The sequence below is a fragment of the Fictibacillus sp. B-59209 genome, from assembly GCF_036216745.1.
Taxonomy (GTDB): domain Bacteria; phylum Bacillota; class Bacilli; order Bacillales; family Fictibacillaceae; genus Fictibacillus_C; species Fictibacillus_C marinisediminis.
In genome coordinates this window covers 227,103-284,773 of the sequence record NZ_JARMMC010000008.1, presented here as the reverse complement: position 1 = coordinate 284,773, position 57,671 = coordinate 227,103, and the positions used below count along the sequence as shown (strand labels likewise).

General features: G+C 42.6%; 53 protein-coding genes, 4 pseudogenes, 1 riboswitch and 1 other annotated feature (2 of these 59 cut by a window edge). Of the genes and pseudogenes, 24 read left to right on the top strand and 33 right to left on the bottom strand.

Annotated elements, in window-relative coordinates:
- The 3 genes from P4361_RS06800 to P4361_RS06790 all read right to left on the bottom strand — a co-directional run.
- Positions 1–1,728, bottom strand: the 5' portion of a protein-coding gene (locus P4361_RS06800) for a histidine kinase dimerization/phospho-acceptor domain-containing protein (RefSeq protein ID WP_328088710.1). 504 nt of this gene lie to the left of the window's left edge; 1,728 of the gene's 2,232 nt are visible here — the first part of the coding sequence; it begins with the start codon at positions 1,726–1,728; its stop codon lies off the left edge, out of view.
- On the bottom strand, positions 1,706–2,398 hold the full coding sequence (locus P4361_RS06795; protein ID WP_062231051.1) for a response regulator transcription factor: 693 nt from the start codon (positions 2,396–2,398) through the stop codon (positions 1,706–1,708). Before P4361_RS06795 ends, P4361_RS06800 begins: the two co-directional genes overlap by 23 nt.
- A 395-nt stretch (positions 2,399–2,793) precedes the next feature.
- Positions 2,794–3,351 (bottom strand): isochorismatase family protein, encoded by a 558-nt coding sequence (locus P4361_RS06790; RefSeq protein WP_091006126.1) that lies wholly within the window; start codon positions 3,349–3,351, stop codon positions 2,794–2,796.
- Between the two features lie 221 nt (positions 3,352–3,572).
- Here P4361_RS06790 and P4361_RS06785 point away from each other — a divergent pair, with 221 nt between their 5' ends.
- On the top strand, positions 3,573–4,034 hold the full coding sequence (locus P4361_RS06785) for a hypothetical protein (RefSeq protein ID WP_328088708.1): 462 nt from the start codon (positions 3,573–3,575) through the stop codon (positions 4,032–4,034).
- 161 nt (positions 4,035–4,195) lie between these two features.
- Positions 4,196–4,933 (top strand): Ig-like domain-containing protein, encoded by a 738-nt coding sequence (locus tag P4361_RS06780; protein WP_328088706.1) that lies wholly within the window; start codon positions 4,196–4,198, stop codon positions 4,931–4,933.
- A gap of 47 nt (positions 4,934–4,980) precedes the next feature.
- Here the strand turns inward: P4361_RS06780 and P4361_RS06775 are convergent, their stop codons facing one another.
- The 3 genes and pseudogenes from P4361_RS06775 to P4361_RS06765 form a co-directional block, all read right to left on the bottom strand.
- Complete coding sequence (locus tag P4361_RS06775) at positions 4,981–5,118, bottom strand: hypothetical protein (protein ID WP_328088704.1); 138 nt, start codon at positions 5,116–5,118, stop codon at positions 4,981–4,983.
- A gap of 36 nt (positions 5,119–5,154) precedes the next feature.
- Positions 5,155–6,126 (bottom strand): S8 family peptidase, encoded by a 972-nt coding sequence (locus tag P4361_RS06770; RefSeq protein ID WP_091006122.1) that lies wholly within the window; start codon positions 6,124–6,126, stop codon positions 5,155–5,157.
- 417 nt (positions 6,127–6,543) lie between these two features.
- A pseudogene (locus tag P4361_RS06765) lies at positions 6,544–6,777 on the bottom strand (hypothetical protein); the annotation flags it as partial.
- Between the two features lie 627 nt (positions 6,778–7,404).
- Here P4361_RS06765 and P4361_RS06760 point away from each other — a divergent pair.
- Both P4361_RS06760 and P4361_RS06755 read left to right on the top strand, forming a co-directional pair.
- Positions 7,405–7,977, top strand: coding sequence for an MEDS domain-containing protein (locus P4361_RS06760; protein ID WP_328088703.1), 573 nt, complete (start codon positions 7,405–7,407; stop codon positions 7,975–7,977).
- A 228-nt stretch (positions 7,978–8,205) separates the two neighbouring features.
- Positions 8,206–9,477 carry a DHH family phosphoesterase gene (locus P4361_RS06755; RefSeq protein WP_256225412.1) on the top strand — a complete coding sequence of 424 codons (1,272 nt, stop codon included), beginning with the start codon at positions 8,206–8,208 and terminating at the stop codon, positions 9,475–9,477.
- A 32-nt stretch (positions 9,478–9,509) separates the two neighbouring features.
- On the opposite strand, the gene P4361_RS06750 is transcribed toward P4361_RS06755, so the two are convergent.
- Together P4361_RS06750 and P4361_RS06745 are read right to left on the bottom strand one after the other, a co-directional pair.
- Entirely contained in the window at positions 9,510–9,809 is a 300-nt protein-coding gene (locus tag P4361_RS06750; protein ID WP_053354972.1) for a DUF5658 family protein, read from the bottom strand.
- Positions 9,810–9,897: 88 nt separating this feature from the next.
- Positions 9,898–10,524, bottom strand: a complete 627-nt coding sequence (locus P4361_RS06745; RefSeq protein WP_328088702.1) for a LysE family transporter — start codon at positions 10,522–10,524, stop codon at positions 9,898–9,900.
- 154 nt (positions 10,525–10,678) lie between these two features.
- On the opposite strand from P4361_RS06745, the gene P4361_RS06740 reads away from it, so the two are divergent.
- The 3 genes from P4361_RS06740 to P4361_RS06730 all read left to right on the top strand — a co-directional run bounded on the left by P4361_RS06740 (position 10,679) and on the right by P4361_RS06730 (position 12,225).
- Complete coding sequence (locus P4361_RS06740; protein ID WP_053354974.1) at positions 10,679–10,942, top strand: hypothetical protein; 264 nt, start codon at positions 10,679–10,681, stop codon at positions 10,940–10,942.
- Positions 10,943–10,979: 37 nt separating this feature from the next.
- Complete coding sequence (locus tag P4361_RS06735) at positions 10,980–12,011, top strand: glycosyltransferase family 2 protein (protein WP_328088701.1); 1,032 nt, start codon at positions 10,980–10,982, stop codon at positions 12,009–12,011.
- A gap of 64 nt (positions 12,012–12,075) precedes the next feature.
- Entirely contained in the window at positions 12,076–12,225 is a 150-nt protein-coding gene (locus P4361_RS06730; protein WP_156418799.1) for a hypothetical protein, read from the top strand.
- 561 nt (positions 12,226–12,786) lie between these two features.
- Here the strand turns inward: P4361_RS06730 and P4361_RS06725 are convergent.
- From P4361_RS06725 to rpiA, 7 genes are all read right to left on the bottom strand, one after another.
- Positions 12,787–13,716: an ABC transporter permease gene (locus P4361_RS06725; RefSeq protein WP_328088791.1), complete on the bottom strand. Its 930-nt coding sequence runs from the start codon at positions 13,714–13,716 to the stop codon at positions 12,787–12,789.
- 4 nt (positions 13,717–13,720) lie between these two features.
- Positions 13,721–14,647: an ABC transporter ATP-binding protein gene (locus tag P4361_RS06720; protein ID WP_328088700.1), complete on the bottom strand. Its 927-nt coding sequence runs from the start codon at positions 14,645–14,647 to the stop codon at positions 13,721–13,723.
- A 14-nt stretch (positions 14,648–14,661) separates the two neighbouring features.
- Complete coding sequence (locus P4361_RS06715) at positions 14,662–15,351, bottom strand: ABC transporter ATP-binding protein (protein WP_328088699.1); 690 nt, start codon at positions 15,349–15,351, stop codon at positions 14,662–14,664.
- Positions 15,344–15,730 carry a GntR family transcriptional regulator gene (locus P4361_RS06710; RefSeq protein WP_053354978.1) on the bottom strand — a complete coding sequence of 129 codons (387 nt, stop codon included), beginning with the start codon at positions 15,728–15,730 and terminating at the stop codon, positions 15,344–15,346. The genes P4361_RS06715 and P4361_RS06710 overlap by 8 nt, the downstream gene beginning before the upstream one ends.
- A gap of 3 nt (positions 15,731–15,733) precedes the next feature.
- Positions 15,734–16,492: a hypothetical protein gene (locus P4361_RS06705; protein ID WP_256225408.1), complete on the bottom strand. Its 759-nt coding sequence runs from the start codon at positions 16,490–16,492 to the stop codon at positions 15,734–15,736.
- A 584-nt stretch (positions 16,493–17,076) separates the two neighbouring features.
- Entirely contained in the window at positions 17,077–18,996 is a 1,920-nt protein-coding gene (thrS, locus tag P4361_RS06700; protein ID WP_328088698.1) for a threonine--tRNA ligase, read from the bottom strand.
- A 53-nt stretch (positions 18,997–19,049) separates the two neighbouring features.
- Positions 19,050–19,280 (bottom strand) — a binding site (T-box leader).
- Between the two features lie 340 nt (positions 19,281–19,620).
- The gene (gene rpiA, locus P4361_RS06695; protein ID WP_328088789.1) at positions 19,621–20,295 is read right to left on the bottom strand and encodes a ribose-5-phosphate isomerase RpiA; all 675 of its coding nucleotides are present in this window, start codon (positions 20,293–20,295) and stop codon (positions 19,621–19,623) included.
- Positions 20,296–20,471: 176 nt separating this feature from the next.
- On the opposite strand from rpiA, the gene P4361_RS06690 reads away from it, so the two are divergent.
- The gene (locus tag P4361_RS06690; protein WP_328088697.1) at positions 20,472–22,295 is read left to right on the top strand and encodes an APC family permease; all 1,824 of its coding nucleotides are present in this window, start codon (positions 20,472–20,474) and stop codon (positions 22,293–22,295) included.
- A gap of 49 nt (positions 22,296–22,344) precedes the next feature.
- On the opposite strand, the gene P4361_RS06685 is transcribed toward P4361_RS06690, so the two are convergent.
- Together P4361_RS06685 and P4361_RS06680 are read right to left on the bottom strand one after the other, a co-directional pair.
- Entirely contained in the window at positions 22,345–24,495 is a 2,151-nt protein-coding gene (locus tag P4361_RS06685) for a DNA topoisomerase 3 (RefSeq protein ID WP_328088696.1), read from the bottom strand.
- A gap of 113 nt (positions 24,496–24,608) precedes the next feature.
- Complete coding sequence (locus tag P4361_RS06680) at positions 24,609–25,148, bottom strand: DinB family protein (protein WP_328088695.1); 540 nt, start codon at positions 25,146–25,148, stop codon at positions 24,609–24,611.
- A 159-nt stretch (positions 25,149–25,307) separates the two neighbouring features.
- On the opposite strand from P4361_RS06680, the gene P4361_RS06675 reads away from it, so the two are divergent.
- Positions 25,308–25,856 (top strand): GNAT family N-acetyltransferase, encoded by a 549-nt coding sequence (locus P4361_RS06675; protein ID WP_328088694.1) that lies wholly within the window; start codon positions 25,308–25,310, stop codon positions 25,854–25,856.
- 186 nt (positions 25,857–26,042) lie between these two features.
- Here P4361_RS06675 and P4361_RS06670 read toward each other — a convergent pair whose 3' ends face one another.
- Positions 26,043–26,489 carry an OsmC family protein gene (locus P4361_RS06670; RefSeq protein WP_328088693.1) on the bottom strand — a complete coding sequence of 149 codons (447 nt, stop codon included), beginning with the start codon at positions 26,487–26,489 and terminating at the stop codon, positions 26,043–26,045.
- A gap of 202 nt (positions 26,490–26,691) precedes the next feature.
- Here P4361_RS06670 and P4361_RS06665 point away from each other — a divergent pair, with 202 nt between their 5' ends.
- Positions 26,692–27,852 (top strand): SpoIIE family protein phosphatase, encoded by a 1,161-nt coding sequence (locus P4361_RS06665; protein ID WP_256225395.1) that lies wholly within the window; start codon positions 26,692–26,694, stop codon positions 27,850–27,852.
- Positions 27,853–27,899: 47 nt separating this feature from the next.
- On the opposite strand, the gene P4361_RS06660 is transcribed toward P4361_RS06665, so the two are convergent.
- Positions 27,900–28,757, bottom strand: a complete 858-nt coding sequence (locus tag P4361_RS06660) for a protein-glutamate O-methyltransferase CheR (protein ID WP_328088788.1) — start codon at positions 28,755–28,757, stop codon at positions 27,900–27,902.
- Positions 28,758–28,772: 15 nt separating this feature from the next.
- Positions 28,773–31,517, bottom strand: coding sequence for a CHASE3 domain-containing protein (locus P4361_RS06655; protein WP_328088692.1), 2,745 nt, complete (start codon positions 31,515–31,517; stop codon positions 28,773–28,775).
- Positions 31,518–31,686: 169 nt separating this feature from the next.
- Positions 31,687–31,879: riboswitch (cobalamin riboswitch) on the top strand.
- A 157-nt stretch (positions 31,880–32,036) separates the two neighbouring features.
- Here P4361_RS06655 and metE point away from each other — a divergent pair.
- The 3 genes from metE (at position 32,037) to P4361_RS06640 (ending at position 35,304) form a co-directional block, all read left to right on the top strand.
- Positions 32,037–34,292: a 5-methyltetrahydropteroyltriglutamate--homocysteine S-methyltransferase gene (gene metE / locus P4361_RS06650; RefSeq protein WP_328088691.1), complete on the top strand. Its 2,256-nt coding sequence runs from the start codon at positions 32,037–32,039 to the stop codon at positions 34,290–34,292.
- A 1-nt stretch (position 34,293) separates the two neighbouring features.
- Positions 34,294–34,788 carry an acyl-CoA thioesterase gene (locus P4361_RS06645; RefSeq protein ID WP_053354998.1) on the top strand — a complete coding sequence of 165 codons (495 nt, stop codon included), beginning with the start codon at positions 34,294–34,296 and terminating at the stop codon, positions 34,786–34,788.
- 141 nt (positions 34,789–34,929) lie between these two features.
- Positions 34,930–35,304 carry a n-acetylglutamate synthase gene (locus tag P4361_RS06640; RefSeq protein WP_328088690.1) on the top strand — a complete coding sequence of 125 codons (375 nt, stop codon included), beginning with the start codon at positions 34,930–34,932 and terminating at the stop codon, positions 35,302–35,304.
- A 103-nt stretch (positions 35,305–35,407) separates the two neighbouring features.
- Here P4361_RS06640 and P4361_RS06635 read toward each other — a convergent pair whose 3' ends face one another.
- The 4 genes from P4361_RS06635 to P4361_RS06620 form a co-directional block, all read right to left on the bottom strand.
- The gene (locus P4361_RS06635) at positions 35,408–36,796 is read right to left on the bottom strand and encodes an L-cystine transporter (protein ID WP_328088689.1); all 1,389 of its coding nucleotides are present in this window, start codon (positions 36,794–36,796) and stop codon (positions 35,408–35,410) included.
- Between the two features lie 168 nt (positions 36,797–36,964).
- On the bottom strand, positions 36,965–37,405 hold the full coding sequence (locus tag P4361_RS06630) for a GNAT family N-acetyltransferase (protein ID WP_062239769.1): 441 nt from the start codon (positions 37,403–37,405) through the stop codon (positions 36,965–36,967).
- Positions 37,392–38,342 carry a nucleoside hydrolase gene (locus P4361_RS06625; RefSeq protein WP_328088688.1) on the bottom strand — a complete coding sequence of 317 codons (951 nt, stop codon included), beginning with the start codon at positions 38,340–38,342 and terminating at the stop codon, positions 37,392–37,394. Before P4361_RS06625 ends, P4361_RS06630 begins: the two co-directional genes overlap by 14 nt.
- A 37-nt stretch (positions 38,343–38,379) precedes the next feature.
- Positions 38,380–38,568, bottom strand: coding sequence for a hypothetical protein (locus tag P4361_RS06620; RefSeq protein WP_053355003.1), 189 nt, complete (start codon positions 38,566–38,568; stop codon positions 38,380–38,382).
- 220 nt (positions 38,569–38,788) lie between these two features.
- Between P4361_RS06620 and P4361_RS06615 the strand changes: the two genes are divergently transcribed.
- From P4361_RS06615 to P4361_RS06605, 3 genes are all read left to right on the top strand, one after another.
- On the top strand, positions 38,789–39,109 hold the full coding sequence (locus P4361_RS06615; protein WP_053355004.1) for a hypothetical protein: 321 nt from the start codon (positions 38,789–38,791) through the stop codon (positions 39,107–39,109).
- A gap of 218 nt (positions 39,110–39,327) precedes the next feature.
- The gene (locus tag P4361_RS06610) at positions 39,328–39,756 is read left to right on the top strand and encodes a DUF4385 domain-containing protein (protein WP_328088687.1); all 429 of its coding nucleotides are present in this window, start codon (positions 39,328–39,330) and stop codon (positions 39,754–39,756) included.
- A gap of 341 nt (positions 39,757–40,097) precedes the next feature.
- Positions 40,098–41,207: an AI-2E family transporter gene (locus P4361_RS06605; protein WP_256225389.1), complete on the top strand. Its 1,110-nt coding sequence runs from the start codon at positions 40,098–40,100 to the stop codon at positions 41,205–41,207.
- A gap of 104 nt (positions 41,208–41,311) precedes the next feature.
- Here P4361_RS06605 and P4361_RS06600 read toward each other — a convergent pair whose 3' ends face one another.
- Positions 41,312–41,725, bottom strand: coding sequence for a VOC family protein (locus P4361_RS06600; RefSeq protein WP_062239755.1), 414 nt, complete (start codon positions 41,723–41,725; stop codon positions 41,312–41,314).
- A gap of 131 nt (positions 41,726–41,856) precedes the next feature.
- Between P4361_RS06600 and P4361_RS06595 the strand changes: the two genes are divergently transcribed.
- Positions 41,857–43,092, top strand: coding sequence for an aminopeptidase (locus P4361_RS06595; RefSeq protein WP_265407976.1), 1,236 nt, complete (start codon positions 41,857–41,859; stop codon positions 43,090–43,092).
- An 87-nt stretch (positions 43,093–43,179) separates the two neighbouring features.
- Here P4361_RS06595 and P4361_RS06590 read toward each other — a convergent pair whose 3' ends face one another.
- From P4361_RS06590 to P4361_RS06580, 3 genes and pseudogenes are all read right to left on the bottom strand, one after another.
- Positions 43,180–44,211, bottom strand: coding sequence for a HAMP domain-containing sensor histidine kinase (locus P4361_RS06590; protein ID WP_328088686.1), 1,032 nt, complete (start codon positions 44,209–44,211; stop codon positions 43,180–43,182).
- A 23-nt stretch (positions 44,212–44,234) separates the two neighbouring features.
- Positions 44,235–44,744: pseudogene (locus P4361_RS06585) on the bottom strand (response regulator transcription factor); the annotation flags it as partial.
- A gap of 248 nt (positions 44,745–44,992) precedes the next feature.
- Positions 44,993–45,640, bottom strand: a complete 648-nt coding sequence (locus P4361_RS06580) for a C40 family peptidase (protein WP_091006026.1) — start codon at positions 45,638–45,640, stop codon at positions 44,993–44,995.
- Between the two features lie 240 nt (positions 45,641–45,880).
- Between P4361_RS06580 and P4361_RS06575 the strand changes: the two genes are divergently transcribed.
- Entirely contained in the window at positions 45,881–46,414 is a 534-nt protein-coding gene (locus P4361_RS06575) for a hypothetical protein (protein WP_328088685.1), read from the top strand.
- A gap of 233 nt (positions 46,415–46,647) precedes the next feature.
- Here P4361_RS06575 and maa read toward each other — a convergent pair.
- Together maa and P4361_RS06565 are read right to left on the bottom strand one after the other, a co-directional pair.
- Positions 46,648–47,210, bottom strand: a pseudogene (gene maa, locus P4361_RS06570) (maltose O-acetyltransferase).
- Positions 47,211–47,437: 227 nt separating this feature from the next.
- A pseudogene (locus tag P4361_RS06565) lies at positions 47,438–48,451 on the bottom strand (fatty acid desaturase family protein); the annotation flags it as partial.
- Positions 48,452–48,800: 349 nt separating this feature from the next.
- On the opposite strand from P4361_RS06565, the gene P4361_RS06560 reads away from it, so the two are divergent.
- Together P4361_RS06560 and P4361_RS06555 are read left to right on the top strand one after the other, a co-directional pair.
- Positions 48,801–51,275 carry a DUF6359 domain-containing protein gene (locus tag P4361_RS06560; protein WP_328088684.1) on the top strand — a complete coding sequence of 825 codons (2,475 nt, stop codon included), beginning with the start codon at positions 48,801–48,803 and terminating at the stop codon, positions 51,273–51,275.
- A gap of 154 nt (positions 51,276–51,429) precedes the next feature.
- Complete coding sequence (locus P4361_RS06555; protein WP_062239735.1) at positions 51,430–51,786, top strand: hypothetical protein; 357 nt, start codon at positions 51,430–51,432, stop codon at positions 51,784–51,786.
- Here the strand turns inward: P4361_RS06555 and P4361_RS06550 are convergent.
- Entirely contained in the window at positions 51,783–51,941 is a 159-nt protein-coding gene (locus P4361_RS06550) for a hypothetical protein (protein ID WP_328088683.1), read from the bottom strand. The genes P4361_RS06555 and P4361_RS06550 overlap by 4 nt on opposite strands.
- A 425-nt stretch (positions 51,942–52,366) precedes the next feature.
- Positions 52,367–52,630: a zinc ribbon domain-containing protein gene (locus P4361_RS06545; RefSeq protein ID WP_062239733.1), complete on the bottom strand. Its 264-nt coding sequence runs from the start codon at positions 52,628–52,630 to the stop codon at positions 52,367–52,369.
- Between the two features lie 162 nt (positions 52,631–52,792).
- Between P4361_RS06545 and P4361_RS06540 the strand changes: the two genes are divergently transcribed.
- The 4 genes from P4361_RS06540 (at position 52,793) to P4361_RS06525 (ending at position 57,044) form a co-directional block, all read left to right on the top strand.
- A complete protein-coding gene (locus tag P4361_RS06540; protein WP_256225378.1) occupies positions 52,793–53,782 on the top strand; it encodes an NAD(P)H-dependent flavin oxidoreductase in 990 nt (329 codons plus the stop codon).
- A 265-nt stretch (positions 53,783–54,047) separates the two neighbouring features.
- A complete protein-coding gene (locus P4361_RS06535; RefSeq protein WP_328088786.1) occupies positions 54,048–55,367 on the top strand; it encodes an arsenic transporter in 1,320 nt (439 codons plus the stop codon).
- 19 nt (positions 55,368–55,386) lie between these two features.
- The gene (locus tag P4361_RS06530) at positions 55,387–56,070 is read left to right on the top strand and encodes a DUF2642 domain-containing protein (RefSeq protein ID WP_328088682.1); all 684 of its coding nucleotides are present in this window, start codon (positions 55,387–55,389) and stop codon (positions 56,068–56,070) included.
- 107 nt (positions 56,071–56,177) lie between these two features.
- Positions 56,178–57,044, top strand: a complete 867-nt coding sequence (locus P4361_RS06525) for an NAD(P)-dependent oxidoreductase (RefSeq protein WP_328088681.1) — start codon at positions 56,178–56,180, stop codon at positions 57,042–57,044.
- A gap of 77 nt (positions 57,045–57,121) precedes the next feature.
- Here P4361_RS06525 and P4361_RS06520 read toward each other — a convergent pair whose 3' ends face one another.
- Positions 57,122–57,671 carry the 3' portion of an aminotransferase gene (locus tag P4361_RS06520; RefSeq protein WP_328088680.1) on the bottom strand. Its footprint extends 623 nt past the window's final position, so the window shows 550 of its 1,173 coding nt (coding positions 624–1,173); its start codon lies off the right edge, out of view; it ends in the stop codon at positions 57,122–57,124.

The following is a 57,671-nucleotide window of genomic DNA, read 5'->3' as shown; positions in this document are numbered from 1 at the left end:
CAAAACCTTTAACCGTTTTGACTTTTTATCAATGATCTGCACGTAGGCTTCCCTGCTCTCTCCATCTAGATCAGGAGTCTTTAAAAGCTCTGTATACGTAATAATGGAAGTCAGTGGGGTCCTGAGATCGTGGCTTACATTTGTAATCAGTTCTGTTTTGAGCCGTTCACTCTTTGCCTCCGATTTTTGGAGAGACTTAACTCCATGTTTCAGCGTATTGATATTTCGGGCCAAACCTGCCAGAGCAGAACTCCCTTTCGCCTTTAAATCCGGCTCCATGTTCCCTGCCGCAAGTTCGCTTGAATGGAGGATGATTCTGTTGAAATAAGAGATTTTTTTGAGCGAGAACATCAAAACAGGAACCGTTACGACCATAAATAGAACAAGATATAAACCGACCAGCTGAACTTGATATAAAACAAAGCCTACTCCAAATCCGGATGCGAAAATGACGATTAGTAAGATCAAGTATTGGAAAGCAAGACTTCGAAAATGGAAGAACTTCTCTAAATCATGCCAGAAACGATAGGTTAAAGAAGTTTTCCAATATCCTTTAGTCCAACCGCTTTCTTTCCATTCGGAAATGAGCCAGATCAGCTGGATGAGGGTCAATCCAGTAATAAAGGTTGCGAATCCAATAGTGATGACCGCTTCATCAATCATGCTGGCATAAGATCCATAAATATTGTAATCAGTCGCAACCCCAAGTGAGATAAAGAACACAATAGCAGAAATAATCATACAGCCGATTTTTAGATCAACAGGTATTTTTTTATAAAGCGTTATATAGGGTGAGTGAGCGATTAACCGCAGCAGCTGATGTTTTTTCGCCTGCCAAATACTGACACATAAAGCGATTAGTCCTGCCGCACTATAAAGGAAAAAGAACTGTTGGTTTCTTTTGAACATTTTGTACTGATCATATAACATGCTGTCTGCTGGCAAAGCCTTCGGGACACCAATTTTCCCTTCTAGAACAGAATGATCATCTGCCAGAATTCCCATGGCTGCTTGTTGTGAATCCCCCTCATCATATAAAGAAGGCGAATAATCAGAAATGGACAAGTAACTATTTTTTTCGCCAGTATAATTTTGCAGGTACAGCATATTACTGCTTTCCAGCTTTTTGTATGCATCTTCTTTATTAGCTGCTGTTAAATTTGTAAAAACTTCTGCTGTTTCATTGTTTTGCAAATAATATTCAAAAGAAGATTGCCACTTCTGGAATTCTTGTTGAACGGCTTTCTTATTTTCAATAAATTGATCGATTTGCTCTTCTTTTTCTTTCGTTACTTTTTGCTTAACATACTTATCGCTTTCAAAGTTCTTTTGAATGTCTTCAATCTTTTTATCTCTTTGTTTTTTAAAATAAGATTCCAGCTTTTTATCATGGTTCGTGTTGGCTTCTTCAAGCTGGGGTCTGAACTGGTCTTGAATGCTTGAAATTTGCTCCGATAAGTCACCATTTCTGTATCGGTATTCCTTTATTTCCTTTTTGGAAACCGTAATTTTACCCTTGAGCTCCTCACTCGTCAGGTTACTCACCTCATAAATATGAAGGTAGCCTAGAAAGGTTTCGAACTCACCCTTAAATTCATCTGTTTCAAAATAACTTTTTCCCATATAAGTATCCCAATGATTCAGAAATGCCAGCGTACCGCTCAATCCTATCGTAAATAATATCACCCAGGCCACCTGGCCAAGTTTACTTTTCCATCTTGTATCCAATACCCCATACCACCTTTAAATATCTTGGATTTTTCGGATCGATTTCGATCTTTTCCCTGATCTTCCGAATATGTACGGCGACCGTATTTTCTGCATTGTAGCAAGGCTCCTGCCACACCCTCTCATAAATATCATGAATGGAAAACACTCTTCCAGGATGGGACATTAATAGCTCTACAATCTTGTACTCAATAGGGGTCAGCTTTACTGCTTCCCCAAGAACCGCGACTTCCCTTGCCTCTTTATCAAGAGTAAGCCCATTTAGGTTGATAACATTACTTTTGCCTTCATAATTCCCTAACGTCATGTACCTTCGAAGCTGTGATTTCACTCTGGCGATCAGCTCAATCGGATTAAAAGGCTTTGTCATATAATCATCAGCTCCAATCTGAAGGCCGAGGATTTTATCGGTATCTTCACTTTTGGCACTCAGCATGATAATGGGGATATTTTTCTGTTCCCGGATTTTAAAGGTTGCCGCTATGCCATCAAGCCGAGGCATCATAATGTCCAGTATGATTAAATGAATGACTTTTTCATTAAGCTTTTCAATTGCTTCCAGGCCATCAGCCGCCTGAATAACCGTCATCTTTTCATTCTTCAAATAAATTTCTATCGCATCGCGTATTTCTTTTTCATCATCTACAACCAGCACTGTGAATTCGCTCATGGTTTCTCACACTCCTTTCAAAATTATATCATGTTCCTTTTTTTGGGATTACCTGTATCTTAACCTGTAAATCTTAACAATCTGCGAGCATAAATCTTAAGTCTTTCTTAATATGAACGCTGGTTAAACTATGGAGCTTGAAATGTATAGGGTGGGATTGAAAATCAGACGGGGATCAGCAAGCTGCTCCCCGTCTGATTTTCAGGCTCTTCATCTGTTACACAGAACAGCTGGCTCCTCGCCAGCTATCCCACCCTCTTTCGTAGAAAAAGACTTGAGGGTCTCTGGAAGCATCAGTTAGTGGTGATACTCTGCAAGGTACATCAAAATTTGTATTAAGAAAGTTCAAACAAAAAGAGACCCTGTAAATAAGGTCTCCCCGTTTCAGCTAAAGCTTATCGGTAGTTGTCATGTATAGGTTTAAACACATCTTCGTCAGCACTTCTTACGATGGAAAAGTGATCGACATTGTAATGACCGTGAAGGATCTCATTGTGGTGGGCAATGATCTGGTCGGCGTTCAGCGTTTTTGAATTCGTTGTCGAATGCCCTTCTTTTACAAGGGTTACATCAAATCCTTGCACAGTGGCCATCCTTACTGCCGAATCGATGCAATGCTCTGTCTTGCATCCCATAATCACGAGATGCTTCATTTCGTTCGTTCTCAAAAATTCCAGCAGATCTGTGCCATAAAAGGCATTGGTTGCTTTCTTATCGAAAACAGGGGAATCGTCAGGCACATTGATGTCCTTATGAACAAGAAATCCTTTTCCCTCACCAGATGCGACATCCTTATCTCTAACAAACAAGATCGGTACGTCTAAGTTCATCGCTTTACCAATGACGTTATTTATCGTTTGGATCAGCTGTTCTTTTTGATAAACTTCTTCATTTTCTTTTTTTCCGTCCAGCAACTCCTGCTGCGCATCAATTACTAGCAAGGCTTGTTTCAAGCACTCATCTCCTCAATTTTTAACTAAACTAGATCTTTCCTTTGTATAAATTGATTTTGGTTTGACATAAAAACCGCCTCCTTTATCGATGTCTGTCTACTATATTCTTTAATAGCCCTCAGAATCCTTCTCACGATTCCAATACCTTCAATTATTTCACACAATTAAACTTGAAAATTATGGTAGAATATAAAGAGATTAATAGAGACGGAGGACAGGAAATGAAATCTTTGCTTTTAAAAGCTGGTATGGCAGGCTGCCTCGCCATCGGTCTGTGGCCTGCGAATGATGCACATGCTGCGGAAACGACGGATATCCAGGCAAAATGCACTTCATTCGGCACTTTAAAAAAAGGAACCAATCCCAGTTTTCAGCATATGAACTGTTTGCTGACAGACGCAGCACTCCAAGCCGGCATACCACCGGAGATCGTGAAGGCTGTTGCCTCAAAAGAAAACAATGGATGGAAGCAGTTCGATAAAAAGGGTCAGCCCGTCATCTCACATGATAACGGTATTGGTATTATGCAGATTACCGTTCCGAAAAACTATGATCCTGTAAAACTAGAAAAGCTAAAATATAGCATCCCGTACAACATAGCTTTCGGAGTTAACCTTCTTGCCTCTAAGTATAAGAATTCCGAGTTGCCTGCTGTACTGCAAATGCTTACCAGGAAAAAGTAATGTCTCTCTTGAATGCGGACAGTTTCTTAGGGAATACAAACCTCCAAAAACCAGCTTTCTCAACAAATGATTTTCAATATGATCCAACCAAATCTAACAATATTAAGTTTATAACAAAATCTTACAGCATAACCAAAAGGCTTCATGCTTCAAGATATTTAATGAAGAAGAACGACAAAGCCAAAACTAGCTGGGATGACCATTCATTCACACACGTGAAGATAAGAAAAGCTCCAACGACAGAAAGCTCTTCTAAATACATTAAAAAAAATACCCCTTTAACGATCACAGATAGCTTTAAGTATGATCAAACACCAAAGAGCATCAATCAGTTTGTCTGGTTTCCTGTAACTGTTCCGGGTGAAAAGGGCACATGGTATATCTCATCTGCTTACATCACCAAAGCAATGTCCAAGCCTTCTGTCAATCCAGTTGATGATAATGATACAAGTCTTTCAGGTAAAGCACCGAAAGGCATGAAGGTAACAGTCAAAAAGGGGAGCAAAACAATCATCTCCAAGAATGCTGACTCAAAAGGTGTTTTTAATCTTGTTATTCCTAAACAAAAAGCCGGAACCATACTATCTGTAACCTATCAAGACAGCTTGAATGCGGTTAGTCCTGCATTCTCCGTTAAAGTCGCTGATAAGACAGCACCTTCTGCTCCAAAGGTTTCTGCCATCACCTCAAAAACAACAACGGTAGGCGGCTCAGCAGAAGCATACTCTACCGTTCTAGTAAAGAAAGGTAAGACAACGCTTGGCAAGAACATTGCTGACAAATACGGAAAATATAAAGTGAAGATGAAAGCTCAAAGAGCGGGTACAATTCTTTCCGTTACAGCAACCGACAAAGCAAAGAACACAAGCAATGCTACGACTTATAAAGTTAAAAAATAAGCAGATAAAAAAGCTGATCTCTTCGTGAGGATCAGCTTTTTCTATAATTACACCCGTTTACGTTCGGGCCGTTCCTTGTCTCGGTGAGCGGATGTTTTTTTGCTTCTGCGGTTACGTTCCTCCACCATTCTCAGTGTAAGCATGGCAAAGCTGATCATTAAGGACAATACCTTATACACCGCCATCAACAACATCCTCCCTTTTAAAATGGGATTGTCATTTTACTTTGGAACGGTTACATTTTTTTCTTCTTTCTGGCTAGCTTCTTTTCTGGATTCCATACCCAAATAAAGTAAACCATTGCCTTCCCCTTTTTTGGTAAGTCCAATGGATTGTGTATTTTTACAAAGCTGGGCATAAATCTCTGGGTCGGTGAGTTCCCTGCCAAATTCGGCTTCTTCTTTTAAAATCAGTACAGCTAATGCACCTGAAACGTGCGGAGTTGCCATGGAAGTTCCTGACAGCTTGGCATACTTTTCACCTGGATACGTGGAAAGCACGTTTACGCCGGGTGCTACTAAATCAATTTCATCGTTCGTATTCGAAAAGTCCGCCAAATGCTTTTGTTCATCCACTGCGCCTACTTGCACGACTTCTTTATAATAGCCTGGATAAGCATGCTCATCTGACCTCTCACTTGAATCTCCTTCATTTCCAGCCGCGCAGACAACCATCACATTGTTGGCTGTAGCATTCTTAATTGCCTCATGCATTTCAGGTACATCGTCAGGCCCACCCAGGGACATGGACATCACCCTGACTCTTTCTCCATTCTCCCCTCGCCATTCTACAGCGTAGTTAATGGCGTCAATGATTCCCTGGTAGCTTCCGCTTCCATCAGCGCCGAGCACTCGAAGAATTAAAAGTTTCGCCTCTGGTGCTACTCCTGCAACTCCAAGCTTATTAATGGATGCTGCTATCGTCCCGGCAACATGTGTCCCATGATAGTGTCCATCCAAATAGTCTTCTGGATCATCGCTGGTAAAATTCCTCCCCCCAATGACACGGTCTTTTAAATCAGGATGATTTACATCACAGCCTGTATCAAGAACGGCAACGACAACATCTTTTCCCTTATTTCCCTGATCCCATGCCGCAGGAGCGTTGATCATTTGTATACCATACGGAATTTCTTCACCGGCAGTCTGCAGCACTTCTTCTAACTTAAAAGGAATTAAACGAACTTCACTCATAAGTCCTTCCTCCTTTATATAGGTGATGATGCAACAGGTAAAGATGTAATAAACATTGAAAAGTGACAGGGAGCGGTAAGTGTAAATAAGCTATGCCTTTAAAAGAATCTGGAATAACCGTTGCCGGCTGCCTCCCTTCCTTTGACATTAACTTCTGAGGGGTATGGGAATAGGTGTTTGCATCATTTTAGCACTATATATGTCCAAAAACAACCGTTTTCAGAAAAATGAGAATTTAGTTCTATTCTAAATTCGTTTGATGCCGGAATTAAAGCTTTTTTTATGCTTGCAACTTACCTTTTAGGTAAATAGATTCAAATCTAGGGATATAAATTCCCTCAATTATTTCGTTTTCACCTTTTTCCATGTCATTGCAATAAAAACGCACGCAAAAATTGTACCTCTCATATTCACTGCTTTGCAAAATCCTTTTCTATACAATATAAAAGAAATCACTGCACCAAAGGCTTCACCAATAAATGAAACAGCCATTCCTTCCCCAAACCCAAATACTGTTAAATTCGCAGCTGTTAAAAACACACTTGGTACGACTCCCAATAAACTGATGATAATGTTAATTCCAATACTCAATAAAAAGGCGATATTTTCATAGGCAGTAAACAAGTCTATAATTAAGTCCTTTAAAGACATCTCCGGCTATTTCTCCAAATGGCTGTCTTTTATCGTGTATTCTTGATCATTCTTATCTCTATTACGATGGTATGCAGCTTTTTCACTAAATGCTTGTTAATCTTATCAAACAATGTAAAAGCCTCTTTAACATAAACAGCTTGATGCATAATATCACCTCATATTTAATCCACCTTAACAGTTTATCTTAATAAAAGTCTGTTTTCGTATTCTTTGTTGCTATTGGGGGTGTTGATTTCCGTTCCAGGCTGCTNNAAAATAGAAGGGGCTGTCCAAGAAGTCTGTAAGCTGTTGATTTCCGTTCCAGGCTGCTCGCTTTCCGCGGGGCGCGCGGTGAGCCTCCTCGGCGCAGGCGCCTGTGGGTCTCACCTGTCCCGCTTCTCCCGCAGGAGTCTCGCACCTTCCACTCCAATCAACTTATCAATGGAGTCTTTACAAAAATGTTCCGTAAGCAATAATCTTTTAGTAAAGAGCCTATTAAAAAGTTGAAGTTAACTATTTCTGTTTAATCATCTTGATCTTCTTTAGATTCGCTGTATCAGTTAAAGAAAGCACCTTTTTCTTTCTTAGCATTATTCACAGAAATCAAATATAATGGAGGTTATACAGGAAAGAAGGTGTGATTACTTGAAAAGCAAAATGAACCAGTTGTTTAAGGACCAAAAGAGTGTTCATGTTCTGTATTCCTATAATGGAATGAAGTATTATATTGAACAAGTTGTAAGTTTTATTCAAGATGGCGTTGTGGCGGGAGATTACGTTATTCTTATTGAAAATGAACGTGTTTACCGTATGATTCACAATGAACTGAGCACAAGGTTAACGAAAGATCAAATGGAATTCGTTCACCGTGTAAACAATTTCGATTTCTATTATTCAAGTGGCAGTTATCATCCTCCTGCAATCTTTGATTACTTCAATAAAACGGTACAGCCATATATGGAAAAGAAAATCTCTTTCCGATCATGGGCACATGTGGAGTGGGCCACAATGGAAGATCCTCTGCATCTAATAGAAGATTTTGAGAAAATAGTAGACAAAGCTGTAAAACAGCTGTCGTTCCCATTAATTTGTGCATACGAAGGAGAGAGAATGCCAGACTACCTCAAAACGATTTTGATGGAAACACATCCTTACGTTTTAATGGAGGATGATTTCATCGTCTCCGAACAATACCAGCCAGTGATTGATGTGAAATAACACGCTTAGGAAATCATCCTAAGCGTGTTTTATATATCGCCTTATTCTATTCTTTTAGAAATTCATCAATGTATTTAACTTTAACATTTTTTCTTCCTTTCACCTGTAAAAATGACGGACAACCCACTATTATTTCTTAGGCTGTGAGAAAAATCCTTTTTTCGGTTGAAAGAAAGGGCTCGTGCCTATACTATTGAATATGGAATTGAGAAAGGAGGCGTTAGTGAAATGAAACTTTTTTCACATAATGACCTTGATGGGAAGTCATGCGGCATCGTTGCCATGCTTGCATTGGGAGAAGAAAATGTAGAAACGTTTTACTGCTCGCATGATAATATTAATCGCCGTGTTTCTGATTTTTTGCTTGATCCAGAGCAGGAAAAAAAACCGGTATACATAACGGATATTGCAGTAAATGATGAACTCGCTGGAAAACTTCAGTCACGGTACGAAAGTGGGCGAGAAGTGCAGCTCATCGATCATCATGTGACTGCCGATCATTTAAATAAATTTGAATGGGGTCTTGTTCAGACAAAACAAGAGGATGGCAAGCTCACCTCTGCTACCTCTCTCCTTTATGAACATTATATAAAGAAAGGTCTGTTGAAGGACCAAGGAGCATTAAAAGAATTTGTAGAGCTCGTCAGACAGTATGATACGTGGGAATGGTTTGAGAATGAAAACGAAAATGCCAAGCGGCTAAACGACCTTTTCTTTTTGCTGCCTCCGGGTGAATTTGAAAAAAATATGCTGGAACGGTTAAAAACAGAAGAACACTTCCATTTTTCCGAAACGGAAGAAACAATACTTCAGCTCGAAGAAGACAGCCGAAAAGCGTATATTAAGAAAAAGCAAAGACAAATGGCTGAAACATGGGATACGGTTTACAAGACTGGCGGGGAACCGTATCGAATCGGAATCGTTCATGCGGAAAGCCATCATTCAGAGCTTGGCAATGAACTGAACCGCGAAAATCCGCATCTTGATCTGATCGTGATCTTAAACATCGGCGGAAAAAGAGCCGGTTTCCGTACGATATATGACCACGTCGACGTGTCAAAGTATGCAGCACAGTTCGGTGGCGGCGGACATCCGAAAGCCTCTGGATGCACCCTGACACCTGAAGGATTCCAGCGCTTCGTTCTTCCTGCCTTTGAGATTCCGCCAAGACGTCGTGATGCACACGACAACGAATGGAACGTGCGAGAAAATGTCTATGGTACACTATTTATTAATTACAATAGAGAAATTACAAACCTCTTTCAAACAAGCGACAAACAATGGAAGCTTATTCATAACAGCCTTCCCGTACCGAAATCATTTGAGGAATTTCAGTCTGCAGAAAATTACTTGAAACGACAGTACAATTCATGGCTTATGCCGGATGAAAAGTATATAGACTACATCAGTTCCAGCCTGGGGATTTCTCAGGACAAAGTAACTTCAGATTACAAAGAAATAATGGACAAACATCGATCCTTCTTTATCAAGGAATCATAAAACAAGCGCACAGACTGAGTCTGTGCGCTTCTTTATTGCATGGACAAAATCAGCAGTATGTAGATATGCCAGCCCATTATTAAAAGGTAGACAAAAAAAGCAATGTAAACAAAAAACTTTATCTTGCTGCGAAGCGGTAAAAAAGACAGAAGCAAAACAAGGAACGAAAACAAAATTTTCACCGCTATAAAGGCAAATGGATGAAAATCAAAGAGAAGCCGCATGACCGGGTTTAATTCTTCCCCGCCGTGCTTCAGAAGCCTGTAGGTCAGGAAAGCATCAGCCAGATTGAATAGTGCAAGTAAATAGCAAATCCATTTATAGAGTCTCAACTTCCTGCCACACCCATTGACTCATCTCCCTTCTCTACCATTGTATACCCAAATGATCCTCTATATTATCTTCTCAAAAAGGCACTGCCTAATTCCATAAAAATTTAAAGGCCTGATATCCGAAATAACAGCCGAAGCAGATGAGTGAAAGGCCAGATATACGTGAGATCAATTTAAGCAAGGAATCTGCCAAATACCGCCTGAAACTGCTGGCTACAAGAGCCATCGTAAAATCCCAAAGCAAAATTCCGCTGAAAATCGCCCCGCTGATCAGAAAAAGCTGCTGTTTATGATAAGTCGACGCTGTCTCTGCCAGAACAGAACCATAAATGCCAAGCCAAAAAAGAATAGTCAGAGGATTGGTCAGTGACATGAAAAAGCCTGATAAGAAACATCTCCATGTTTTTTCGCTTCCCTGCTTTTTTGAAAGAACCATCACTCCAGAACTTTGAAAGCTTTCAATGCCTGTGTAGATTAAAACAAAACACCCAAACAGCCAGAGAAAGGCTTTGATGACGGGAGCATCCAAAAAATGAACCAATCCCATATAAACAAGAGCCATGTAGATTGCATCTGCTGTCGTTGCTCCAAGTCCCACCATCCAGGCATGCCAGAAACCGCTTCGTATACCTTTATCCATCTGTGCAGCATTAATTGGTCCAATTGGAGCGGCCAACGACAATCCTAAAAGCATGTATTTAAGTAAAATCCCCACTGAAAACCTCCGCCTGTAATTTCTGTTTGTACAAGTTTATTCAGCTATCAGAACTTGTACGCCTTTTTTGTGATGGGATTTATGGCATAAACGTATAACAAAATTCTCCAAAACACATGTTAAGAATAAGAAAAATAACAGGAGGAGTCGGCTGATGGATCATCAAAACCTATACAGCAATGCTTTAGAGTGCGTAGAGAATGCAAGAAAAGCCATTGAAGAATCACAAGGAAACAACAATCCCGAAGAATTCCAGCAGGCGAAACAATTGCTGGAATATGCCCACGAAATGGTTCAGCAATCCCGACAAACGGATGGATTGACAGAGGAACAGACAAAGAGGCTTTTTCATGCCCGTGAACATCTCCGTCATTTACAAGAAACAACAAATGCCATTGAAGCCACCCGTTACGAGTAAGCGGAGAGATGAGAAATAAGGAGGTCTTTACCATAGAATGAACAGTAATCGATTGCCCGTCTTGACGATTGTGGTTCCTTGCTATAACGAAGAGGAAGTGCTCATGATCACCGCAAGGGAACTGACATCCATACTCAAAGAAATGATTTCAGAAACACTTATTTCTCCAGAAAGCAGCATGCTCTTTGTAGATGATGGAAGCAAGGACAAAACATGGGAGCTTATTACCGCTTTACATAAAACAAACCACCATGCGAACGGAATTAAACTGGCGAAGAATGCCGGTCACCAGAACGCCCTCCTTGCTGGAATGGATACGGCAAAAACCTATTCTGACTGCATTATCACAATCGATGCTGATTTGCAGGACGATGTGCAGGCGATACGGCAATTCATCCACAAGTATCGCGCAGGACATGATGTAGTTTACGGAATACGAAGGGAACGGAAAAACGACACCGCCTTCAAACGGCATACTGCTCAATGGTTTTACAGAGTTATGGAAAAGATGGGCGTCGAACTCATCTATAACCATGCCGATTACCGGCTGCTGAGCAAAAGAGCGTTAGAAGAACTTGGACGGTACCGTGAGAGAAATTTCTTCATGCGCGGGGTCGTCCCCCTTCTCGGCTTTTCTTCAGCAGAAGTTTATTATGACCGGAAAGAAAGAGCTGCAGGAGAATCGAAATATCCACTTCGGAAAATGCTCGCCTTTGCGTTCGACGGAATTACATCATTCAGCATCAAGCCAATCCGCTTCTTGACCATTTCCGGCTTCTTATTCTTAGTGTTCAGTGCAATCGCAGGGATTTTCGCTATAGTTCAGAAGTTTAACGGATACACTGTACCGGGCTGGACATCCATCATCCTGTCCATCTGGTTCATTGGCGGACTTCAGCTGATGGGAATCGGACTTGTTGGGGAATATGTTGGAAAAGTATTTAAGGAGGTCAAGCACCGGCCGCGTTATGGTATAGACAGCGGCCTTATCAGAAATACCTCACAACCCAAAAAACCCTCTGCCACACCCCTTCGTACCCGGCTGAGGTCGAGCAGAAAGCTTTCCTGACTCGCTCAATACGTGTAGCATCCACCACCGAAGGGAAAGGATAAAGAAGGGAGGTTTGATTATAATGAATAAGAAGAATAACTCAGAAAAGACACGCCTTGAAATCAACCAGGATACAGCCAATGACACCGATGGACTTAATCAGGTTCTTGAATTTATAAATGCCAAAGGAAACACTAGAAAACTAAACGATGCCGTGAAGGATGAAAAATAAGAAAGGGGCTGTCCAGAAAGNNCCGCACGCCCCGCGGAAAGCGAGCAGCCTGGAACGGAAATCAACAGCCTACAGACTTCTTGGACAGCCCCTTTCCTTTTTTAATTGGCTTTGTTAAAGCATATTGTTAATTTTCTTGGATATTGGGCATCGCATACTGATGCTTAAAAGAGACCCTCAAGTCTTTCCCCAATAATAAGGGGTGATCGCTGGCGATGATAAGAGCCGGCTGATTAGTGAAACAAATGAAACGCCTGAAAAGCGGATGTGGCTGTCCTGAAAGTCGAAAATTGACCTTCAGCAGCTCCTTTTTGGCTTGAAAATCTTCAATGAAAAGTTGATTGAAGTGGAAGGTGCGAGACTCCTGCGGGACTAGCGTGACAGGTGAGACTCCCGCAGGCGCTAGCGCCAAGAGGCTCACCGCACGCCCCGCGGAAAGCGAGCACCCTGGAACGGAAATCAACAGCTTACAGACTTCTTGGACAGCCCCTTCTGCTTTTCAATAGGAGGTTCAATCACCCCCACCAAAAATCAACAAAATGGACTAACAGAGCTTTTTAATTAAGCAGCCACGTCACGTTTCTTGAATACAATCCAGGTAAGGGCAATGAAGATGACGAAGTAAACTGCAAGTACAGTCAATGAAAAATTCAGGGTCATCCCTTTGATGAAAGGTGTGCCATCAAAATACTGCTTTAAATCCACATTAGCGAACAATATATATTTTACCCAGTCATACTTAGAAAAGAAGTTAACGATCAGAGTGCCTGAAAGTGATAAGAAGATAGAAAAACCGATCGCTAGCGAACTGTTGCGGAATACGGTGGACATCATGAAGGCAAAGGTAGCCATCATGAGCAGCATGATGCTCGCAAAGCCGTATTCTTTCCACATGTGCCAGATCATGTTTTCCTCTACGACCTTCCCGTCCGCATAACTGAGATAGGACTGAGGGCTTCCATCAAACCCGAAGAGCACTCCGCCAAGAAGCCATGATACAACAAACGTGATGAGAATCATCAACAGTGCATAAAGAAGAGTAGAAATGTATTTGGAAGCGAGTATGGTGGTTCGGCTTACAGGACGAATTAGAAGCAGCTTAATCGTCCCCCATGAAAATTCACTGGCAACCATACCGCCCGCTATTATAATGGTAAAGATTAAGATAAACTGAATCGCATCCGGGCTTTCACTAACAAATGACCATTGATTTTTCGTTTCCAGCGGTTTGATATTATGGGAGATACGATACTCGTTGATCGCGATCAAGCGCTCATTATGCTTCTTCATCATCGGCTCTTTTTTCAGCGTCTTTTCCATGGATGCATTTTCTGCTTTAAGTTCCTGCTTCCAGTTGTCTTTTACCGGTGCCGACTTTTCAGTTTTTGTGATGATTCCGCTCAGTCCGATAAAACCGATGAGCAAAGCAAGCATGATCAGATTTCCGATACGCCGGTATATTTTCAAATTTTCATTGCGGATCAATCCCATGAAGTTAGACAATCTCTTTTCCTCCCGTCACTTCCAAGAATTTATCTTCCAGCGTTTTCGTTTCTGATGAGATTCCATAGACTTTTAGTCCTTCAACCACAAGAGTGGCTGTCACCTCTGGTATCAGGTCTCTTTCCATCTCTGCCTCAATATAGCCATTGCCAAGAGATATCCGTTCAGCCTTCACATGATGGCTCACGGCATGGCGTGCCGCAGCCACTTCATCCACAAGGAATCGCACTTTTCTCGTTCTGCCGCTTTCCACGAATTCCTTCGTGCTCTGAACGCCGATCAGTTTTCCGTGCTGGATAATAGCAATCCTGTCGCACATGAGCTCCATCTCGGATAAAAGATGACTCGATACGATAACAGCAATGCCTTCTTTCTCAGCCAGTTCCCGAAGATAGTGGCGAATTTCCCTGATACCTGCTGGATCCAAACCGTTCGTCGGTTCATCTAAAATCAGAACAGATGGAGAGTGAAGCAAAGCCTGTGCAAGACCCAGTCTCTGGCGCATCCCAAGCGAGTAGGTTTTTACTTTTTCATGAATCCGATCTGTTAATCCGACCAGTTCTACCACTTGTGCAATCCTTGTCTTGCTTACCCCTTTCACCATTCGGCTATAATGGATGAGGTTTTGGTAACCCGTAAGAAACTTATACATTTCAGGGTTCTCAACAATAGCACCAATATGAGAAATCGCCTTCTTGTATTCCGTCTCAATATTTTTACCGTTTATTAAAATTTTTCCGCCGCTGAGCTTCATTAATCCAACCATCATACGAATGGTTGTCGTCTTCCCAGCCCCATTCGGTCCGAGGAAACCAAACACTTCTCCCCCATAAATATCAAACGATAATCCGTGAATGATCTCTTTCTTCCCAATCTTTTTCTTCACATCTTGCAGTTCTACCAAAGGTTTTCTGCTCATTGTCTTCTCCTCCATTACTCATATTCTTTCTTCATCCATTCCACGATGGACACATTCTGATGGATCCGGATTTCCTCTACTTCTTCCATGCGGAGTACCCTTCCATCCTTAATTAAGACGACCAGATCAAGAATAGGTTCAATCTCTTTAATCTCGTGTGTTGTAATAATGATGGTTTGAGTTTCAAAGTCTACAAAAGACAGCAGACCTTTCACAATGGAATCCCTTACCATAGGATCCAGCCCAGACAGCGGTTCATCCATGAGAATCACCGGGACTTCTCTCGCCAGTGTCACAGTGATCTTTAACCGGCCCCGGTTTCCTTTGGATAGGTTCTTCACTTTTTTGCTGCGGTCGAGCTTCATATAGTCCAGAATTTCTTCCGCCTTGCTACGGTTAAAATCACTGTATATGGACGCGTAATAATCAATCGTTTCTCCAACGGTATAAAAGGAATAATACGTATCCAGTTCTGAAAGATAGGAAACTTTTCTGCTGATATTACGGGACACTTCCTCCCCATCAACTGATACACTGCCCTTAGAAGGCCGGATTAGTCCAGAGATTAATTTCATCGTTGTTGACTTCCCGCTGCCGTTCTCCCCTACAATTCCGATGATTTTCCCCTGCGGCAATGACAGCGAAAGGTTATCCACTGCACGATGGTTTCTATATTTCTTGGTCACATTCTTAAATTCAATCACGCTGTTCACCGCTTTCTTCGGATGAGATAAACTCTTGTAAGCCTGCCATCATTTCTTCTGCTGAAAATCCCATTTCTTTCATGTCGGCAAAAAAGGATGAAATCTGTTCTTTTTTCAAATTTTGCCGAAGTTCGTTTAATACTGATTGGTTTTCCGTTACAAACGTCCCTTGACCCCTTTTTGATTCCACACTACCCATCCTTTCTAATTCACTGTAGGTTCGCTGAACAGTATTCGGGTTGACTCCCGACTGGATCGCCATCTCCCTGACTGACGGCAGCTTCTGCCCGGTTACCAGTTCTTTACGAAGAATTTGGCGGTTAATCCGGTCGGCGAGCTGCATGTATATCGGTTTGGATGCATTAAAATCGTCTGCCATGTGCTACACCTCAACTTTTCGTTCGATTAACCAGCTGGCTGCAAGAAATAGTACAATTGCCAAAAGCAGATGGTAAAAATAATAGCCAATATAAACGTGCTTAAAGACTCCATATACGAAGTCGCTATATTTAAGATTGACTTTCCCCCAGATAAATAGAGCATCAAATACTTTGGTATCTTCCCATTTTGCGAGAAGCCACGGCCCAAAGAAAAAGACTCCGAGCCCGATTACCCATCCGCTTACTTTACCGAGGTTTTTTGTGGTTACGAGATAAATCGCCCACAAAAACGTTAAACCTAGTCCAATGTAGAAAGAAATAAGCAGGATATGAATGACTAGAAAGGTGCCAATGTAAATGACATCAGACCATGCCATATCCGAATTGAATTGAAAAATGTCCATTACCATCGTTCCGGCAATAAGCGTTACAACGCTAGTAATGAATAATGAAAGTGCAAGAGCCGCGAACCCGTTTACCAGCTTTGCCAACAGCAGCTTACATACAGACATCGGGGTCTGCAGCCATATATGCAGTGTTTTTTGCTCGAGAAAGTAACTCACACATAAATATCCTGCCATATAGACTACATGCATCATCACCGCAAACGCACAAAATGCAAAAAAGGTTTCAGGCTTGCCCATCCTCCATGCTGTATACACTCCAAGTCCCAAATATAAAAACAAAGCAATTAAAGCACCGAGCACCCCGCCTTTTCCCAACCTGTATTCTTTTTTTAATTGTCCCAACCAAGGATTCATTAAACAGTCCTCCATTTCACATTGTTCGAATGAACTAGTGTACTAGTGACATAATACACTGGTATTCAAGAAAATGTCAAACCCATTTTTCGAGGTAGTTTACCGTAATATCAGTTTGGCTAGTATTATTGGGGTTTTGGACAGTAATTTTTTTCTTTTGGACAGTAAAATTCCGCTTTTGGACAGTATTTTGGGATTTCTGGACAGTATTTCTTCTGTAAGGCTTCCTGCCAAACAAAAAACCGGCTGATCTTCGTAAAAGATCGTATTTTTGAACAATAATCCTGTAAATTTGAAAATAAAAAAATGTCGTTACGATTTTTTCAGGTTAAGGGACTAGTCTGGCGCTCATACCTCAGCAAAAGATCTTGAAGAAGCCAAAATACCCCACTGAATCATCTGGCTAAGTACCACAGCATGAAAATTTACTCAAAATCCTTCATTTTTTCATAAAAAATGACCATGTTGCTTCCCAATTGAATGGTTGTCCTAAAATATCCTGATTTCGCACAGCCATTACAAAAAAAAGAGGCGCTTTCTCATCACACCCCTTTAGCATGATAAGAAACTCCTCTTCTTTATGGTTATTGTCTATTTTCAACTTTCTCCTGCAGCTGTTTGATCAGCTGTTCTACTTCTATAAAACCGGAAGATTCCTCTCCATATTTCCTGGCATTTACACCCTGGCGTTTTATCTCTTCATCTCCGACAACTAAAATAAAGGGTGTCTTCTGTAATTGTGCTTCTCTGATTTTATAGCCCAGCTTTTCTTCTCTCACATCAGCTTCTACTCTTATTCCTGCAGATTTCAATCTCTGAACCACATCCTCTGCATAGGGCTGGTGATGCAATAATGACACAGGTAGAACCCTCACCTGGATCGGTGCCAGCCATAATGGAAACGCACCTGCATAATGTTCAATCAGAATTCCTAAAAAACGGTCAATTGAACCGAGAATCGCGCGATGAATAACGACCGGACGCTGTTTTTCATTCTTTTCATCAATATAATACAGATCAAACTTTTCAGGCATCTGGAAATCCAGCTGCACTGTCGCGCACTGATGGCTTCTGTTTATGGCATCCCGGATATGAAAATCAATCTTCGGACCGTAAAATGCACCATCACCTTCATTGATCCTGTAATTCAATCCGGCTTTCTTCAGAACATTTTCAAGGGCATTCTCTGCCTTTTCCCAAAGCCTCTCATCCCCCATCGAATCCTCTGGACGAGTAGAGAGTTCAACCTCGAATTGAAATCCAAAAGTTCGGTACACCTCACCCACGACATCAAGCACTGACTCTAATTCGCTTTCAATTTGATCCGGTGCAACGAAGATATGGGCATCATCCTGGCAAAATGTTCTTACACGCAGCAGCCCGTTCAGCGCTCCGCTGAATTCATGCCGGTGCACCTGGCCGAATTCTGCGAGTCTTAAGGGAAGATCCCGGTACGACCTGCGTTTGTTTTTATAGATGAGCATATGCCCTGGACAGTTCATCGGCTTTAAGGCAAAACCAGCCTGATCCACTTGTGAGAAATACATATTTTCCTTGTAATGATCCCAATGGCCCGATTGCTCCCACAGCCGCTGATTCAGCATAAGCGGTGTCCTTACTTCTTCAAAGGAGTGGCTCATCTGAAATTCCCTCAAAAATCGTTCCAGTTCATTTCTTAACAACTGGCCCTTTGGCAGGAAAAATGGCATTCCAGGAGCCTCTTCAGAAAACATAAACAGATCAAGCTCTTTTCCGAGTTTGCGGTGATCTCGCTTTGCTGCTTCTTCAAGAAAGAGAAGATGCTCTTCGAGTTCCTTTTTTGAGGAAAAAGCAACTCCATAGATCCGCTGCAGCATTTGATTCTCCGAATCGCCCCGCCAGTAGGCTCCAGATACAGAAGTTAACTTAAATGCTTTAATAAGGCCAGTTGAAGGAAGATGCGGTCCTCGGCAAAGGTCCATAAACTCTCCCTGTTTATAAAATGTAATCTTTTCATCCTCAGGGATATCGTTGAGCAATTCCAGCTTCAAATGATCCCCTTTTCCACGCCAATATTCCACTGCCTCTCCCCGTGAAACCTCAATCCGCTCAATCTTTTTATTCTCTTTGATTATCTTGTTCATCTCGGCTTCAATGGCAGGTAGATCTTCAAGTGTGATCGAAACCGGCACATCCATGTCATAGTAAAATCCATTCTCAATGATCGGCCCCACTCCAAGTTTTACATTGTCATATAGCCGCTGAACAGCCTGAGCTAGGACATGTGCAGCGCTATGCCTCATGATGTTGATTCCCTCATCGGAATCAAGTGTTAAAATCTCTACGGCCGCGCCCCTCTCTACAGAGAAGCTCAAGTCGTAAAGGACATCGTCAATCCTTCCTGCTGCAGCCTTCTTTTTTAGACCAGGACTGATTGAAGCCGCAATTTCATCCATTGATACACCATACGGGTACTTTTTTTCGGAACCATCAGGAAATTGAATGCTGATCTGATTTTCTTTCATCTTATAACCCTCCATTTTAGTTTTTGAATAACAAAAAGCACACCCATCCCTAATCTAGGGACGAGCGTGCTTATACCCGTGGTTCCACCCTGGTTCCCGCCATAATTGCATTTGACGGCTCCATTCGCTGTAACGCAGCTCATACGGAATGGGCTAATGGAATCCAGTTTCACCCATTCAGCTCCCAGGCGGTAAATCACTCTCCTGTGTTAGGAAGTTCTCAGCTTTCCTTCCTTCTCTGTATAACCGGTTTGAGTCATTCTTGTCCTGTTCACAGCTATTTTCTATTTCGGGAAGGGAAAAAGAAAAACCCACCCATCCCCGGCAATAGGGACGAGTGCGTTTTACCCGTGGTTCCACCCAGATTCCCATCAAGAGGTTTTACAACGAATTGATGGCTCCAGTGCTTTAACGCAGCGGCTGCGGTATAGGCTAGTCTTATTTCACCGATACAGCTCATGGATGGTAAGCGATTCTCCTGCGTTGGGAAGTTCTCAGCACCCTTCCTCTCTGTGCAACCGGCCAGAATCACTCATGTTCCTTTCAAAGCTTTTCATAACGTTCAGTTTTATTAAGATAGAATATACAGTATTATCCACATTGATACAATCTTTTTTTTTAAAATTATAATTTTTTTCGATGAATGATAGCTGGGCCGCCAGCCTTTCCTACGATCAAAAGGTCAGCCATATTTAAAAACAGCCCATGTTCCACTACGCCTGTGATCCCATCGAGCCAAGAAGCGGTTTTTTCAGGATGTTTGATACTTTCCATTTTTAAATCAATCACATAATGTCCGCTGTCTGTTATAAAATAAGCATCTTCCTTTTTTCGAAAAGACGGTTGGAGCCCTTCTTTTTCAAACAGACGGAAAACCTGATGAGATCCGAATGGCAGCACCTCTACTGGCAGGGGAAATGTACCGAGTGACTCAACCCGTTTAGCGGAATCAACGATCCATATGATTTTGGAAGAGATGCTCGCTACTACTTTTTCATACAGCAGGGCGCCACCTCCTCCTTTTATCCCATTCAATTCAGCATCTACTTCATCTGCTCCATCAATGGTAAGGTCGATTTGATCGATTTCATTAATGGAGATAAGCGGTATATTAAGTGACTCTGCCAATTTTGTTGTGGAATCTGAAGTGGATACTCCCTTAATCTGAAGTCCTTCTTTTACCCGCTCCCCCAGTTTTTGAAGCATAAAATAGACAGTAGATCCTGTCCCAAGGCCAATTGTCATTCCTTCTTCTATGAAATCAGCAGCTTTTTCGCCTGCCATCTGTTTTTCGTTCATCATTGTTTTCTCCTTTAGAACTCTGGGTATCTTATTTCATACTACCCTTTTTGTTCTTCGATTACGCGAACAAGTATAAGAATAAATGTAAAATGGGTAAAATTAAAAGATTACAACTTTCTTTTTTTTCAGGGTTTCATACTTTATCATTCAAAATTAATTCTTGGCGGTGAATCATGTTAACCTCATTGAAACGATTTTTAATCGGACGTCCGTTAAAATCTAACGAGGCCGGAGAACATAAATTGAATAAGTTGAAAGCGCTGGCAATTCTTTCATCTGACGCGCTCTCCTCTGTTGCTTACGGAACTGAGCAGATTCTCTTGGTACTCGTAACATTTGGGACGGTCGCCTTCTGGTATTCCCTGCCTATCGCAATTGGAGTCCTTGTACTATTACTGGCACTTATATTATCTTACCGGCAGATTATCTTTTCCTATCCTCACGGCGGAGGAGCCTATGTCGTTTCTAAAGAAAACCTGGGAGTCAATTATGGTCTGGTTGCCGGGGGATCTTTACTCGTTGATTACATATTAACCGTAGCTGTTAGCGTATCTGCAGGAACAGACGCCATCACTTCAGCCTTTCCTGCCCTCCATGCGCATAACGTCGTGATTGCGGTAGTGCTCGTTATTCTCATTACGATTTTAAATCTTAGAGGCTTAACGGAGTCGGCGAGTATTTTGGCCTACCCGGTTTACCTCTTTGTTGTGGCCCTTATCATTATGATCGGGGTCGGTCTGTACCATATTGCAACCGGAGGTGTTCCGGTATCTGCACACACGCCTGTCGGTACACCGGTTGCTGGTCTGACGCTGTTCCTGCTTCTCAGAGCTTTCGCTTCTGGATGTTCTGCTCTTACTGGAGTTGAAGCAATCTCTAATGCTATTCCGAACTTTAAGGAGCCCCAGCCGAATAATGCTGCCAAAACGCTGATCATGATGGGATCATTATTAGCTGTTTTATTTACTGGAGTTACCTTCCTTGCTTATTGGTATGGCATCGCACCTAAAGTAGAGGAAACCGTTGTATCACAAATTGCTGCTGAAACGTTCGGCCGTAACTATATGTATTATTTTATCCAGGGAACAACCGCACTAATTCTAGTCCTTGCAGCCAATACTGGTTACTCAGCGTTCCCTCTTCTCGCTTATAACCTGGCGGCAGATAAATTCATGCCGAGAATGTACACGATGCGTGGAGACCGCCTCGGTTATTCAAATGGAATCATTACGCTCGGCATCGGTTCTATCATTCTGATTGTTGTGTTCAGAGGGCAGACTGAGAACTTGATTCCCTTATATGCCGTAGGGGTATTCATTCCATTTACCTTGTCACAAACCGGTATGATCTTAAAGTGGCTTAGAGAAAAACCAAAGGGCTGGATTTCAAAACTAACGGCCAATCTGATCGGTGCCTTGATCACACTGACCGTTCTCATCATCTTTTTTGTCACTAAATTTACTCAAGTCTGGTCCGTTCTGATCTTCTTGCCGTTAATTATCCTACTGTTCCACCGGATCCATCGCCATTATAAGGACGTCGGTGACCAGCTTCGCCTGGAATCAGAACATCCGCCTCTCGCCATCGAAGGAAATGTTATCATTGTTCCGGTTGCCGGGATGACTCGGGTGGTTGAAAACTCACTTAATTACGCTAGAACCCTCTCTGACCAGGTCATTGCCGTTTATGTAGCCTTTGACCGACAGGAGGAAAGACAATTTGAAGAGAAATGGAAGGAGTGGCAGCCGGACATCCGTCTCGTCACACTGCACTCACAATACCGGAGCATTATACAGCCGCTCACCAAATTTATCGATACTGCCCAACACAAGGCAAAAGAATCGAACTATTGGGTGACGGTGTTGATTCCGCAATTCATTACGAAAAAGAATTGGCACAACATTCTTCATAACCAGTCAAGTTTGCTCATCAGAGCTTATCTTCTGTATAAAAGAAATGTGGTTGTTACTACTGTTCCATATCGATTTAAAAAATAAGAAAAGGATGGCCAGCTTTCTGTCTAGGCATCCTTTTTTTATCAGTGTTCTACATTTTGAATTCAATTTTCCCGGTCTCTTTATTGAGGGTAAGGGCGGCCGCAAACGGTTTGCCCTGCTTGCTTTTAAACCCTTTTAACTTGGTGGTTTCGCCCTTTTCCAACAGGCGTTTCACCTGAGCTGCCGATAGCTTTTTCCGTGCGATTTTGCCGGAAATGGAAAACTTGCACCCTTCTTTATAACCGCTGCATCCATAGAAGTCATTTCGCTTAATATAGATGATTTCTTTTCCGCAATACGGACATTTACCGATGGGTTCTGCTGTTTTAGACAACGGAATATTCTCTACCTTCCAGCTTGCAGCACCGGCAATGGCATCGCTGATCACTTTTTCTGTCATTTTGCGGGTCAGCTCCATAAACTGTTTCGCATCTGCTTTTCCTCTTCCAATCTCACGGAGCCGCTGCTCCCAAACCGCAGTTGTTTCAGCAGATGTCAAAATGGATTCTTCACCGATCGCTGCAATTAATCCCTTCGCTTTTTCGGTCGCAAATACTTGGTTTTTTTCTACTCTGATGTAATCCAGCTCTTCAATTTTTTTTATGATGCTGCTTCGTGTCGCCTCAGTGCCAAGACCTTGAACTTGTTCGAGCACCTTGCTCAGCTCTTCATCCTCAATCGTTTTGCCGGCTGTTTTCATGAGGGTGACGAGACTTCCGAGCGTGTAGCGTTTAGGCGGCTGTGTTTTTCCTTCCCGGATTGCAATGTTCTCCACTCTTCCTTTGTCGGCTTCAGTTAGATCCGGAAGAAGGGTGTTTTCATCGTCCTCTTTTTTATCTTCTTTCTTTTTGTTTTCAAAAAGGACCTTGCGCCATCCTTCCTGTACGATGACTTTTCCTTTTGACATGAATTCATCCCGCTCATTTACTTTTGTAACGATTGTAGTGGTATCCATAATCGCCTTATCATAGTGGGCAGCAATCACGCTCCTCACAATCAGATCGTATATGTTCCGCTCATCTCGGCTTAACTTTACAGGATTAGCCACGTTTTCCGTTGGAATGATGGCATAGTGATCAGATACTTTCGCAGCATTTACAAAACGCGGATTCCCTATGAGAGATCGCTTGGGTGTAGGAAGCAGATGTTTATATTCCTCAAGGTCACCCAGCTGCTTCAATATGCCCGGCATCATTTTCGCCTCTTCTTCAGTGATATACGGGCTATCCGATCTTGGATAACTGACCACTTTTTTTAAATAGAGATCACTTGTAATGTTCAGTGTTCTTTCCGGGGAGTACTTATACACTTGATTCGCTTTAGCTTGGAGAGCAGAAAGATTAAACAGCATCGGCGGATGGAATTCTTTTCTCTCCTTTTTTATGCTTTCCACGGAACTAGACTGATTTTCAGTCCGCTTTTTTATGTCCTCTGCCAGATCTTTCGTTTTGAGGCGGCTGCTGTTTTTATCATGCCATTTTCCGCTGTACTTCTTTCCATTCACATCAAATGAACCGATCACTTCAAAGAAAGGTTCCGGCTTAAACTTCTCGATCTCATGTTCGCGTTTAACAACTAGCGCGACTGTCGGTGTCATGACTCTTCCTGTCGGAAATGTCTCTCTAATTCCTTTTTTCTGCATTAAAAGTGTGTAGGCTCTCGTCGTATTCAACCCGACAAGCCAGTCGGCACAGGCTCTGGAATAGGCTTCAAAAAAGACCGGGAGTGTTTCCTGGCCTTCTTTCAGGTTTTTGAATCCATCCAAGACTGCTTTTTTTGTTAATGATGAGATCCATAAGCGCTTTACCGGTTTTCTGCAGTTCATATTGAGGAGAAGAGATTTGTAGATAAGTTCTCCTTCACGACCCGCATCGGTCGCACCGATGATTTCAGTAACTCCGGGTTCAAAAGCCAGCTTTTTAATCGTTTGAAATTGATCCCATTTAGAGGGAGAAACTTTATACCTGAAACGGTCCGGCATCATCGGCAGCGTTTCAAGTTTCCATTTTTCCCATTCCGGTTTATAGTCCTTTGGCGGCACCAATTCCAGAAGATGGCCGACACACCATGTTAAATAGGCTCCTTCAGGAAAAAATTCCTGAGGAGGAATCTCATAATATCCTTTTAGTTTCTTAACCTTAGAAAAAGGCCCTGCAAGAGCTTGGGCCTGTGATGGTTTTTCAGCGATAATAAGTTTCATGGTTCACTCCTTGAAGCATACATATATTCGTCATTATGCTTCATTTAATCCATAGATTCGAACATTTGTACTCTTTTTAATTATACCATTTTATTTTCATGAATAAAATGTTCTTACAGACTCGTCTCCCCGCTCTGTGCAAAAAGGTTCTGCTCTTCATACAAATAAAAAATGTAATCGGTAGACACACCTGCCCCGTCCATCTGTCTGAGCATGGCGGTAAGATTTCCTCTATGGTAGGTTCCATGATTGACAACATGCAGAATAAAATCCTGCAGCGGCGCCTTAGCTTCCCCGAATTTCGGATGCGAAATCGTGATCACCTGAAGTGGATCTTCTATCCCGTTTAAATACAGCTTATAGCTGCTGGATACTTCCATAAATAATTTCTCAATTTCAATCAATGATACGCCTTCCAGCCTCTCATTCCATTCATTCAGCGAGTGGATCGTTTCTTCGTATGTTCTTCCAGAAATCGTCCATAGCCAGATCAGATCCGTTTTCAGCATGTGAACCAATGTATCCATCAAGCTTGGAAACACACTTTTTATTTCTTGCCTCATCCGTTCTTCTGGCAGCTTCTTTAAATGTTCAAACCATTTCTTGTTGGCCCAGAGATGATAGTCCATCCATTTTGATGCTTGATTTTCCATATATTAAATCTCCTTTTATCATGGTTTATTTTCATAGTAGTCCTTCGATATGACAATGAGATCTTCCTGCAACCCTGCACTTTCTTCTTAAAACAAGGAAAATCTCTTCGGAAAGAAGAATAATCTAAATAAGGACACTACAGCTTGGAGGAACAACTCATGGCAGAGAAACAGACACAAAAGAGAATCCGATTACGGGAATTACGAATAACCGACTGGAAGGATGTACATGCGTACGCTTCTCAGGAGATCACATGCCGCTTTCAGCCGTGGGGCCCAAATGCCGAGGAAGATACGCTGGAATTCATGGGCCAGGTTATAAAAGATACAAAGCATAATCCAAGGTCTCGCTATGCTTTTGCGATCATTGAAGAAAAAGATGAAAAACTGATCGGAGTGGCAGAACTGAACATCAGGGATTTCACTAACAAAATCGGAGAGATCGGCTATGTCATCCATCCTGATTATTGGGGCCGAGGCTATGCAACCGAGGCGGGCAGACTTCTAATCCACTTGGGTTATACCGTACTGCGTCTTCATCGAATCTATGCAACGTGCCACCCTGACAATGAAGGGTCAGCCAGAGTTCTCGAAAAATTAGGAATGACAAAAGAAGGTGTATTGAGAGAAGATCTAAAGATGGGAAGTGGATGGCGGAACTCGCTGCTCTTCAGTATTTTGGAGCATGAATGGACGGGTATGCCATAAGGTTATGGGTGTGTTCTTGAATAAAATCCTTTATCTCATACTCTCACTTGTACTGATCATACTGTTTTCAGCCTGAGAGTGAACGTCTTTATCTTTGGAGGTAAAGTGGCGGGTGGATACTGGTCACTGGATGGCTGAACAGAATAAAAAACCAGCATGAAGATTTTCACATGCTGGTTTTTTATTTTATGCTGTTGTTATGGTTGCTTCCAGCTCCACTTCGACATTTCCTTGTATGGCTCTTGTGATCATACATGAAGCTTCTGCTTTTTCAGCCAGTCTTTTGGCGAGCTGCTGATCTGCATGTGTCGCCCCAGTTTTTAAAACAATAACAGGGCGATGTATGATTTTCTTATACGTGATCACACCTTTTGTTACATCCACGACCCCAACTGAATCCATCGTAAGGCTTTCTTTATCCAGGCTGCTTCTATCCATCATGGCAGCAAGAGTAATAATATAACAGGTTGCTGCTGCACCAAGCAGCATTTCATCAGGATTGGTACCCACTCCTGGCCCATCCATTTCAGGAGGAATCGAGATTTTCATTTTCAGGTTCCCTGTTTCAATTTCACCTACATCATTTCGCAAACCAGGCCAGTTGGCTTTTAAATGAAAGGTATGTTCAGCCATATGATCAGCTCCTTATCTTGTTTTCCACTCTTATTGTAACCATCCTAGACCATTCACTCACTTAATCTGCCCTCAAAGACAAATAAAAAGTATTAATTATACCTTCTTCCCTGATTTTCAGTATAATGATAGAATAGTATCTTTTTACATATTCACAGTTTATTCTGTTAATAACAGAAAATGTTGAAGGAGAAAAGAAGACATGGCTATTCTTATGGTAGATGATAATTCCGTAAATCTATTTGTTATAGAAAAAATATTAAAAGGTGCCGGTTATGAGAATACGGTTTCGCTTTCATCCGCCAGCCAATTGTTTGATTACCTTGAAATGGGGAATCCCCACCCGAAAAAAAGTGATGTAGACTTGATTCTATTGGACATCATGATGCCCGAGATCGACGGAATTGAAGCCTGCAGACGTATTCAAGAGATTGAAAGGCTAAAAGATATTCCCATCATTTTCATCACCGCCCTTGAAGATACTAACAAACTTGCCGAAGCGCTTGATGTGGGCGGAATGGACTACATCACAAAACCGATCAATAAAGTTGAACTGCTAGCCCGTATACGGGTGGCGCTAAGGTTGAAGTATGAAAAAGACTGGCATATCGAGCAGGAAAAGAAGATCAGGGATGAGCTCGACCTTGCCATGCAGGTTCAGAGAAGTCTGTTAAATCCTCCGCTTCAGCAAGAAAATATCCAGATTAACGTCTCCCATCTTCCCTCATTTAAGCTTGCGGGTGACATGTACTACTGGCATCGCTTTAGTGAGCACCGGTATGGTGTCATCCTGCTGGATATGATGGGGCATGGGATTTCCTCCTCACTTGTATGCATGTACATTTCCTCTGTAATGAGAGATGCCATCAAGATGATTGAAGACCCGGAACTGGTAATTAAAGAGCTGAATCGCTATATGGCGCTGCTTTATAATCAAAAGAACTTCTATAATTACTATTTTACGTGCATTTATTTGGTCATTGATACAAAGAGCAAAACCGTAGAATATGTGAATGCAGGACATCCCCCTGGATTTGTACTCATTGATGGCGCTGAGCAATGCCTGCTTGAACGCGGCAGCTGTGCCGTAGGTTTCTTTGATCAATTGGAAGTGGAAAAATCAACGATCCATTTTGAAAAGGATATCCAGCTTCTTCTTTTTACTGACGGTGTTATTGAAGCGAACAAGGATGAGAATCTCTTACTCGATAAACTGCAGTTTATCGCTTCTCAAAAATGGAACCAAACCATCACGTCCCCCATTCATATGGTCATACCGGAAGAAGAGCTGGTGAACCAGCAGGACGACATGTGCATTCTAATGATTCAGGCAGCAGCCAGTAAAGTTCCTTCTGTCATTTAACATTTCAATAAAAAGCTAAAGACGGGCGATCAATTCGCCCGTCTTTTTTAATCTAGTTTTCTATATATTTTTTCAGCTGCATCAAACTCAGTATAGTATGGAGTCTTTTCGGAAAAGCGAAGAGATTCTTTGTTGCCGAGTCCAAGGAAGCCACTTGGACATAGACTCTCATAGAACAACCCTTGCACTTGATTTTGAAGTTCACTTGTAAAATAAATCAATACATTACGGCAAATAATGACATGAAACTCATTAAAGGAAGAATCGGTGACGAGATTATGCTGAGCAAAAATAATATTGCGTAAAAGGGAAGGATGGAAATAGGCAAAATGCTCATCGGCCGCATAATACTCTGAAAATGCCTCTTTTCCACCTGCCTGCATGTAGTTCTTTGTATAGGTCTGCATCTTTAGCAGAGAAAATGTTCCCTGCTTTGCCTTCTCCAGTACTTTTTCATTCATATCTGTAGCATAGATTGTGGTTTTATCGGCCAAGCCCTCTTCCTCAATCAATATCGCCATTGAATAGACTTCTTCACCCGTAGCACAGCCCGCATGCCATATACGAATCTCGGGCATTTTCCTTAACTCAGGAACCACACGTTGCCGGAAGGCCTTGAAAAATTCGGGATCACGGAACATTTCAGTTACATTGATTGAAAAATCGTTGAGCAATTTTTCGAGAAAACCCTTTTCATGGATAACTTTCTCGAGCAGTCTCGTTATCGTTGGAATTCGTTCCATACGCATTCGGTTCTGGATCCGGCGGATAATAGATGATCTCATATATTTTCTGAAATCAAAGCCGGAAAGCCGATAGATCGCTTCTAAAAGGAGATCGGCCTCCATGTTTTCCACGAATCCAATTTCAAGTTCTTCTTCACTTGCAGTAATTTGATCATTCATCATCTATGTTCGTCCTTACTTGTTTGTAATCCATACCCTCATGACCGAAAAGAGCTGTTCAATCTTCAAAGGCTTGCTGATATAATCCGATGCTCCGGCTTCAAGACATTTCTCACGGTCATTCTTCATCGCTTTTGCAGTCAGAGCGATAATAGGGACACCGGAGTTTTCTTCGTTCTCCCGAATCCTTCTCATGGTTTCATATCCATCCATAACCGGCATCATGATATCCATCAGGATCATATCAATGTTCTGCTCCCTTTCCAGCAGTTCCAGACATTCTGTTCCGTTAGAAGCCGTAATAACCTTTATTTTTTCGTTTTCCAGTGCTGTTTTTAAAGCAAAAATATTGCGGTGATCATCATCAACTATCAATACGGTTTTTCCCTTAAAGGAGCTGATATCAGCTGGAGCCTGTTCTGCAGCCGGCCGATCGTTCTTATTAAGTTCCTCAAGTACTTTGTTTTCTTCCTGAACTTCAGGAGAAATGGCAGCAGCAACCTCGCTCACTGCTTCATCCAGCTCTTGAACCGGCGCAAGTCCGTTAGGGAGGCTAGGAATATACAAGGTAAAAGTGCTTCCTTTCCCTTCTTCACTTTCGAGCTCCAGCCGGCCGCCCAGCAGTTTTACAAATTCAAGGGATATGGATAGGCCCAGGCCTGTACCCCCATATTTACGGACAGTTGCTCCATCTCCCTGCTGGAATGCTTCAAAAATTAAATCATGTTTGTTCTTGGATATTCCGATTCCCGTATCTTTAACCGTAATTTTAAGCAAGTGGTCTGCACCGTTCTGAAGGTCAAAAACAGGTTCTTTTTCGATATGCAGAGAAATCTTGCCTTCTTCGGTAAACTTAAAGGCATTGGATAGAAGATTTTTAATAATTTGCTGGAACCTCTTCTCATCCGTATAGAAAATATCTGGTACATCTTTCTCTTTAATGATTTCAAACTCAAGGTTCTTTTGATCGGCGATGGGTCCGAAATTCCGCTCAAACTGCCCAGGAAGCTCACTCATGTTCATCTCGCTGAAATACATTTCAAGTTTACCTGCTTCGACTTTTGAAAGATCCAGAATATCGTTAATCAGGTTAAGCAGGTCTTGGCCTGAGGTGTGAATCACCCTCGCAAACTCCTCATCTTCAGAAGAAAGGCTATTCGAAGAATTCTCAGCAAGCATCTCAGAAAGGATCAGAATACTGTTAAGCGGTGTTCTCAGCTCATGTGACATATTGGCAAGAAATTCAGACTTGTACCTGGAGCTTAATGTCAGCTGCTTGGCTTTTTCTTCAAGCTGTACTTTTGCGTTCTGAAGTTCTGCCGATTTTCCTTCTGCTTCAATGGAACGCTGTTCAAGCTGCTCATTAATCATGCGCAGTTCTTCGGATTGCATCTGCAGTTCTTCGGATTGTGTCTGAAGCTCTTCGGATTGTGCCTGAAGTTCTTCTGTCATCGCCTGAGATTCTTTCAGCAGGCGGACAATTTCCATTCTGCCAATCACACTGTCGATGGTCAGGCCAATAGTTTTTGTTGCGTTTTCGATCAGCTCAATGTGCTGTTCTGTAAATGTGTCAAGTGAAGCAAGTTCCAAAACTGCGATCACTTCCTGCTCATTCAGAACAGGGGCAATCAGCAAGCTCTTAGGACGAACTTCTCCAAGCCCTGTACCAATGACTTGATAATCCGCCGGCAGCCTGTCCACCACAAGGATGCGTTTCTCAGACACACATTGCCCGATAAGGCCTTCCCCCTGTTTAAACGCCTCTCGCCCTGGTTCTCCGATAGGCTCTGAAAACGAACCTTTTTTTACGTATCGGGATTGTTCTCCGCTCCCTTCCCGGATATAGAGAGCACCCATGGAGGCCTGCGTTAAGTGGGCAACACCTGTAACAAATTTCTCTCCCAGCACTTTAATCGTAGATGTTCCCTGATATCTTTCGACTACCTGATTCGTGCTGGACTGCAGCCATTCCCTCTGCTCAACTTTATCAAGCAGTTCATTGGTCGCTTCAGCCAGGTCTTTGATTTCATCTTTCGTTTTTACATGTATGCGCTGGGTAACGTCACCGTTAGATGACATAGCCGTAATGGAACTTACAACAGCCTTAATGGTATTAATGATCGAGCCTGAAACAAAAGACGCAATAAGTGATGAAACAGCCACAACAATAACCAATAAAGAAAAGAGCCCTGTTTTCAGGAATTTGTTCTGCTCGTCAAGCCTGTCCGCCCGTTCTTTCGTCAAGCCTTTTTCAGTGGTTCTGAACGTGTCAAACTGGCTGCGGATCTGTTCTACACTTTGGCTGCCTACATCTTTTTTAATAAGAGAGAGAACTTCTCCATCCTTGTTTTCCTTCTTCAGCTGAATGGACGGATTTCCTGTTTTCTGGAGCCAATTGTGAATGGATTTATTAATTTCCTCGAGCCTATTTTGCTGTGCTGGATTATCGGCAATCAGCCCATAGAGCTTTTTATAATCGTTTTCCAAACTGTTCACTGCCAGGTTAAAGGGTTTAAGATAGCTCTCATCCCCGGTAATAATAAAACCGCGCTGCCCGTTTTCCATATCGAGAACCTGCTTTTCAATCTCGTTTGTCAGCGAATGAATTTCTATGTCATGATTAATAATAAAATTCCGCTCTTTTTGCATAGAGGCAATCTGATTATTTACTACTACTATTGATACGATCAGACAAAGAATAATCACTAGATATCCGGCAAAAATTTTTGCGCGGATTCCAAATCTGTTTCTCCCTATCATTCTATCATCCTGCCTTTATTATTTTCATAGTTATCCACCTTTATTATAAACAACATTTACCTATATAGATAGCTGGAAGTAAAGTATTTCCACATCTTCTCTCTGCTTTTGATGCGTTGACTTCCTATTTTAGATATGATAGGCTTGTCTAAATTTTCAAAATCAAATTACATAATAGTGGAGACAAGGTTCCATTGCACAAATGCAAAGGATGAAAAGGGAAGCCCGGTGAAAATCCGGCACGGTCCCGCCACTGTAAAAGGAAACGAGCTCATAATGCCCACTGGCCGGCAGGCTGGGAAGGGATGCAGCTCGGTATATAACCCTTGAGTCAGGAGACCTGCCTTGTTTCAACAACACTGTTTTAACCTACGGGAGATAGGGAGGTGTTAGATTCTTGCATACAATGGGGTTTACTCTACCCTTTTTTAGGCATTTCTAACGTTCTGTAACTGGCGTTGGGAATGCTTTTTTGTTTTTATTGCATATTTAGTATCTAAAAGAATGGAGAGATAACACATGAAAACGAGCAACTTGGGATATCCCCGTATCGGCAGCAATCGGGAGTGGAAAAGAGCACTGGAAGCATTTTGGAAAGGAGAACTGACGGAAGCCAGTTTTCTGCAGCAGATGGAACAGATCAGGCTTGCAAATCTGCAAAAGCAAAAAGACATGGGCATAGATATTATTCCAGTCAATGATTTTACACTTTATGATCACATGCTCGATATGTCAGTGATGTTCGGGCTGGTGCCAAAAAGATTTGAAGCAGTGGAAAATCCTCTCTCCCTTTACTTTGGCATGGCAAGAGGAAAACAAGAAGCCGTCGCGTGTGAAATGACCAAATGGTTTAACACAAACTACCATTATATCGTGCCGGAATGGGAAGACCGTGCGCCGAGGTTAGTGGAAAACAGGCCTCTTACCGCTTACAAGGAAGCAAAGGAGAAGCTTGGGATTGAAGGAAAACCGGTTATTGTCGGGCCTGTTACTTTTATAAAATGTGCAAAAGGATACCTTCCCGAACAGGAAGACACGCTGCTTTCCCAACTTGTCCCGTTATACTGCCGAATTCTTCAGGAACTGGAACAGGCGGGCGCCCAATGGATTCAAATCGACGAGCCCATTCTCGTTACTTCCCTATCCGAAGAAGAACTATCAGCATCCAAGAAAATCTATGAACAGTTCCATAAAACCGCTTCCGGTCTTAATATTATGCTGCAGACGTACTTTGAGAGCGCAGAGCATTACAAAGAAATCATTCAGTTTCCTGTCCAGGGGATCGGACTGGATTTTGTCCATGGCGAAAAAACACTGGATGAGATGCGTCTGCATGGGTTCCCAGAGGATAAAGTGCTGGGTGCAGGCATACTTGACGGCAGAAATATATGGCGTGCTAATTTGAGCCAAAAGCAAGAGCTTATACTCCAGCTTGAAGAACTGGCTGCATCCGAACGAATATGGATCCAGCCTTCCTGCAGCTTGCTTCATGTCCCTGTTTCAGCCAAACACGAGCATTCCCTTCCGCAAGAACTATACAACAGTCTTGCCTTTGCTGACGAAAAACTGGAAGAACTGCGATTGCTGTCATCACCTTCGCAACAAGAAGCAATAAAGAAGTATGATGATGCTCTTTACTTGCTGAACAGCTCTCCGGCAAGAAACCGGACGGAGGTTTTATGGGAGGTTGAAAAAGCTCAAGGCAAAGACCTTAAGCGGAATCAGCCGTACATGAACAGAAAACAAAAACAGCAGGAAGTTTGGAACCTCCCTCTCCTCCCTACGACAACCATTGGAAGCTTTCCGCAGACCGCGGAAGTAAAGCAGGCCCGGGGGAAACATAAGCGAGGGGAATGGACGAAAGCACAGTATGATCAATTTGTTAAAAGCCAAATTGAAAAGTGGATTAAAATCCAGGAAGATATTGGCTTAGATGTTCTTGTTCATGGGGAGTTTGAACGAACAGACATGGTGGAATTTTTCGGACAAAAACTTAACGGGTTTGCCTTCTTAGAGAATGGATGGGTTCAGTCCTATGGATCTCGCTGCGTTAAACCGCCTGTCATCTACGGTGATGTCGATTTCAGTGAACCAATGACCGTAAACGAAAGTGTGTATGCACAGTCTCTGACCGATAAACCGGTAAAAGGAATGCTGACCGGGCCGGTGACCATCTTAAACTGGTCCTTTGTCCGGGATGATATTTCAAGAGAGAATGTCTGTTATCAAATAGCAAATGCCCTGCAAAAAGAAGTGCTTGCACTGGAATCTGCCGGCATTACCATGATCCAAGTAGATGAACCGGCATTAAGAGAGGGCCTGCCGCTGAAGAAAAGCAAGTGGCAGCATTATATTGACTGGTCTGTTAACTGCTTTTTGCTGACCACCTGCACTGTAAAGGAAACCACGCAGATCCACACCCATATGTGCTATTGCGATTTTAACGAGTTTCTTGGCGTCATCAGCAAGCTGGATGCCGATGTGATTTCTCTTGAAACATCCAGAAGCCATGGTGAGCTGGTCTCTGCCTTTACTTGGCAGTCATACGAAAAAGGAATCGGCCTTGGGGTTTATGATATTCACAGCCCTCGAATACCTGAAATTGAAGAGATGAGGGTGATGATTGAAAAAACTCTCGAAGTATTGCACGAAGACCAGGTGTGGGTAAATCCTGATTGCGGACTGAAAACAAGAAACATATCAGAAACCATTCAATCTCTCAAAAATATGACAGCTGCTGCGGCTCTGGTCAGAAAAAAAGAGGCAGTCTCGTAACATGGCTTCTCAAATACCTGCCTCCTTTCCTTCTGAAGCAAAGACCGTCCAGCAATCGAAAACCTGCTTAACAGATTTAGTTTTCCCGCCGGATACGAATCACCACCATACTGTCTTCGGCGGGAAGGTCATGGCTTATGTAGACAAGATCGCCTGCATAACTGCCATGCGGCATTGCCGTAAACCGGTCGTGACTGTTTCGAGTGATTCCTTTGAATTTCTTGGCCCGATCAAAACCGGTGAAGCTATTAATCTTGAAGCTTATGTCACATGCGCCCACCGGACATCCATGGAAATTTTCGTTAAAGTAGAATCTGAAAACCTTCTAACAGGCGAAAAACGGCTTACGTCAAGGGCCCTGTTTACCATGCTTGCCGTAGATGCGGAGGGCAGGCCGTCACCGGTCCCTCCCCTCGTGCCAGTGAACCAAGAAGAAATTCATCGCTATCAGCAAGCAAAGGAACGGTACGAAAAGCGCAAAAAGAAAAAAGCTTGATGAATGACAAAAAGACAGGCCCTTTTTCTCAAAATCTGGGCCTGTTTTTACTTTTGAATAAGAAAAACAGAATTTTCTGTTTTCAAATACATATTCTTTTGTTATCATTGTCTTTAAAACTTTAAAGGGAGGACGCGTTAAATGGTTAACTATAATGGTCGGCGTTTTGTATCCGTGAAAAGTTCAGAGAATGGAGAAACATCTTCGAAAACCTATTTTACGTATAAACAAGAGGATGACATTTTAAGCGCAACGTATTCAGGAGGAGATGTTCTCAAGGGAAACATGATCGGCATCGTAAAAGAAGACGGCAGCATCGAATTTACCTATAGCCATATTAATCGAAAGCATGAAATCAAAAGCGGCAAATGTTTTTCCACTCCAAAAACTCTTCCGGACGGGAGAATTCAGCTATTTGAAAGATGGAATGGATTTGGGATGGAAGAAGCTGAAGAAGAATCAATTGTAGAAGAAGTTTCTGACCTGGTGTTTACTCCGCAGATTATTTTTAATTAGATTGTGAATAGTCATTGAAGAACAGCCGGGATGATTGAGCTTATCCCCGGCTGTTCTTATTTTCTATTGAGATAGGCAATTAATTGACAAAATTAATAAAGGTTTATGCTTCTGCTTTTAGTTCATTGACCGGTGCGTTGTAGACTTCAGTATCCAATTCTTTTCTCGCCTTGCTCGTCAGAATACCGGCAGTCATGGCCCCGCTAACATTCAAAGCGGTTCTTCCCATATCAATCAGAGGTTCAACAGAAATGAGCAAACCAGCCAATGCGACAGGAAGGTTCATAGAGGAAAGAACCAGAAGTGCAGCAAATGTTGCGCCGCCCCCAACGCCTGCAATCCCGAAGGAACTGATTACGACGATAACAATCAGGCTGAGTATGAAAGACGGAGTAAGCGGATCAATTCCTGCAGACGGTGCGATCATAACAGCAAGCATGGCCGGATAAACTCCAGCGCACCCGTTCTGCCCGATGGTAAGTCCGAAGGAGCCTGCAAAGTTGGCGATTCCTTCAGGTACTCCAAGGCTCTTTTGTGTACTGATGTTAAGTGGAAGCGCACCTGCGCTCGTTCTGGAAGTAAAGGCAAAGGACAGAACCGGAATCGCTTTGCGAATATACGTGACAGGACTTAACCCAGAGAATGTAATAAACAGCAGGTGAATGATAAACATGAGCGCCAATGCGACATAGGAGGCGATCACAAATTTCCCAAGTTTTGCGATGGCGTCCAGATCACTAAGAGCTACCGTTTTGGTCATCAGTGCGAGGACTCCATATGGTGTTAACCGGAGAATCAATGTAACAACCCGCATGACAATAGCATGAACCGCTTCCACAATACTGGCGAACAGTGCAGCTTGATCTGCTTGTTTCCGTTTGACTCCCAGGTAGGCTATTCCTACAAAAGCGGCAAAAATGACAATTGCAATCGTTGAAGTCGGACGTGCTCCTGTAAAATCAAGAAACGGATTTCCAGGAAAGAGGTCAAGAACCTGCTGAGGCAGTGTCTTGTCTTTAATCTGGTCAAACGTGGTCTGAAGCTCTGTTGCACGTGCGAGCTCTGGAGCGCCTTTCGTGATCTGGACCGCTTCGAGATGGAAGGATAGTGCAGCTGCAATTCCGATCGCAGCGGCGATGGCTGTTGTTCCGAGCAATATTCCGATAACCGAACCACTGATTTTGCCGACGTTGTTACTGAGTTTTAATTTTGTAAAAGCAGACAAAATAGAAACGAAAACAAGCGGCATTACCGCCATCTGAAGGAATTTTACATATCCTCCTCCCATGATGGAGTACCAGTCGGCCGAGTTGGACAGCACCTTGGAAGCAGGCTCATAAACAAACTGAAGAATGAGTCCAAACACAATTCCTGCAGCTAAAGCCGCAAAGACACGTTTTGAAAAGGATACTTTCTTACGCTGAAGGTAATACAAACCGCCAGCAAGCAGCAATAACACAACAATGTTCACGATGGTTAAAAAGACATTCACTGTTCTTCCCTCCTTTTAGTTTCCCGCTGCTCTCTCATGAACATAAAAAGGCTCACTTCTTTTGAATAAAAGAGTGAGCCTTCAGCATTTCTGATCAGCAGAGGTATAGTGATGTATTCACTTGATACACTATATTCTGGCTTTTTTTATCGTATTCTTAATATTCTATTACGTTAACGTTTTATACATCACGATATGCGGTCCGATCGGCGGCAGATCAAACACCTCACCGTGTTCACGAAGACCAAGCTTTTTATAATAACCCGCCACTCCAACTCTTGCATTACACCACCAGGAATCAGTATGCTGCTTCTTCAGCATGTCTTCGGCACTTATTAGAAGTCTGCTTCCCGCCTTTTCTTTCCTGTATTCTTCAAGGGTCGCCATTCCGCGCAGACGGTACTGCACGTTTCCTTCAATATCAGGATGATTCTCTTGATAAAAGGAAGCGATAGAAATGAGTTTATCACCCTTATAGGCTCCAAGATGAAACGTTCCATGATCATGATCGCCAGGAAACTGGCAATCTTCCAGCGTTTGATTGGGCCGAAGCACTTTGTGTCTAATCTCGTAGGTTTGTTCAGCGGGAATCACTTTAATGTCCAGCATGAAGGTTCCCCTTTCTACTGGCAGGAAGAATTCGATTGAGAAAATGTGTCCTGAAACGTTCTGCATCAACTTCAATGCCGACAGAGATTCCCTGATCTGTTTCCACACCCCTGCTCTGGCCAAGCTTTTCCTGTTCTGTCGATACTCGGACATTCATCGGTTTTGTACTGATAAACGTGGGATCAACTGCAACTCCGACGGCTAATGGATCATGAAGAGCACAGCCGCCGAGACCTGGATTCTTTCTTTCATAAAAATCCATATAGAAACTGCACATATCCGCAAATATTTCAGCAGTCTTTAATCCGCAGCCTCTCCATTCCGCCAATGTTTCTCTCAGCAGCAGGGTCTTCATCGTCACATCCAGACCGACCAAAGTAATAGGCAGCCCTGAGTTAAGTACAAAATCCGCCCCCTCAGCATCCGCATAAAAATTGGCTTCTGCAGCAGGTGTAACATTTCCCGGGACAGTGACTGCGCCGCCCATAATCACGACTTCATTCACCAATCCTGTAATGGAAGGATCTTTTTCAACAGCGAGAGCCAGATTGGTCTGTGTACCAACCGTGATAAGAGTGATCTCATTTGGATGTTTTTTCACCATAGAGATGATAAAATCACTGGCATGCTGTCCTGGTGAGAAGGGTTCGGGCAGCGGCAGCTGAATGTTTCCCAAACCATCTTCTCCATGGACTTCATAAGCTCTATGGCGAGTGCTTTCTCTGCGAAACGGCCGTTCTGCGCCTTGAAAAACTGGAATATCTGCTCTCTCTAATAATTGAAGAACCTGAAGCGTATTTCTTGTCGCTTCTTCTGCTGATACATTTCCAAAACCTGTTGTAATGCCGAGTACGTTTAATTCCGGAGAATGGATCGCATAAGCGATCGCCAAAGCATCATCAATCCCCGTATCCATATCAAGAATGACAGATTTCATGGCTGTTCCCTCTCTTCATTTTCAGTTTCTCTTACATTTAACGGTTTCCGATATAAATGCCTAAACCGATGATACAGACGAGAATCAAAACAACATAAATTGCAGTAAGCCTGCTCAGATTATTTTTCGTTGAGGACCCGTATTTTTCATCCTTTTGGAGACCAATGGCAACGGTAAGCCCTGTTACGATCAAACCAGCAATTATAGCAGTCACGATATATCCCATACTCATCCCTCTTTCTATCAACTATACGTAACTAATGGTAATTCAAGGAACGGAAATTGCCAAGTAACCGGAGGCATTATTCACAAATTAGTTGAATAAAAACACAGTGGCCAAACCCGAAAATGTAAAAAATAGTAAAAAATTCTTATGCAATTTTTCCTGTTCTCCTTTAGGATACAGATGGATGTGAAAATTATAGAGACTATTGGGGGCCGTTTATATGGTGCATGAAACACTTCCTGACTGGGTCTGGCTGCTATTTTACTCTTTTATAGCGCTGACTTTATTGGCAACCATCACAAATCTGTTCAAAAAAGTACATATAAAAGCTTCCATTATTAATCTTACATTTGTCATCGCAACACCTGTAATCAGTTTTACTTTTGCTTTAGGACGTCCTGAAGGCAACACGGAATGGGATCATTTGATTACTGGTATGCTGAGCGGTTCCCCATGGGCCATCATCATTCTGCTAGGCTGCTCTTTTATGCTCTATTGGTGGTTTAGATTTTCATTCCTCTTCGTCAGCCTTAATTCATAAAAAAGCAGGTTGGCTCGCTTGCCCTCCTGCTTTTTACTGTTTAATAGAAAGGTAAAATTACCGGGTACGGACTACGCTGAACGGCACCAGATTTCTGTGGCTTCAAGCATCTGGGTACTGGACTTCGGGATTATGGTTCATGCTATGATAGCCATAGATTCTCGTTTTAAGACTCCCTATAAAAGGGAACAATGGTGGTAATAAGGAGGCGGTGCGAGATGGCATTAAATGACTTAGACTTCAAAACAATAAATTTTCGCAAGCATCCAGAAAAATACCGTGTCGGCCGTGGTGAACAGGGAGTCCTTTTAGCAGAACCCTATAAAAGTGAGATTCTGCCTCATTGGCGGTTTAAAACTCCAGAAATTGCATTGAAATCCTCTCAAAAGATTTACGGACTCTTTTTGAACTACAAAGAGAAAGACGATCTTGTCGGAATGGATATGGCAAGAAAGTTTCTGCAGATGGGCTATACACGTGCCCGAAGATATGCCAACTACAAAGGAGGAAATAATTACGGTGAAGACGGCAAAGTCAACGAACGGCAAATCGATGACACAAAAGCAGAGTCTGCTGCTATTTTTATGAAAAGCTCTTTTCTAAAAGATTGTTGCTTTGGGAACATTTTTGTTAAGAGCCTTCATTGACAAGTTGATTGGAGTGTAAGGTGCGAGACTCCTCGAAAATGAATTTCACATTTTCTTCGTGCGATATAACGCTGCCGAAGCCTTCCTTGTCCTGCGGGAGCAGCGGGACAGGTGAGACCCACAGGCGCATGCGCCGAGAAAGTAGGCGCTGGCGCCGGTAAGGCTCACCGCACGCCCCGCGGAAAGCGAGCATCCTGAAACGGAAATCAACCACCCCTAAGAGCAACAAAGGTTACGAAAACAGCCTTATGAAAAGATGGAAACAGGCAAGAGAAGTGGTTAAATGATAAAATAATACACATAGCTTTCATACTGCAAACAATCGAAATTGAGGTGATGTTATGCCAAACACAAAAGCTTTTCGGATAGGCTACGCAATTATCATTTTATTGGTCATTGTTTTACTCTCATCCAAGGTGGAATTTATCTTCCGTCCGGTGGAAATTATTTTTACGACCTTATTCTTCCCATTCTTGATCGGCGGGGTTATTTTTTATTTATTAAGACCGATCGTCTATTACTTAGATCGCCACAAGGTACCGAAAGTGCTTTCCATCCTGATCATCTATCTGCTGTTCATCGGGCTCGGGACTTTGCTTGTTTTCCTATTAGGCCCGCAGCTGCAGAGCCAATTTAAAAGCCTGATTAACAATGCTCCGCAGATCGTAGACTCGCTTAACGATAAAGTGAACAGCCTGAAGCAGAATGAATGGTTTTCACGTTTTCAGCAAAATGATTACATTACGATCGACAGCCTTACCTCCAAGGCAAGCGATTACGCCAAAGGCTTTGCCGGCAACATCGGCACCAAGATCTCCAGCCTGATCGGCATCATTACGAGCGTTGCTACAGTTATCGTTACGGTTCCGTTTATCGTGTTTTATTTGCTGAAGGATAGTGAAGGACTTGGCAACAGAGTAGAGAACTTCCTTCCCTATTTAAAAGCAGCAGAAGCGAAACGAATCTTAAAAGATATGGATGAGGCACTGAGCTCTTATATTCAGGGACAAGCAACCGCAGCCTTTTTAGTAGGTGTAATGATGTACATCGGCTACAGCATTATCGGCCTTGATTATTCTTTAATTCTTGCCATAGTCGCTATGATTACCAATATCATTCCGTTTCTTGGTGCGTTTATCGCCTTTATACCGGCTTTTATCATTGGTTTGATCATGTCGCCGCTCATGGCCTTAAAGGTAGCCATCGTGGTCATTGTGGTGCAGCAGATCGATGGAAACGTAACTTCTCCACTGATCATGGGAAGAAAACTGGATGTCCATCCGCTAACTGTCATCCTTATCCTGCTAGTTGCCGGTAACATGGGCGGTTTTCTCGGCATGATACTGGCCGTTCCATTTTATGCCCTTCTTAAGGTTATCGTCAGCCATACGTACCGCTTATATCAATTGAATAAAGAAAAAGACCGTAATGGTATTCAGATCGTTGATTAATTTAAAACAGTAAGCCGGTGTCCCGGCTTACTGTTTTTTTTGTGTACAAACCGTTTTCCTTCTGTTCACATAAACTATGACAAGCTATACCCTTTCAAAAGAAATTAATCATTGCTTCTAATATAATCACACAACTCAATAATCGTACCCTGCGTGTGAACCGGATTAATATAAATTAACCTTCTTCCATATGGATTGATCCGATAGGTATCTTTTAAAAATGTGATTCCTCGACCCTCATACTCTCGTATCGTTTCTTCAAGGTTGTCCACTTCATATGCCAGATGGTGGACACCTTTTCCTTTTTGGCGGATGAACCGTTCGATCGGAGATGTTTTACTCGTAGGTTCTAAAAGTTCTATGACTTGATTGTCCATTTCGATAACGGCGATATGTGTTTCAACCCCTGGTTTCTCGCTCGTATACTGATGAACCAGTTTGCCTCCCAGGTTGGTTGTGTAAAAATCAATCGCTTCATTTATTCTTCGTACCGCTATACCGGTATGATCCAATTTCATGAATAACACTCCCTTCTAGTGAACTAGTATACCCAAGAAGGATGATCCATTACAAAATCTCTCCCCCTAAATTGTTCATAATAGCACCTTGTTCCTTACCTGTAGTAGAATCAAAGTATAGGAGGGATACAATGAAAACGTTTGAGGAAAAGTTGGACCAGTACGCAGAACTTGTTGTAAAAGTGGGCCTTAATGTCCAGGACGGCCAGCGTTTACTGATCAATTCACCCATTGAAGCTGCAGAATTTACGCGCAAGGTAACAGAACATGCTTATAAGAACGGCTGCAAGCGCGTCTTTGTAGAATGGTCAGATACAGAAACAAGCCGTATTCACTTAAACAACGCTTCTGAAGAGGTATTGAAAGATAATATTCCGCAGTGGCAAGTTGACATGCAAGAAAGTTTAATGGAAAACAATGACTGTATGCTCATGGTGACTGGGAATGATCCCAATGCCTTTCAAGGAGTTCCATCCGAGCGCTTATTGCTTGTGCAAAAGAACGCAGGTGAACGACTTGAAAAATTCACGAAAGCAAGACTTGCAGGTGATGTTCCTTGGCTAATCGCTGGAGCTCCGACTGCCGGTTGGGCAAAGAGTGTTTTCCCTGAAAAAAATGAAAACGATGCCATTAAGGCCCTTTGGGAAGCGATTTTCCAAACGGTTCGTGTCGATCAGCCAGATCCAGTAGCAGCATGGAGAGAGCATGGAGAAACGCTGCTAAATAAAGTGAATTATTTGAATGAGCAGAAATTTAAAACGCTGCACTATAAGTCAGAAGGTACTGATCTTAGCATTGACCTTCATCCTGAACATGAATGGATCGGCGGCGGCCATCACTCCACATTCAACACGTTTTACATACCGAATATGCCGACAGAAGAAGTATTTACTGCCCCGCTTAAAGAGGGAGTAAATGGAACGGTATCAAGCAAGAAGCCATTATCGGCAATGGGGAACATTATCGAGAACTTCAGCTTAACCTTTGAAAATGGAAAAGTGGTAGATGTTAAGGCGGAAAAAGGCGAGGATACGCTAAAGCAGCTCCTTAACATCGATGAAGGAATGAAATATCTTGGTGAAGTCGCTCTTGTTCCGTATGACTCTCCAATCTCTAACTCAGGGATCGTGTTCAACAACACTTTATTTGATGAAAATGCTTCCTGTCACCTTGCATTAGGCAATGCTATCAGTATGAACATACCCGGGGCAGAGCAGCTAAGAAAAGAAGAGCTTGAAGCAAAAGGAGTCAATCAAAGCCATGGCCACACCGACTTTATGATTGGTTCTGCAGACCTTGAAATTGAAGCTGAATATCAAGATGGAAAACGTATCCCATTGTTCACCAAAGGTAACTGGGCTATCTAGAGTAGTAAAGCGTAAGCGCCCTGGCTTAAGTCCAACAAGCGCTGGTGCTGGACAAAACAAAAAACGAAGGGCAGCTGCCCTTCGTTTTTATTTTGGAAACGTGATGATAAACGCTGTACCGTTTCCTAACTCGCTCTCCACCTTCACCTTTCCGTTATGCTTTTCGATGATCCATTGTGCGATGGATAAACCCAAGCCAAGCCCTTCAGCATCCGTTCTTGCCTTATCACTTTGATAGAACCGGTCAAATATCCGTTCCCTTTCACTTTCTGCTATTCCGGGTCCGTTATCCTTCACCATCAGTTCGATCGAAGAAGCAGCTTCTTTTGCAGATAACAGGATTTGATCACCCTCTCCCGTATGCTTCATGGCGTTATCCAGTAATATAACGAGCAGCTGATGGATACGTTCCCTATTTGCAGAAAAGGTGATCGGCAGCGATGCGTTAAGTGATATATTTTTGCCTTGGTAAGAGGCGATTTCTCCGTAATGATCTGCAATCTCCTGCAATAATTGATCAAGCTGAAACGACTGCTTTTTTAATTCGACCTGATTGGAGTCTGACCTGGCCAGCAATAAAAGCTGGCTGACCAGTTTTGACAGACGCCTGCTCTCTTTTGAAATGGCCGAGATATCCATGCTTTTGTCCTCAATCGTAGCAGATGGAGACCGAAATAAGAGATCGGTCTTCGCCTGAATGACGGACAGCGGGGTTCTCAATTCATGAGAAGCATCCGATACAAGTTTCTGCTGTTTGTCCCAGGCCTTTTTTATAGGGATTAACGCACGGCCTGCAAGAAAGTATCCGCCCCCAATGGCACAAACAGCTCCGAACAGGCAGCCAGCAATAATGACTAGCAGCAGCTTATGAAGCAGCTCTTCCTCCGTCTTCACGTTTCTGATCGCCTGCACCGTCACCGTTCCCACAATAGGAAGCTTTTCTTTTACCGACTTGGTCCTGTATGTCGCTTCATCCGTATGAATGAATTCCAGCTTGTTCATTTTCTTCTGACGGTAACGATCTTCATTATCGAAAACAAAGAATGGCGGACGCGGCGTGTCAAGGAGCTCATGGTTCTTATCCCAGATCAGGATAGTTACCCTGGAATCCCTCGCCATAAAATCCCTGTCTTCAGGGTTGTTAAGATCGTCCCGCTGTTCTGTATCATGTATTCCAGCAGTTCATACTGCTTAATGGTCAGCTTAATGGGATGGCCATCAACAATAATGTCATGCTCCGGCCCTAGTAATTCAATTCCCCGATAACGAAGGGTCTGATTTAACGTCAAGCTCCCGCTCCTCCGCAAAAGGGCGCGAAGCCTTGCTTTCAGCTCCGACGACTCAAAGGGCTTTACCAAATAATCATCTCCGCCAAAATCTAAACCCTTTACCCGGTCCTCCAACGAATCCCTGGCTGTTAAAAATAAAACTGGGGTGTTAATATTCTCTTTCCTCATGCGCCGGATAATCTGAAACCCATCCATCTCAGGCAGCATGACATCAAGCACGATGGCGTCATAGATGTTCTGCATGGCTTCATACAGTCCATCTTCGCCATCCGCCGCCTGGTCTACCTTAAATTCATCAGACAGTATTTCAACAATAGAATCCAGCAATGCCAGGTTATCTTCAACGACTAAAATACGGAGCACGCTTCTCCCTCATTTCAATGTCAATACTTCAGAATTCGTTTTTATTCGATATCTTAGTGCAATATTCTATTATTTTAAAGGATGCTTTAGCTATTTGCACATATTTTCCAAGTTGTTTTTTAAAATCCGAATACAATATTGCCAAGCATACCAGGCATTCCTTAACATTTCCTTAAGCGGATAAAAAAAATGGTGCCAGGCACCACGATTACACACTTGTGTAATTGCGGTGCCTGGCACCGGTAAAACTATCTATAGCGCTTTGCACCTTCATATTTAGGGGCCCAGTAAGAGCTGTCCAACTCAGAAGTGGTTACTCCTTTAGAAGAAGAAGCATGCATGAATTTCCCATCGCCTACATACACTCCGGCGTGAGAAAGATTGCCGTTCCCTTCGATATCAAAGAAAACAATATCTCCAACATGCGGAGAATCTACAGAGGTTCCTTCTTCATGAATATCTTTCACGACGCGCGGAAGATCGATGTTCGCCGCTTTATCGAAGATGTAGTTTAAATAACCGCTGCAATCAAATCCATCCGGTGTTTCTCCGCCCCACTCATAAGGAGTTCCGCGGTATTCTTCTGCTTGGTCCACAATCGCCTGCTTGCTGAATACACCGAGAGCTTTATAGACAGAATCTCCTGCGACTCCATCAACATTCATTCCTTTTTCTTTCTGCAATTTCTTTACTGCTGACTCTGTGTATGGTCCAAAGTAGTTAGTTGTTTCATGGTATGTAAAATAACCTTTCTTTTTCAACAATGCCTGGAGGTCCTGAACGTCTGAATCATGGGTTTCTGGCTTAAGCGTGTTGTCTCCAAGTGCTGCATGGCCTGCTACTGGATTGACGGCAAGAACACCTGCTACAATAATTCCCGAAACTAATTTTTTCAAAATAACATCCTCCTGTTTAATGAATTCCTAGCCAATTCTAACAACCCATTATGACATGAGGATGAAAATTAGATTACAATGAGATAACAATTAGTATCCAACTAACAAATATACCCTAATTTAATATATTGAAAACATATTAAGTGATTTTTTGGAATAAAAGTGTGCAGTCTTTAATACCAGAATGATATACTCCAAATAAATACATTTAGTGGAAAGTGAAATGAAGGAGGTGCTTGAATGCACATTCAACAAATGGCTGTTCCTTTGATGCTCATGGCATTTATCATTTATCGCAGAACGAAAAGGACCATCGGTTTTCAGCCCTATAAGCCAGGAAGGCTGGTTTTCAGGATGCTCATTTTTGCTGTCATCATGTTGGCTTTTCTGGCAAACGCGGCCATGCATCCGACTACTCTCCTTTACGCGGTGCCTGGCACCCTGATCGGAGTTGTCCTTGTCGTATTTGCAGCCAAACACAGTACATATCAATGGCGGGAATCCCAGCTGTTTTACCGGACACACAAGTGGATCGAGGCTGCGGTCCTGATTCTCTTTTTGGGGCGTTTCTTTTACCGTTTCCTGCTTCTCGCCTCTTCATCTGGTACACAATCATTGCAAAACACGCAATATGGCCAGCATTTTACAAGAGATCCGCTGACTGCTTTTGTTTTCTTTATTCTGGGAGCCTATTACATTGGATTTAACGCGTATATTTTAAGAAAAGGGAAAGCCTTGAAAAAAGAAGAGTCCCCCGTCCAACCTACTTTATAATTCACACAAACAAACCAGCCGACTACTCTTCTTCAGCTGGTTTTCGACGTTTTGAGGCCAATATAAATGCGGGGTGATAGGTTCATGAAAAAGAAAAGACTGCTGGCCGTCTTTTTTCTTCTGGTTCTGTGATACTGAATAAAGAAACGATTTCTGCATTTAAGGACAGACAGATCATCGGCATCCCCTTCCCTGTAACTAGGAAAAGCCGCCCTGGCTGGGGCGGCTTTTTCTCATATTTCAATCGTTTTTATAATTCGAGCCGGATTTCCGCCCACTACCACATTTGCGGGCACATCTTTCGTTACTACAGCTCCGGATGCAATGATGGCATTATCACCAATCGTAACGCCTGGATTGATGACGGCTCTGCCGCCGATCCATACGTTGTCGCCAATCGTAACAGGTTTTCCAAACTCACTCCCTGAATTACGCTCAACAGGATGCAGCGGATGGGTTGCCGTATAAATATGGACACCTGGCGCCAATAAACAATTATCCCCAATCCTGACTTCACATACATCCAATATCACACAATCAAAATTTGCGTAGAAATTCTCTCCAACGTGGATATTATACCCATAGTCACATCGAAACGCCGGCTCGATATAAAGATTCTTTTTTGTACTTCCGAAAAGCTGCTTTTTAAAAAAACTCTCTGTTCATCATCCGTTTCAACTGTCTGGTTATAGATTCGCGTCAGTTTTCTTGCTGCTTGTCTTTCATTAATCAGCTCAGGATCACCCGCAAGATACATTTCCCCAGCGATCATTTTTTCTTTTTCAGTCCGTGCCATTCTCTACCCATCCTTCCTGCTTACAATGTCTATTTACCATACCAAAAGACGAACAAAGAAAAAACGAAAGATAAAAATTCTCTCAAAATATTACAAAACATGCAATTATTCTCCAGGAAATAATGTTCCTTTATACAAAAAACCTTGGCTGTTGCAGCAGCCAAGGTTTAATTCGCAATTTATACTGGTTTTTTCAACCCATCAGGATGAGTTGGTTTTCCGGTAGCTAAGCCGTTGCCCAGCGTTCCGAACGTATTCTGCTTGTGCGGATCAATCAATTCATTATCTTTAAAATAGATTCTTGGTGTATTCCATAGAGCCTTCATGGCCTTGCTCATTTTCATTTCGTGATACCGCTCTGGCCACATCTTTTTAATATGCTGCTTAACGATCGGGTAATATTTCGGGCTCATACTTGGAAACAAATGATGCTCCGTATGATAAGAAAAATTAAAATGAAGCACATCCACCCATTTAGGGACAATTACGGTAAGACTGTTTGCAAGCGGATCATTTACTGACGTTATCGGATTAAGCCTATGATTGGTGGAAATGTAGCTCATCACAATAAAATTAGCGATTAATAGAGGGATGAGAAAGGCAAACAACCACTTAATAGGCCCGATCCAGAACAATAGACCAATCCATGTTGCCCAGGGCAAAACGGTTTGCAGCAATACAGCCGGACGATTTTTCGGATTAAAGTCCTTGATATATTCAATAAACATCATGGTACCGTGAATCGTAAATTGAATACTTAACGATAAAAAACTAAAGAATGCGCGTACCCAAAAAGGCAAGCGGTATATAGCTCGAAGGAAAGAATTCCGAACAAACTTTTCATAATTTGGCCATGCATCAGGATCCTTTTCGTCGTGTTGTGTGTGTACATGATGATTCATATTATGCCATTTTCTCCAAAGTCTCGGACCTGTGCTAAGCGGCCAAAACGCCACGGCACCCAAAAAATTTCTAAGCCAGCTCTTCTTGACTACCGTGCCGTGAAGAATTTCATGGCCCAAGAAGCCCATACCGGCAAACGATGCACCCAATACGCCTGCAATCACTATATTTAAAACCATGTGGAGGTCAAAAAGCCCAATCGCTAAAAAACCAGCCACAACAATTAACAGATATGCAAATCCTCCCCACAGCCGACCTGGAACAGGTTTAAAAACGTCTTTTGATAGATTCGGGGTAATACGGGATGCGTACCACCCAAACGAATGAAGTTCTTTAATGGGAATGTCCCCCTTCTTTGTAACAAGTTTTTCTAAGCATATAGGAGGTTGCGTGCATAAACAAGACATTCTTTGTTACAAATACTGAATTTTCGTAATATAACTTCATTCATCCTATCTCCCTAAGGGTTCCATGGCTCTCCACCATTACTTAGGTAAATGTTACTAATGAAGATTATTAACCAAGGTAATTTTCCTCATTTTTCCTCATAAGCCATTTGTAACCGTTTTTACATGATATATTTACAATAAACGACCTATTTTTTAACAAATGGGTGTTAGATTAATAAAGCTTTCTAAGCAAAATCCGCTTTTATATTTAAAAATATGAAGTAAAGGGTGAAAATTCATGAAGACAAAGAGCTACAAAAAGTTATTCAGCCTTGCATTGATTATGGTTTTTATCGTCAGCATGCTGTCTCCGATGGTTTCAAAAAAGGCCATTGCTGCTGATGTGATCTCGGTATCCGATGCCATTTCCAATAATACCGGATCCGATAAAACTGTCGAAGGATACATTGTTGGTGCAGTGAAAGGCGGAAGCGGAACATCTATTTCTTTTCAGCTGTCGGCTCCGTTCACGGATACAAATCTGGCCATCGCAGATTCTCCTGCTGAAACCGACAAAGCAAAAATCCTTCCTGTACAGCTGCCGGCTGGGGCAGTGAGAGATGGTTTAAATCTTAAAGCTCATCCAGAAAACCTGGGTAAAAAAGTTCAGATTACCGGTGATTTAATGGCCTATTTCTCCGTTCCGGGGCATAAGAACGCCAAAAGCTTTTCTTTTACAGGAGATACGCCATCAGAACCTCAAGCTGAACCAGTTACTGCTTCCCCTGACTCTGGATTGGTGAAAAGCGGAACAAAAGTAGCTTTATCTACGGCTACCGAAAATGCTGCGATCTATTACACTCTGGACGGAACCAATCCAACATCCAGCAGCAGCCGATACAGTGAACCACTTACCATTAATGAAGATGCAACCGTAAAAGCGATCGCCATCAAAGACGGCCTTAAAAACAGTGAAATCTCTTCTTTTAAATATACGGTCGCATTAACAGGACTTCGAATTCACGACATTCAAGGAGCTTCACACCAGTCTCCATTCACAAATAAATCAGTTGCGGATGTAGAGGGTGTTGTAACTTACGTGGTCGATGCCAACAATTTCTATATGCAGGACACCACCCCTGACCTTGATGAGAACACTTCTGAAGGCATCCTGATTTACAAAAAGAACCACGGCTTAAAAAACGGAGATCTTGTGAAAACGACAGGCCAGGTAAAAGAATGGGTGCTTGACGGATATGCGGATAAATTAAAAACTGATCTTCCTGTTACTGAAATCAACGCAGAAAACGGGGGCTCTGTTACCGTAACGGAAAGTGGCCATGCCCTTCCAGCTACCGTGGTACTTGGAGATAAAGGCAGACATATTCCAACACAAATCATTGATAATGACAATTTTGGGCTTTTTGACCCTAAAGAAGATGGAATCGATTTTTATGAAAGTTTAGAAGGCATGCGTGTCGAAGTGGATAACCCGAAAATCGTTGCTCCTCAAAACTACGGGGAACTGGTAGTTGTTACGAACAACAAAGGTAACACACCGTTTAATACCTCCGGAGCCATTAATATTTCAAAAGCTGACTACAACCCTGAACGAATTTTCGTGGATATTAACGACAGCAGCTTTATTGCTAAATCCGGAGATTACTTCAAAGGCAATATAACAGGGGTCATGAGCTACAGCTTCAGCAACTATAAAGTACTGACGAACAAAGACCAGCTCCCAATCTTTGTGGAAGGCAAAACAAAGCCTGAAACCACAAAGCTGAGGGGAAAACATAAGAAATTAACGATCGCCAGCTTTAACGTAGAGAACTTCTCTGCCAACAAAGATGGCAAAGATGGGACGAGCGATGAAAAATCGGGACGAATCGCTGACTCGATCGTTCATAACCTGAATGCCCCTGACATTGTAGGATTAATAGAAATGCAAGATGGTGACGGACCAGTAAACGATGGAAAGACCGATGCAAAGGACAGCGCTGATCGTCTCATCAATGAAATTAAAGCAAAAGGCGGACCTTCTTACGAATATACTGACATCGCTCCCATTGATGGCAAGGACGGAGGGATTCCTGGCGGGAACATCCGTGTAGCCTTTATTTACAACCCTGATCGCGTGTCTCTTGCCCCTGGAACAAAAGGAACAGCAACACAAGCTGTTGAATACAAAAATGGCAAGCTTTCATTAAACCCAGGACGTATCGATCCGACGAACCCTGCCTTTGAAAGCAGCCGTAAGCCACTTGCTGCACAATTTATGTTTAACGGAGAAAAAGTAACCGTAATCGCCAATCATTTTAATTCAAAAGGCGGAGATCAGCCAATGTTCGGCAAAAATCAGCCGCCTGTATTAAGCAGTGAGGTTCAGCGTCTGCAAATTGCCGGCATCGTCAACAACTTCGTAAAAAGCATTAAAGCCGATGATCCAAAAGCAAATGTTGTACTGCTAGGTGATTTTAACGATTTTGAATTTACCCCTGCCCTTGAAGAGGTAAAAGGAAATGAACTTTCCGATATGATTCAGGAAGTTCCATACCCAGAACGCTACTCTTATTCTTACCAAGGCAATGCTCAGGTGCTGGACCACATCCTCGTGTCCAACAACCTGAAAAAAGACACAAATGTAGATATCGTCCACATTAATTCTCAGTTCATGGAACAGCATGGCCGTGCGAGTGACCATGATCCAGTAATTGTTCAAGTAAAACTAAAGGAAGACTGCGGCTTGCATCAATATAAAAAAGCCGACTAATAGAACGAAAAAAACAGGTGCTCTGGGGCATCTGTTTTTTATATCATGCAGGGCTTTTACATATGGTCTTTGAAATCGTAAAAAAATATTTTTTATCAAGATGAACGTTTTGCCATCCCTACCCGTCACATTAATAAAAGGAGGTTTTCATAAAATGAGCAGACATATTGAATATTTAAATGATAAACTTATCATCCATTTTACAGGTTTGACGGTAGCGGCATCGCTCAAAAAAGAAATTGAGGTTCCTCTCTCATCCATAAGCAATGTAAAAATAGATGACTTTAAGATCAACCCGTTAGCCTTCCGTGTAGGCACATCGGGAATCGGAAAAAACGTAAAGCACGGCCGTTTCCTCTATGACAGCGAATGGGTATTTCTCTCCTATTCCAACCATAAGAACGTCCTGATTCTGGATCTGGAAGGTTTGGTTTATAAGAAGATTGTGTTGGAATTAGAATCACCTGAGGAAGCAAAGGCAAAGATTGAAAGCTTAATGGCTAAAGTTTAGTTTGTTGAAGTTCCAAGTTGCTCGCTAGTTAACATAAATCCATTTTGGCGGGTATTGCCTCCGTTTCGGCGGGTAAAATTCATATTTTGGCGGGTAAATGGATGATTTCCGCGGGCATTTCTTATGTTTCGGCGGGTAACTGGTTTTCCGCTCATCTACCGCCCCTTTGCCAAAGCCCAAAATCTCAATTTAATAGCAAAAGCAACCCAATGTTTCAATTTGGGTTGCTTTTTTACATCCAGCCTTTTTCTTCAGCGCTGCTCTTAAACGGCATCCCGATATCAAGCCAAACAAACATCCAGCTAAGAACGGAGTGCCCCTTGCGGTGGAGAGCTGCACTTCTTACTTCCTTCCCTCAGCACCTGAACCGAATCCAAACGCGATGAAACAATCTCCTCTCTGTTTTTCTTTTTATAAATGCAGTTGACACTTTTTCCAGTAAAATTGACGACCGTGTATGATCCATCCAATTACTTCATAGCTCTTTTTCTGTAAAAAATGCTAAAGTTTCACTCAGAAACCCTGAGCCTCCTGCCAAAATCACTTTTTTGGACATATCATTATCCTTCCCTGAAATGAGTTAGTTTGACTTCCATCTTTCCAATTTATGAAGCTTTCTTGTAAAGAACTTGGCCATAAAACGAGGAGCACCAAACTCCACAATCTTCCCCTGTACTCGCTCTTTCATCTCTTCTGCAGTAAGATCAGGGATTACAAAACTTCCATTCTCGTAACAATGGCTGCAATACATTCTGCTTTTTTCACCGTTTAGTTCTGTCCCTCCTCCTTTTTCATCCCTTGAGAAAGGCATTCCACAGCTTTGGCAATGTTTAAAAGTTTTCATTTTATCGTCATTCCTTTTTCGATTAGTATTTATTTCCATTCTATCATAGAAAAATTGGTATTTTTGTAACCGTTTGCTCTTGACCGAATTCCGGTGGTAAAGTACCTTAAATATAAGATATAGCCGTTTTGGTTTCTATAAATGAAAGAGAGGAGAAATTCAATGTCCGCAAAATTGCCGGAACATTTCGTCAATCAGCTTGAATTGCCCGTTATCTCTGCTCCCATGTTCCTTGTTTCAAGCCCTGAACTCGTCATCGAAGGCTGCAAATCAGGCATCATCGGTTCTTTTCCGCTGCTCAATGCACGAACGAATGAGGTGCTCGATGAATGGATGCTTCGCATTACAGAAGAATTAAAACAGGCAAAGGCTCAGGATCCTGAACGTAAAATTGCTCCATGGGCTGTAAACATCATTGTACATAAAACAAACAAGAGGTATAAGCAGGATCTTGAGCTCATCCGAAAGCATCAGCCTCCTGTCGTCATCACCTCCCTCGGACATCCGGGGGAAGTGGTGGAAATCGTCCATCAATACGGCGGTCTCGTGTTCTCGGATGTCATTCATCTTGGTCATGCCAAAAAAGCCGTCCAAACCGGTGTTGACGGACTGATTCTGGTCTGCAACGGCGCCGGCGGACATGCCGGAACCATTAATCCAATCGCCTTTATCGGTGCAGTAAAGGAATTTTGGGACGGAATCACCATCCTTGCCGGATGCATTAATAATGGTCAGGATATCCTGGCTGCCGAAGCACTCGGAGCTGACCTCGCCTACATGGGGACCCGTTTTATAGCAGCATCCGAAAGCTTCGCAAGCAATGAATATAAGGAGATGCTGATCGAATCATCCTTTGAGGACCTCATTTATACGGATGCGTTCAGCGGAGTAAACGCCAACTATCTCGTTTCTAGTATTCGCAATGCCGGACTTGACCCTGACCAGTTGAAGAAAAAAGAAGCTGTTGATATGTCCCATTTAGATTCCTCTGATGCCAGGGCATGGAAAGATATCTGGTCAGCTGGCCAAGGTGTCAACAGAATTAAAGAAGTAACGCCGGTTCATCAAATTATTGGCGATCTAAAAAGTGAATATGATCAAACACTGCAATTTTTAGTCAAAAAAACAGAGAATATCGTATCTAGCAAGTAAGGTACTTGTCCAATAGAAACAATAGCAGAGGAAGGTGCCCTCCTGTTTGCAGGGAGGCTCCTTTTTTTATTGATAAATAGAGTCCGCCGCACATTTCTAGTAAATTGTGTGAATGACTTAGGACAAGTTTTTTACTAGACACATATAATTACTGTATAGATGTACCTTAGTGATGAATGCTGCAGAAAGATAATTACTTCACTAGTTTCACCATCTTAGAAAGCTTAAAAAGGAAGTGAAGTTTTTGACTGAAATAATGGTGTCTATCACTGTTCTCTCCTTTCTTCTCACTTTGATTTTCATTTTTTGGCGTCCTTTTGATGTCAATGAGGCCGTGCCTGCAACGATAGGAGCTATTATCGTATTGTTATGCGGAACCGTCTCCCTCCATGATCTTGGCAAAATAGCTGAAACCATCAGTGGTGCTGCCATTACCATCACGGCTACCATTGTAATGGCAATCGTTTTAGAGAGTTTTGGATTCTTTAATTGGATGGCACAAATACTGGCCGAGAAGTCAAAAGGCTCTGGTATCCGACTGTTTTGGAATGTGAATTTACTTTGTTTTTTCATGACTCTATTCTTTAACAACGATGGAAGCATTCTAATCACAACGCCTATCTTGATACTGCTCCTGAAACATTTTCGTTTAAAGAATCACCAGAAAATACCTTACTTGCTTTCCGGAGCACTCATTGCTACAGCATCCAGCGCCCCGATCGGAGTAAGCAATATCGTAAACTTGATTTCCTTAAAAATTGTGGGCATGGACCTCTATATGCACACAGCCATGATGTTTGTACCGGCAACTCTAGGCCTTGTTTTCCTCGTTCTTCTGCTTTATATGTACTTTTATAAGAAGCTGCCCCGCAAACTGCCACAGGGTCCCATTAATTTTTCGAATCCAAAATCACATCCACTGAAGCCTGAAACTACTCCCGTTCTAAAAAATCAAGATTCCTTCATGTACAAAATTCTCCTCTTCGTGTTTTGTGTAAGGATCAGTTTGTTCGTTGCTTCTTACATTGGCATACCGGTTGAAGCCATGGCTGTTTTTGGTTCACTTGTTCTCTTAGGATGGCGATGGATCCATCTGAAAATCAATCCTATGGATATGTTGAAAAAAACGCCTTGGCACATCCTTATATTTGCCTTCAGCATGTATGTCATTATCTACGGACTCCACAATATCGGGTTAACGGATGCACTTGTTCATGTCCTGAAACCTTATGTGGCCAAGCATCACCTTTACGCAAGTCTGCTGATGGGCAGCACGCTCTCAGTCCTTTCCAATTTGTTTAACAATCACCCCGCTCTGATGGTAGGGACTTTGACTCTGACGAATATGGGCCTCGATCCCCTCACCTTAAAGGTAGCTTATCTTGCCAACGTAATTGGAAGCGATGTCGGATCCCTGCTCTTGCCTATCGGTACGCTCGCCACTTTAATGTGGATGCATCTGCTTAAAAAAGGCAATGTGAAAATCAGCTGGAAACATTATTTTAAAGTCACAATCGTGGTTATCCCACCGACGGTGATCTTCACCTTGGTCTGTTTGTATTACTGGGTCCATTGGTTATTTTAAAGGTTATGGAGGAAATTGAATGAAGAATGATTTAAGTAAAGAGTTTCAAGAATTATTGGACAATACCGTCTCAATTGAAGTATCTGGCGGGCACCATCACGCAGGAGTTCTAGTTGATTTGGGACCGGACATTTTTGTATTATTTAATGGCATGGAGTACCTATACATCCCCTCTATCCATGTCCATAACATCCGAAAAATAACTGAGCTGGAAGAAGACCCGATAGTAGCTCCTGCGGAAGTTCCGATTGACCATCATACTGATAAAATATCGTTCAGAAAAACGTTAATGAACGCCAAAGGGCTTTTTGTAAAAATCTATGTGACCGGGAACAAGACTCTACACGGCTACATTACAAGCGTCATGAATGACTATTTTGTCTTCTATTCCCCGGTATATAAAACAATGTATATTACACTCAGCCACTTAAAATGGCTGATTCCCTATAAAGATAACGTCACTCCTTATACGCTCAGCTTAACAAGTTTGCCGATCAGCCACAGCTCCCTCCCCCTTGCACGCACATTTGATGAACAATGCAAAAAACTTGAGAATCAAATGATCGTTCTTGATCTGGGAGACCATCTGCAAAAAACAGGTTTATTGAAAAAAGTCTTTGAACATAAGCTTGCACTAACCAATGCTGAGGGCGAGACTGTCTTCTGGAACCTTCATCACCTCAAAATTATTTACGCGATATAACCCGCTCACCAATTCAACACGAATTGGTGATTTTTTTTGGCACAATGCCGTTCATTCGCTATCGTTCGTCTGGAGGTTTAAAATAAAAGTATACAAGGAGGGATCACATGATTGGATTTATCGGACTAGGCATTATGGGAAGCCGTATGGCAGGCAACCTGATTTCAGAAGGACACGGGCTCACTGTCTACAATCGCACAAAAGAAAAGGCAGACGGTTTACTGGACCAGGGAGCGTTGTGGGGAGAAACACCAAAAGAAACGGCCCAGCAATCAGATATCCTTTTTACAATGCTGACTAATCCTAAAGCAGTTGAAAGCGTTGCTCTTGGCGAAGATGGTTTTTTGCAGCATTTGCCAAAAGGATCCATATGGGTAGATTGCAGTACAGTTAATCCAACCTTCTCGAGACGCATGGCGGAAGAAGCCAGAAAACATGACATCTGCTTTCTGGACGCACCTGTTGCAGGCTCGTTAAAACCTGCTGAGAGCGGAGAGCTTGTCTTCCTGGTTGGAGGGGAGGCTGAGGTTCTTGATAAAGTGCGTCCGTATTTAAATGTCATGGGGAAAGCCATCAGCCACCAGGGGGATCATGGCAGCGGCACGTCCATGAAACTGGTTGTCAACTTAATGCTCGCTCAATCCATGGCTGTCTTTGCAGAAGCTGTCAATTTTGGAGAATCACTCGGACTGGAGAAAAAAAACGTCCTGGAGACGCTGATCGGCGGGCCAACAACTGGAGCGTTTTTAGCCGGCAAAAAGGACAAACTGCTTACCAATCAATACGAAGCAGAGTTTCCTCTCGAACACATTCAGAAAGATCTTAACCTGGTAACCGGAGAAGCGTATCATAACGGAAGTGCTTTACCCATCGCAAACCTGACAAAAGAAATATATGGTTTGGCAAACCAATACGGATTAGGAAAAGAGGATTTTTCCGCCATCTACGAATTTTTGCGCACGCCACAGAAATAGAATACAAGTTTAGGTGTTTAAATAAACAAAAAAGGCTGTGCACAGGATACCCCTTCCCATGCACAGCTCACCTGCAACTATAATGTCTTCACAAATCGATCGATTCGGCGCATGGCTTCTTCGAGCTTTTGAATCGAAGTGGCATATGAACATCTTACATGGCCTTCACCGCTCACACCGAATACACTTCCCGGTACGACAGCTACCTGCTCTTTCATCAAAAGCTGTTCGGCAAACTCTTCGGAACTCAGTCCCGTCTTCTCGATGGAAGGAAAGACATAAAATGCACCCCCTGGAATATGGCAGGAGAGCCCCAATTCCTCCAGGGCATGGGTGACCAGGCTGCGGCGCTGGCGATAGCTTTCCTTCATTCTCACAACGTCCTTCTGTCCGTTCACAAGTGCCTCAAGGGCGGCATGCTGCGCCATCGTCGGCGCGCACATCATCGTATACTGATGAATCTTCAGCATTGCCTGCAGGATATCTTTTGGTCCGCAAGCAAAGCCCAGTCTCCATCCGGTCATCGCAAACGCTTTTGAAAAACCCGAGATCAAGATGGTACGCTCACGCATGTTCCTTACCGCAGGAAAACTTGTATATGGTTCATCATAGGTTAGCTCAGCATAG

Coding starts and splice junctions, on each gene's coding strand:
- P4361_RS06795 (WP_062231051.1), bottom strand. CDS start 2,398: ATGAGCGAATTCACAGTGCTGGTTGTAGATGATGAAAAAGAAATACGC.
- P4361_RS06785 (WP_328088708.1), top strand. CDS start 3,573: ATGAAATCTTTGCTTTTAAAAGCTGGTATGGCAGGCTGCCTCGCCATC.
- P4361_RS06780 (WP_328088706.1), top strand. CDS start 4,196: ATGAAGAAGAACGACAAAGCCAAAACTAGCTGGGATGACCATTCATTC.
- P4361_RS06775 (WP_328088704.1), bottom strand. CDS start 5,118: ATGGCGGTGTATAAGGTATTGTCCTTAATGATCAGCTTTGCCATGCTT.
- P4361_RS06770 (WP_091006122.1), bottom strand. CDS start 6,126: ATGAGTGAAGTTCGTTTAATTCCTTTTAAGTTAGAAGAAGTGCTGCAG.
- P4361_RS06755 (WP_256225412.1), top strand. CDS start 8,206: ATGAAACTTTTTTCACATAATGACCTTGATGGGAAGTCATGCGGCATC.
- P4361_RS06740 (WP_053354974.1), top strand. CDS start 10,679: ATGGATCATCAAAACCTATACAGCAATGCTTTAGAGTGCGTAGAGAAT.
- P4361_RS06735 (WP_328088701.1), top strand. CDS start 10,980: ATGAACAGTAATCGATTGCCCGTCTTGACGATTGTGGTTCCTTGCTAT.
- P4361_RS06730 (WP_156418799.1), top strand. CDS start 12,076: ATGAATAAGAAGAATAACTCAGAAAAGACACGCCTTGAAATCAACCAG.
- P4361_RS06725 (WP_328088791.1), bottom strand. CDS start 13,716: ATGGGATTGATCCGCAATGAAAATTTGAAAATATACCGGCGTATCGGA.
- P4361_RS06720 (WP_328088700.1), bottom strand. CDS start 14,647: ATGAGCAGAAAACCTTTGGTAGAACTGCAAGATGTGAAGAAAAAGATT.
- P4361_RS06710 (WP_053354978.1), bottom strand. CDS start 15,730: ATGGCAGACGATTTTAATGCATCCAAACCGATATACATGCAGCTCGCC.
- P4361_RS06705 (WP_256225408.1), bottom strand. CDS start 16,492: ATGAATCCTTGGTTGGGACAATTAAAAAAAGAATACAGGTTGGGAAAA.
- thrS (WP_328088698.1), bottom strand. CDS start 18,996: ATGAAAGAAAATCAGATCAGCATTCAATTTCCTGATGGTTCCGAAAAA.
- rpiA (WP_328088789.1), bottom strand. CDS start 20,295: ATGAACGAAAAACAGATGGCAGGCGAAAAAGCTGCTGATTTCATAGAA.
- P4361_RS06690 (WP_328088697.1), top strand. CDS start 20,472: ATGTTAACCTCATTGAAACGATTTTTAATCGGACGTCCGTTAAAATCT.
- P4361_RS06685 (WP_328088696.1), bottom strand. CDS start 24,495: ATGAAACTTATTATCGCTGAAAAACCATCACAGGCCCAAGCTCTTGCA.
- P4361_RS06680 (WP_328088695.1), bottom strand. CDS start 25,148: ATGGAAAATCAAGCATCAAAATGGATGGACTATCATCTCTGGGCCAAC.
- P4361_RS06675 (WP_328088694.1), top strand. CDS start 25,308: ATGGCAGAGAAACAGACACAAAAGAGAATCCGATTACGGGAATTACGA.
- P4361_RS06670 (WP_328088693.1), bottom strand. CDS start 26,489: ATGGCTGAACATACCTTTCATTTAAAAGCCAACTGGCCTGGTTTGCGA.
- P4361_RS06665 (WP_256225395.1), top strand. CDS start 26,692: ATGGCTATTCTTATGGTAGATGATAATTCCGTAAATCTATTTGTTATA.
- P4361_RS06660 (WP_328088788.1), bottom strand. CDS start 28,757: ATGAATGATCAAATTACTGCAAGTGAAGAAGAACTTGAAATTGGATTC.
- P4361_RS06655 (WP_328088692.1), bottom strand. CDS start 31,517: ATGATAGGGAGAAACAGATTTGGAATCCGCGCAAAAATTTTTGCCGGA.
- metE (WP_328088691.1), top strand. CDS start 32,037: ATGAAAACGAGCAACTTGGGATATCCCCGTATCGGCAGCAATCGGGAG.
- P4361_RS06645 (WP_053354998.1), top strand. CDS start 34,294: ATGGCTTCTCAAATACCTGCCTCCTTTCCTTCTGAAGCAAAGACCGTC.
- P4361_RS06640 (WP_328088690.1), top strand. CDS start 34,930: ATGGTTAACTATAATGGTCGGCGTTTTGTATCCGTGAAAAGTTCAGAG.
- P4361_RS06630 (WP_062239769.1), bottom strand. CDS start 37,405: ATGCTGGACATTAAAGTGATTCCCGCTGAACAAACCTACGAGATTAGA.
- P4361_RS06625 (WP_328088688.1), bottom strand. CDS start 38,342: ATGAAATCTGTCATTCTTGATATGGATACGGGGATTGATGATGCTTTG.
- P4361_RS06620 (WP_053355003.1), bottom strand. CDS start 38,568: ATGGGATATATCGTGACTGCTATAATTGCTGGTTTGATCGTAACAGGG.
- P4361_RS06615 (WP_053355004.1), top strand. CDS start 38,789: ATGGTGCATGAAACACTTCCTGACTGGGTCTGGCTGCTATTTTACTCT.
- P4361_RS06610 (WP_328088687.1), top strand. CDS start 39,328: ATGGCATTAAATGACTTAGACTTCAAAACAATAAATTTTCGCAAGCAT.
- P4361_RS06605 (WP_256225389.1), top strand. CDS start 40,098: ATGCCAAACACAAAAGCTTTTCGGATAGGCTACGCAATTATCATTTTA.
- P4361_RS06600 (WP_062239755.1), bottom strand. CDS start 41,725: ATGAAATTGGATCATACCGGTATAGCGGTACGAAGAATAAATGAAGCG.
- P4361_RS06595 (WP_265407976.1), top strand. CDS start 41,857: ATGAAAACGTTTGAGGAAAAGTTGGACCAGTACGCAGAACTTGTTGTA.
- P4361_RS06590 (WP_328088686.1), bottom strand. CDS start 44,211: ATGGCGAGGGATTCCAGGGTAACTATCCTGATCTGGGATAAGAACCAT.
- P4361_RS06575 (WP_328088685.1), top strand. CDS start 45,881: ATGCACATTCAACAAATGGCTGTTCCTTTGATGCTCATGGCATTTATC.
- P4361_RS06560 (WP_328088684.1), top strand. CDS start 48,801: ATGAAGACAAAGAGCTACAAAAAGTTATTCAGCCTTGCATTGATTATG.
- P4361_RS06555 (WP_062239735.1), top strand. CDS start 51,430: ATGAGCAGACATATTGAATATTTAAATGATAAACTTATCATCCATTTT.
- P4361_RS06550 (WP_328088683.1), bottom strand. CDS start 51,941: ATGAGCGGAAAACCAGTTACCCGCCGAAACATAAGAAATGCCCGCGGA.
- P4361_RS06545 (WP_062239733.1), bottom strand. CDS start 52,630: ATGAAAACTTTTAAACATTGCCAAAGCTGTGGAATGCCTTTCTCAAGG.
- P4361_RS06540 (WP_256225378.1), top strand. CDS start 52,793: ATGTCCGCAAAATTGCCGGAACATTTCGTCAATCAGCTTGAATTGCCC.
- P4361_RS06530 (WP_328088682.1), top strand. CDS start 55,387: ATGAAGAATGATTTAAGTAAAGAGTTTCAAGAATTATTGGACAATACC.
- P4361_RS06525 (WP_328088681.1), top strand. CDS start 56,178: ATGATTGGATTTATCGGACTAGGCATTATGGGAAGCCGTATGGCAGGC.